Here is a 55,781-nt window from a genome sequence, read left to right as displayed (position 1 = left end):
GCCTTGGCCTTGGCGGACTCGGCGCGCTTGTGCAGGATTTCCCACTCGGTCTGGGTGTCGTGCACCTGGTCGCCGAGTTCGTCGCGTAGCTGCCGTTCGGCGTCGACGAGCGGGGCCCGGCACGCGGCGACCACCGCCGACTTGCGCGAAGCCGGGGGCAGCACGGGGACGGCGAAGAGGTTCGTTGGCTCGGTCCAGGTGGGGCACTGCACGTCCAGCCGGCCACCGATGGCCGCCGCGATGATGCCGAGGCTCACCGTGCCGGGCAGGTCCCGGGGCGTCTGCGTGGCCTCGGCCAGCGCGGCGACGTGCCGCTCCACGGCGGCGGGGAACACCGTGACCGGGAACGACGGCGCCTTGACGTGCCACCCGAGCGGTAGGGGCTCCTGCCACCCGTCGAGGTCGGACAGAGAGAGGATCACGCGCGTACTCCGTTCCTGCGTCGCGCGGACGCGATGGTTGCCGCGGCGGCCCGTTCGGTGAGTCCGACCGACAGGGCTGCCGCGTGCAGCTCGGCGAACACGGCTTCGTCGGCGTTGTCGGCGACGGCCCGGCAGGCTGCCCAGTAGAGCGCCCCGTTTCGGTTGCCTTCGGCCTGCCGGGCGACGTGCTCGACCAGGCCCCGGTGGTTGCCCGGCTGGCCGGGGCGCCGGGGCGTGGGCACGGCGGCCGGTGGCGGGTCGAGTGCGACCCGGATACGCCGGAAGTCGATGCCGGTCACGCCGGCCGCGTGCTGCGAGCGACGGTCGCCGAGCACGTACGCCTTGCCGTAGATCGTGCTCGGCGGGGCGAGCACGTACCCGCCACGCGACCGGAAGTCGACGCCGTGGCGGGGGATCGCCCCGTTGCCCTGCTCGCTGCCCAGGTAGTACAGGTGCCAGCCACCCGACCAGGTGGTGACGATGGCGTGCGCCCCGGCGAGCAGCCCGGCGGCGCGTAGCCGGGCGAGGCTGGCCGCGCCGGGGGCACCGTTCTTCACGTCGATGTCGAGCACGTCCGGGCCTGGTGCCCCGGTGGCGATGGCGACGTTCGCGGTCGGGCGGCGCGTCCACCAGGTGGTGATGGTGTCCGGGTCGGTGGTGGCGTCGTGCAGGCCCCGGCGGGTGAGTGGGTGCTTCCCGGCGCTGCCGCAGTCACGGTCACCGCACGAGCAGCCCGCCTCGGTCGTCCAGTGGGTGGGGAACACGGGCCACCCGGCGGCGGCGCAGCGCAGGGCTGCCGTGAGCAGGGTGCCACGCGGTACGCTGGCGGTGGTCTGCCCGACCATCTCTGCCGCCTCGGACATCGCCGGTCCGGGGCGGCTGTGTGTCTGGGTCATCTCAGGCGACCGCCTGCGCCTGGTCGGCCCGCAATTCTGCGACGTACGTGTCAACGGCGGCGACCGGGATGCGGCGCAGCCGGCCTACCTTGATGCTCTCGATCTTCTTCGTGCGGATCAGTTCGAACATGAAGCTCCGGCCGCAGCCGAGCCGCTGGGCAGCTTCCTCGGGGGAGAGCAGCACCTTGTCAGCCATCGCAGAATCCTTTGCAGTAAGCGTTGATGCTTACGGCGGACGGTAGCGCACGCTGACGGATGCGTCAAAGGTTGACGCTTACGGCAAAGGTCTGCTCTGCTTACTGCCGTGCATGTTGACCTGGGATTCGGAGGATGGGTCCGCGCCAGCGACGTTCCAACGCTGCCGCCGGGTGCCCTGGTGTACGTCAGGTTCGAACGCGACGAAGCAGCGCGCCGCCTGGTGCCGCTGGACGTGTTCATCGAGTCGACGAACGGCGCGCGGCTACGCGGTGAGCACATGCGGAAGCTGCCGCTCGACGTCATCGAGGCGGTGGCCAACGAGGACGACGGGGCCGACGTCGAGTCGAGAATGCGCCACCCTGGGCCGCTGCTCGGCGTTGCCGCAAGCCACCTCGCCACCTCGTGGGGAACGCGACAAGGTGAGCTGAACCGACCGGACTGGACGGCGGACATGTTTTGGAGCCAGGTGGAGGGGTCCGGCGTGCCGCGAGCCGAGCGGGCGGCCACGCCGAAGCGGGTCGAGGGTGAAGCGCCAGCGCAGTTGACGACGCCGCCGGACGGCCGCTACTCCGATGAGTGGTTCCGCAGCTTGGCCCGGTCGTACAACTGGGCCCTGTTGCAGTGGCGGACTCGGGGCGGCGATCCGCCAGCGAAGGAGTTGGCGCAGCAGGCCGGCGTCTCGGTGAAGACGGTTCACTCCTGGGTTTACCGAGCGCGCAAGGCCGGTTTCCTGTCCCGGGTTGGACAAGGGCAGGCGGGATGACCAGCGGGCGGAAGGCGAACGGCCGTAGCTCGATCTTCAAGGGCGCGGATGGACGCTGGCACGGCTACGTGACGATGGGCGTCAAGGACAACGGCCGGACCGACCGGCGGCACGTCCAGGCGGGCACGGAGAAGGCCGTCACAGCGAAGGTGCGGGAGCTGGAGCGCAAGCGGGACGCTGGCGGCGTCACCAGCGCCGGGAAGCCACCGACCGTGGGGGAGTGGCTGACGTACTGGCTCGACAACGTGGCGGCGCGGAAGGTCCGGGCGTCCACGTTGCAGGGCTACCGCTCCAAGGTGGCCGCGCACCTGGTGCCCGGCATCGGTGCCCACCGGCTCGACCGGCTCTTGCCCGAGCACGTCGAGAAGTTCTACACCGCGTGCGCCGACAAGCCGCTTGCGCCGGCCACGGTGCTGCAACTGCACCGGATTCTGTCCCGGTCGTTGAAGGTGGCGCACCAGCGCGGCCGGGTGGCCCGCAACGTGTGCGACCTGGTTGACTCGCCGAGCGTCAGCCGGGAAGAGGTGCAACCGCTTACCGCGGCTGACGCTCGGGCGATCCTCGCCGCTGCCGTCGAGCAGCGCAACGGCGCGCGGTGGTCTGTCGCGCTGGCCCTCGGGCTACGGCAGGGCGAGGCCCTCGGGTTGTTGTGGGAGTACGTCGACCTGGACGCCGGCTTGCTCCGGGTGCGCTGGCAGTTGCAGCGGCTGACCGGGCGCGGCCTGGTGCTCGTCGAGCCGAAGTCGCGGGCCAGCCGGCGAACCGTCGCCGTGCCGCCCCAACTTGTCGACGCGCTCCGGGCGCACCAGGCGGCACAGGCCGCCGAGCGGGAGCTTGCCGGTGACCTGTGGGATGACCAGGTGTCGACGTTGGACGGGAAGCAGCTTCGCGGCCTGGTCTTCTCCCAGCCGAACGGGCGTCCGATCGACCCACGGGCGGACTGGGCGGCGTGGAAACGGCTCTGCCGTGAGGCTGGCGTGCGTGAGGCTCGGTTGCACGACGCACGGCACACGGCCGCGTCGGTGCTGCTCGCTCAAGGCGTGCCGGCCCGTGTCGTGATGGAACTACTCGGGCACAGCCAGATCGGGCTCACGCTGGGTACGTACTCCCACGTCGCACCGGAGCTTTCCCGGGCTGCCGCCGAGGGCATCGGCGGTGCCCTGTGGGACTGAATTGCAACGGGAACTGCAACGGACTTCCCCGGACGGGGATCGATGGGTTACAGTCGTCGCAGGTGAAGAACGGTGCGCCCGGCAGGATTCGAACCTGCGGCCTTGGGATTAGAAGTCCCCTGCTCTATCCGCTGAGCTACGGGCGCGCGCGTGCGTGTCGCGCGAGAAGGGTACCGCCGCCCACTGGGTGACCGGTGGAACGGGTGGTCGCGTCTCACGTCGCACAAGAGGGTCGCATGCGACTCCGGTGCCGGTCACCCCTGTTCCGGCGTCCGCGCGGCCCGGGACCGTCGGGTCGTACCCTCGGCTGGTGCTGCTTGACCCGGAGACCGAGAACGACGTCGCGTACGAGTTGTGCCAACTCCTCGGCCGCGCGATCCTGCCCATCCGCCGGACCGACGCCGGGGCGGGGGACGGCGACCGGGGCGAGGGGACCGCGTTCCTCTTCGCCGGGCAGGGGCGCGAGTACCTGTTGACCGCCGACGCGCTTACCCGGTTCGGGGCGGGGGAGATCGGGCTGCGGGCGAGCGTGACCGAGCCGGCCGGGGTGGCCGCCGACGCCGTGGCCCTGCCCGACCTCGCCGACGGGTGGCGGCACCACGAGGCCGTTGGCGTCGCCGTCCTGTCCACCGGCGGCCTGCACGAGCACGCCGCCGGAGCGGGCTGGCGGTGGCGTACCCAGCAGGTGCCGGATCCGATCGCGGCCGATCGGGACGCGGTCGCCCGGATCGGCGTGGAGCCGGTTTCCGCCGTGGTGCTCGCCCATGGCGTCGGCGCGGGCGGCGCCCGGCCGCTGGAGGTGGCGATCGAGCGGGTGGCGCGCGTGGGCGACGCCGTCCGGCTCATGGCGGAGCTGCCGGCCGGCTACGTGGGGGCGCCGGTGTTCGGCGTGCAGGCCGGCGGCGACGGCGAGGTGGGGCTGCGCTGTCTCGGCCTGGTGCTGCCGGCCCGCGACGGCGGCCACCCGCTGGCCACCTTCGACCGGATCCGGGCGGCCGTCGACGCGACGTGAGGCCGGCGACGCGCGGCGTGGCCGGCGGCGGGTGGGCGACCTGCGCTCAGCCGCCCTGCGCGGGGGCACCAGCCGGGTCGACGTCGTCCGCCGGCAGCCGGCTCGCCGGTGGGCGCTCCCCGGCGCGGACCGTCGGCCCGGCGTCGAAGAACGCGTCGGCCCAGCGTCCGACCTCCTGGAAGACCTTCTCCCGTACGGCGGTGCCGGAGAGTGTGAGGTCGTGCATCCCGCCGTCGAAGCGCGCCACGGTGACGTGCCGGCCGAGGCGGGGCGCCCAGCGGACCATGTGCTCGACGTCCAGGACCGCGTCGGCGAGGGCGGCCGACTCGTGCCACTTCGTGCCCTTGAACGAGCGGGTCGAGCAGGCCAGCAGGACCGGCACCTGGATGTCCAGGCCGGCGCGCAGCTGCCGCTGGGCGGTGCGGACGGCGTTCAGCCAGCCGGCCCGGACGGGGAATCCGGCGAGCGGCTTCCAGGTCAGGTCGTAGTTCCACTCGCCGTGGTGCTCCGCGTGGATGCTCTCGCTGTAGACCGTGCCCAGCCCGAACGGCAGCACCCGGCGTGGCGCCCGGCGGCCCAGCCGGCCGACGGCGGCGGCGAGCGGTCGGCGCACCAGCCACGGGGCGTTGATGTCGAAGAAGGGGCTGTTCAGGAAGAGCCCGTCGATGATCCCGGCGTCGCGGCGGGCGTGCGCCCAGAGCGGCATGATCAGCCCGCCGGTGGAGTGGCCCATCGCGAGCAGCGTGTCGTGCCCGTCGTCCTCGCGGATGATGCGCGCGGCGGCGTCCAGCTCGGGGAAGTAGGCGCTGAGGTCGCGGCAGAAGTTCGGCGTCTGGTGGGGCCGCAGGCTGCGTCCGTACTTGCGCAGGTCGAGGGCGTAGAAGTCCCAGCCCCGCTCGGCGAAGAAGTCACCGAGGTGGCCCTGGAAGAAGTAGTCGGTGAAGCCGTGCACGTAGAGCACGGCCCGCCCCGTCGGGCGGTCGGCCCGGCGACGGACCAGGGTGGCGACCACCGGTCCCTCGTCGTCGGTGCCCAGGTCGATCGTCTGCCGCTCGTACGGCGGGCCCAGCACGTCCGGTTCCACGACCGCGACGGTACGCCGGGAAGCTACCGAGCGGTAGCCCCGGGTGCCGCCCGGCCCCGCCCGCCCGCACCCGGCGGACGGGGCCTCGGCGTACGCGTCAGACGGTCTCGGCCTCGGCGCGGGCCGGGTCGGTGTCGGGCTCGACCTCGGCGACCGGCGGGGGCACGTCGCGCAGGTGCTTGTTGTGCCGCGGCTCCTGCTTCGTCTTCGAGTCGTTGAGCCGCCGCCGCAGGTCGTCCCGGACGTCGTTGAGCGCGGCGTGCAGGTCCTCCTCGGAGGAGGTGGTGACGATCTTCTGGCGACCGGCGATCCAGCATTCCAGGGTGACCTTCTGGCCCCTGGCCTCCCGGTCCTTGACCGACACCTCGAGCTCGGTGGCGTCGGCGTGGAACCCGGCCAGCCGGGAGTCGAGCGTGGCGAACTGCTCCGCGATCCAGTTCCGGTCGCCCTGGGAGAACCCCGCGCCGACCCGCAGGCACTCCGCCACGGTGGCCGGGTTGGCGACGGCGCTCATCGCCGCACCTCGCCGGAGACGATGGCGGCTGCGGTGCTGGTCATCTTCATGATCGCTGACCTCTCGTTCGTCGTGCTGTCGGCGGTGCGGTTGATCGAATCCATACCCCGCCGGGCTCCGTCCGGAACGTGACATGTCGCCCCGCCCGTGGCGGTGCCGGAAGCGTGGCCCCGCCTCCCGATCATCGAGCCGGTCGGGCGGGCTCCCCAGGGTCGCCCGGCCCTAGCACACCGGGACCTTGATCAGGTTCTTGTCCACAGGCGGTCCCGTTGTCCACAGGCCGGGGCGCGGTGCTGGCGGCGCCCGCGCCGAGGGCCCAGGCTCGGCACCGAGTCGACTCGCGATGGCAAGCCCGATCTCCCCCTGGAGGGACGATGTTCGACACCTACGTCACGATCGTGGGCAACGTGCTGACCGCGCCGGAGTGGCGTCGCACCACCCAGAGCAACACCCTGGTGGCCAACTTCAAGGTCGCCTCGACCGCCCGCCGGCTCGACCGCGACAGCGGGCGCTGGGTCGACGGCAACAGCCTGCGCGTCCGGGTCAACTGCTGGCGCAAGCTCGCCGAGGGGGTGGCCGCCTCGGTGATGGTCGGCGACCCGGTGGTGGTCTGCGGCCGGCTCTACACCCGCGACTGGACGGACGACGCCGGCAACCACCGCTCGCTCTACGAGCTGGAGGCGGTCGCCGTCGGCCACGACCTGTCGCGGGGCCGCGGTCGGTTCCAGCGCAACCGGCCGACGATGACGACCAGCACCGTCGAGGACACCGAGGCCGAGCACCGGGTGCACGGCGAGGCGACCGAGCCGGTGCCCGACGAGGAGGCCCCGGTCCTGCCGGACCGCCGTCCGCTCGACGACGACTTCGAGCCCGACTTCGGCGCGTACCCCGCCGGCCGCGGGCTGCCGGCCGACGCCGCCGCCGACGGCTCGCTCGACCCCTTCGACGACCCGGCGGACGACCCCCACGGCGGGGAGCCCGACGGGCCGGAGCCGGAGGCCGACGGCCCGGCGCCGGTGAGCGACCCGCCGGAGGACGCCCCGGGTGCCCGGGCTGGTCGGGGCGACGTGGCCGTGGGGGAGTCGGGCCCGTCGTCCGAGGAGGCCGAGCCGGGCGTCTCGCCGGCCGGCCGTGGCCGCCGGGGCCGGGGGCGGGTGCCGCAGCCCGCGTGAGCAGCAGCCCGCGTGAGCACCGGTCGCGGGCGGCACGACGGGGGCGGGGTGGCGTCGGCAGCACCGGCGTCACCCCGCGTGCCGCCCGGCGGCGCGCGGGTCACCCCGCCGGCGGCACGGGTCGCGGACGTGCCGGAGGTAGGCCGGGCGCTCGGCTAGGCTGGCCCGCCGGAGGTGGTGACGGGTGCGACATGCGACGCCGGTGGCGACCGCGGCGGGACTGGTCGCGGGGTACGCCCTCGACGCGCTCCTCGGAGACCCCCGCCGGTACCACCCCGTGGCCGGCTTCGGTCGCGCCGCCGGGGCACTGGAGCGGCGGACGTACCGCCCGGACCGGCTTGCCGGAGCGGCGTTCACCGCGCTGGCGGTCGGCGCGCCGGTGCTGCTCGGCGTGGCCGCCACCGTCGCCACCCGGCGCCGGCCGGTGGCCCGGGCTGTCCTGGTCGCCGCCGGCACCTGGACGGTGCTGGGCGGTCGCACGCTGCGGCACGAGGCCACCGTCATGGGGCGTGCGCTGCGCGCCGGCGACCTCCCGGCGGCCCGGCAGCGGCTCGGCCACCTCTGCGGCCGGGACCCGTCCGCGCTCGACGAGCCCGAGCTGGCCCGCGCCACCGTGGAGTCGCTCGCCGAGAACACCTCGGACGCGGTCGTCGCCCCGCTGCTGTGGGGCGCCGTCGCGGGGCTGCCCGGCCTGCTCGGGTACCGCGCGGCGAACACCCTCGACGCGATGGTGGGCCACCGCTCGCCGCGGTACGCCCGGTTCGGCACCCCCGCCGCCCGCCTCGACGACCTGCTCAACCTGGTGCCCGCGCGGCTGACGGGCCTGCTCACCGTCGCGGTCGCGCCGACCGCGCACGGCGACCGGGACCGGGCGTGGCGCGTGTGGCGCCGGGACCGCAACGACCACCCCAGCCCGAACGCCGGGCAGTGCGAGGCGGCGATGGCCGGCGCCCTCGGCGTACGGCTGGGCGGGCGCAACGTCTACTTCGGCCGCTCCGAGGTGCGCCCGTTCCTCGGCGACGGCCCCCGTCCCGAGGCGCGGCACCTCAAGCGGGCCGCCCGGATCTCGGGTGCGGTCGGGCTGGCCGCGCTCGGGCTGGCCGCCACGTATCCGCTGACCCTCGGCCGTCTGGTGGGCGCCGTCGGCCGTCTGGTGAGCGCCGTCGGCCGCCGAACCGTTGACGGGAGCGTCGCGGCCGGGTGGGAGGGCCGCCGGTGAGCGGTGGCCTGCTGGTCGCCGGCACCACCTCCGACGCCGGCAAGAGCGTGCTCACCGCCGGCATCTGCCGCTGGCTGCACCGCCGGGGCGTGAAGGTGGCGCCGTTCAAGGCGCAGAACATGTCCAACAACTCCGCCGTCGTCGTCGGCCCGGACGGCCGGGGCGGCGAGATCGGGCGGGCGCAGGCGATGCAGGCCGCCGCCTGCGGTCTCGCCCCCGACCTGCGGTTCAATCCGGTGCTGCTCAAGCCCGGCAGCGACCTGGCCAGCCAGGTGGTGCTGCTCGGCGAGGCCGTCGACACGGTCACCGCGGGCAACTTCCGCGAGCTGCGTCCCCGGCTCGCCGAGACCGCGTACGCGGCGCTCGCCGAGCTGCGGTCCGCGTACGACGTGGTGATCTGCGAGGGAGCCGGCAGCCCCGCGGAGATCAACCTGCGGGCCGGCGACTACGTGAACATGGGCCTGGCCCGGCACGCCGGCCTGCCCACGATCGTGGTCGGCGACATCGACCGGGGCGGGGTCTTCGCCTCGATGTTCGGCACCCTCGCCCTGCTGGACCCGGCCGACCAGGCGCTGATCGCCGGCTTCGTGATCAACAAGTTCCGGGGCGACCTCGGGCTCCTCCGGCCGGGGCTGGACATGCTGCGCCAGGTCACCGGCCGGCCGACGTACGGGGTGCTGCCCTGGGCGCTCGACCTCTGGCTCGACGCGGAGGACTCGCTCGCGTACGGCCGGGTGCTCGGCCGACCGGCGACCCCGCGCGGCACCGACTGGCTGGACGTGGCCGTGGTCCGGCTGCCCCGCATCTCCAACGCCACCGACGTCGAGGCGCTCGCCACCGAGCCGGGCGTGCGGGTCCGGCTGACCGTCGAGCCGGCCGAACTGGCCGCCGCCGACCTGGTCGTGCTGCCCGGCTCGAAGTCGACGGTGGCCGACCTGGCCTGGCTGCGGCAGACCGGCCTGGCCGACGCCGTCCTGGCGCACGCGGCGGCCGGCAGGCCGCTGCTCGGCATCTGCGGCGGCTTCCAGATGCTGGCCCGGGCGATCCACGACCCGGTGGAGAGCCGGCAGGGCAGCGTACCGGGGCTGGGCCTGCTGCCGATCGAGGTCACCTTCGACCCGCGCAAGACCGTCCGGCAGTCGGTCGGCACCGTCGGCGGCGACGTCCCGGTCCACGGCTACGAGATCCACCACGGGTACGTCTCGCACGCCGACCCGGCGCTGACCCCGCTGCTGACTTGCGCGGACGGCAGCGGCGAGGGGGCCGTGGTCGGTGCCGTGCACGGCACCCACTGGCACGGCGCCTTCGAGTCCGACGGGTTCCGCCGCCGGTTCCTGACCGAGGTGGCCCGGCTCGCCGGCCGGACCGGTTTCACGGTGGCATCCGACACCGCCTTCGCCGCCGCCCGCGAGCGCTCCCTGGACCTGCTCGGCGACCTGGTCGAGGAACACCTCGACACCGACGCCCTCTGGCGCCTCGTCGAGTCCGGCCCGCCCGCCGGCCTCCCCTTCATCCCACCCGGAGCCCCGAAGCTCCCCTGACCGAACCCCAGGAATCCCCGCCCCACCACCCCCGCCCTGCCAACCCCCACCCGCACCCGCACCCCGCCCGCCCTCGCACCCCGTGCCACGTCTCGCGGGGGTGATCAAGAAGTTTGCGTCCTGTGGAGGCTCGAATCAGGGCGCAAACCTCTTGATCATCGCCTCGGCTGCGGGCTGCGGGCTGCGGGCTGCGGGCTGCGGGCTACGGGCTGCGGGCGGCGAGGGGCCGGGGCGGTGGGGTCAGCGGCGGATGTCGGCGGGGCGGTCGGACATGGGCAGCCCCGCCTCGCGCCAGGCCTGCACGCCGCCGATCATGTCGGTCGCGAGGTGCAGGCCGAGCGCCCGCAGGCTCGCGACCGCGAGGCTGGAGCTGTAGCCCTGGCGGCACACCACCACGATCCGCTGGTCGTACGCCGTGGCCTCCGGGATCCGCCACGCGCTGGCCGGGTCGAGTCGCCACTCCAGCACCGTCCGGTCGATCACGATGGCGCCGGGCAGGTCGCCCTGCTCCTGCCGCTGCGTGTCGGTGCGGGTGTCGATCAGCAACGCCCCGGTACGGACCGCCTCGACGGTCTGGTGCGGGGTCAGCCGGCGTACCCCGGCGCGGGCCTGTTCCAGGAGGGCGTCGACGCCCGGACTCATCACGCTGTGGGACACCAGCAGATCATCCCGCCCTGTGGCGGAGTCCGCCCGCCGAACGCCCCGTCGTACCCGACGAACGCTCGTTCGGGCGACCCCCGATCGGAGCGTCCCGCGCGGCCCGCCGACGCCGGAGCCTCCCGCCAACGCAGGTCGCTCCGTGGCAAGGAGGCCCGGCCTGGTTACCGTCGCCCGCCGTCGCCGGGCGGCCCGCCACCGCAGGCCCGCCACCGCAGGCCCGCCCCGTGGCGGGGGGACCGGCCTGGTTACCGTCGGGCACGTGGCGGTGGCGGTGGTCGAGGCGTACGACCGGCTGGCCCGGCGGGTGCTCGCCGGGCCGGCGCGGTTGGGGCGGACCCGGCTGGTGGCGGTGGACGGGCCGAGCGGCGCGGGCAAGAGCGTGTTCGCGGCGCGGCTCGCGGACGCCCTCGCCGCCCTGCCCGGCGGCAGCCCGCCGCCGGTGGTGCACACCGACGACCTGCTCGACGGCTGGGACGACCAGCTCACCTTCTGGCCCCGGCTGGAGGAGTGGGTGCTCGGGCCGCTGCGCGCCGGTCGGCCGGGGGCGTACCGCCGGTTCAGCTGGGTCCGGCGGGCCTTCCTGCCGCGCCCGGTGCCGGTCCCGGTCGCGCCGGTGCTCCTCGTCGAGGGGGTGAGCGCGGCGCGGGCCGCCGCCACCGCGGAGCTGACCCTGGCCGTCTTCGTCACCGCCCCGGCGCCGTTGCGGCTGGCCCGGGCGATCGAACGCGACGGCCCGGAAATCCTGCCGGAGCTGCGTCGCTGGCACCTCGGGGAACGGTCGCACTTCGCCGCCGACGGCACCGAGGCGCGCGCGGACCTGGTGGTCGACGGCGCCCCGGGCCTGCCGCACGACGCCGACCGCTACTACGTGCGCCGCCGCTGAGCGGTCGGGCCGGCCGGGACCGACCCGTCGCGCCGGCCTCGGGCGGGATGGGATGGTCGGTAAGGCCGGCATACGATGCCGGTCATGACCACACCGATCATGTCCGAGTCCGAGGTCCGGGCCGCCGTCGAGCGGGAACTGCCCGGCGTCCGCGCCGATCTGGAACGTCTCGTCCGCATCCCCGGCATCGCGTTCGACGGCTTCGACCACTCGCACGTGGAGCGTTCCGCCGAGGCGGTGGCCGAGCTGCTGCGCGGCTGCGGCCTCGACGTGCGGATCGTGCGCTCGGGTGGCCAGCCGGCGGTCATCGGCAGGAAGGCGGCCCCGCCCGGGGCGCCGACGGTGCTGCTCTACGCCCACCACGACGTGCAGCCGGTCGGCGACCTGACGCTGTGGGAGTCGGACCCGTTCGAGCCGGTGGAGCGGGACGGCCGGCTCTACGGCCGGGGCGCCGCCGACGACAAGGCCGGCATCATGGCGCACGTGGCGGCGCTGCGCGCGTACGGTGACGCGCTGCCGGTCGGCGTGGTGCTCTTCATCGAGGGCGAGGAGGAGTACGGCTCCGACTCGTTGGAGCGGCTGCTCGCCGAGCACCGCGACGAGATCGCCTCGGATGTCATCGTGATCGCCGACTCCGCCAACTGGGACATCGGCGTACCGGCGCTGACCACCTCGCTGCGCGGCATCGTCAACTGCTTCGTGGAGGTGCGCACCCTCGATCACGCCGTGCACAGCGGCATGTACGGCGGCGCGGTGCCGGACGCGCTGACCGCCCTGGCCCGGCTGCTGGCCACCCTGCACACCGACGCCGGTGACGTGGCCGTCGACGGGCTGGCCGCCCGGGAGGGTGCGAGCGTCGACTACCCGCAGGAGCGGTTCCGCGCCGAGGCGGGGCTGGCCGAGGGCGTGAGCCTCATCGGCACCGGGCGGATCACCGACCGGCTCTGGACCAAGCCGGCCCTCGCGGTGCTCGGCATCGACGCCCCGTCCACCGCCGAGGCGCCGAACGCCCTGGTGCCGGCGGCCAGGGCCAAGCTGAGCGTACGGCTGGCGCCGGGCGACGACCCGAAGCGGGCGTACGCGGCCCTGCGCGCCCACCTGGAGAAGCACGCCCCGTGGGGAGCACGGGTGACCGTCGTCTTCGAGCACGACGGCGCGCCGTGCGTCATCGACGCGTCCGGGCCGATGTTCGACGCGGCCCGCTCGGCGTTCCGGACCGCCTGGGACGGCACCGACCCGGTGGACCTCGGCATCGGCGGTTCGATCCCGTTCATCGCCACCTTCCAGGAGATGTTCCCGCGCGCGGCGATCCTGGTGACCGGCGTGGAGGACCCGCACGCCCGGGCGCACGGCCCGAACGAGAGCCTGCACCTCGGGGAGTTCGCCCGGGTCTGCCTGGCCGAGGCGCTGCTGCTGAAGAACGTCGCCGAGGTGGGCGTCGACGGGCGTTAGGTGTCGGAACCGTAACTTCGGGGTCGATGTGGGAGTTTGCGGTGTGTCGCCGGTCGGGTTGTTATAGCCTCTCGAACATGCGTACGAATGAGGTGATGGGTCGGCTCGACGCCGCCGTCAGCGCCCTGGGGGACGTCGACGTCTCCGCGTGGTCCGAGGACACGCTCAAGGAACAGCTCGGCGACCTGTCCGCCGCGCTGGTCGCTCTCGATACGGTGCTCTCCCGGGTCGCCGAGGAGATCCGCGCCCGCGGGCTGCGCATCGAGGAACCCGTCTCGGCCTGACCCGCCACCCCCACGGGTGGAGGTTTCCCGGCGCCCGGGCACGGCAATGCCCGGGTCGTGGCGGGGGTGGCTGGCAGGATGGAGCCGTGCGGTTCCTCGACCTGGCAGCCACCTCCGCCGCCGTCGGCGCCACCCGGGCCCGGCGGACCAAGGTGGAGCTGCTCGCCGCCGCGTTGCGGGCGCTCGACCCGCCCGAGGTCCCGGCGGGTGCCGGCTGGCTGGCCGGCGAGCTGCGCCAGCGGCAGACCGGGGTCGGCTGGGCGAGCCTGCGTGACCTGCCGCCGCCGGCCGGCGAGCCGACCCTGACCGTGGCCGCCGTCGACGCGGCCATCGACGAGATCGCGTCCGTGCACGGGCCGGGCTCCCAGGCCCGCCGCCGGGCGCTGTTGGGCGCGCTCTACGCCGCCGCCACCGCCGAGGAGCAGCGGCTGCTGACCGGCCTGTTCAGCGGTGAGCTGCGCCAGGGCGCGCAGGCGGGGCTGCTCGCCGACGCGGTGGCCCGGGCCGCCGACGTGCCGCTCGCCGCCGTACGCCGGGCGCTGCTGCTCGCCGGCGACCTGCGCGCGGTCGCGGTCGCCGCGCTCGACGGGGGCGCGGCGGCGCTGGGCGCCTTCGGTCTCCAGGTCGGCCGCCCGCTCGCGCCGATGCTGGCCCAGAGCGCGCCCTCGGTGGACGAGGCGCTCGCGGCCACGGGCACCCCCGCCGTGGTCGACGTCAAGCTCGACGGCATCCGGATCCAGGTGCACCGCTCCGGCGACGACATCGCCGTGTTCACCCGCAGCCTGGACGACATCACCGCCCGGGTGCCGGAGGTGGTCGCCGCCGTGCGGGCGCTGTCCGCCCGCGAGCTGGTGCTCGACGGGGAGGCGATCGGGCTCGACGAGACGGGCCGCCCGCTGCCCTTCCAGCAGACGTCGAGCCGGGCGGCGCGCCGCACCACGCCGGGCAGCACCGGCGCCGCCCCGGTCGCCCCGGCCGTGGCCGCCGCCGGGGCGACGGGCGCGACCGTGCTGACGCCGTACTTCTTCGACCTGCTGCACCTCGACGGCGACGACCTGATCGACCTGCCCGGCCGGGAGCGCTGGGCCGCGCTCGACACCGCGGTCGACGCCTCGCTCGTGGTCGGCCGGATGGAGGTCGACGGCCCGGAGCGGGCGGGCGAGGCGTTCGCCGCCGCCATCGACGCCGGCCAGGAGGGGGTGGTGGTGAAGGCGCCCGACGCACCCTACGACGCCGGCCGGCGGGGATCCGCCTGGGTGAAGGTGAAGCCCCGGCACACCCTCGACCTGGTGGTGATCGCGGTCGAGTGGGGCAGCGGCCGGCGGGAGGGCTGGCTCTCCAACCTGCACCTCGGCGCCCGCGACCCGCGCACCGGCGACTTCGTCATGCTCGGCAAGACGTTCAAGGGCCTCACCGACGAGCTGCTGCGCTGGCAGACCGAGCGCTTCCTCGCCCTCGCCGTCGAGCACGGCGACTGGGAGGTGCGGGTCCGCCCCGAGCAGGTGGTCGAGATCGCCTTCGACGGGGTGCAGACCAGCTCCCGCTACCCGGGCGGGATGGCGCTGCGCTTCGCCCGCGTGGTGCGCTACCGCGACGACAAGACGGCGGCGGAGGCCGACACCATCGACGCCGTACGCGCCATCCACGCCGGCCGCGTCACCGGCTGAGCGGGGCCGGCGGGGCGGTTCAGGCGGCGCCCTGCGGCGCGGGCTCGGCGGCCCGGTCGACGGGCTGCCGCGGTCCCACGCCCGCCAGCCGACGGGCCTCCCGGCGGGCCACCCAGCCGTAGCCGAACAGGGTCATCGCGGCGAAGATCCACCACTGCACGACGTAGCCGAAGTTCTGCCAGTTGTTGTTGTATCCGACCGGCACGTCCTTGAACGCGGGGTCGGCCGCCGGGGTCTGCTCGTCGAGCAGCAGGTACGCGCCGTGCACGGGGTAGGGCAGCTCCCGGGCCAGCCGGGGCACGCCGATCCGCCGGGTCTCCAGCTTGCCGTCACGCCGGGTCACGGCGACCGAGCCGCTCTCGCTCAGGTGCACGCGCCCCGTCACGGTGACCTCGCCGGGCGGGAGGGCCGGCACCTCCGGCTGGACGGTCGCGTCGCCGCCCCGGGCCGGCGGGATCCAGCCCCGGTCCACCAGCACGGCCGTGCCGTCGGCCAGCACGAGCGGGGTGACCACCTCGAAGCCGACCGTGCGGTCCACCGAGCGGCCCCGCACCAGGACCACGTTCGCCGGGTCGTAGCGGCCGGTCACGGTGACCTTCGTCCAGGCCTTCTCCGCGACGGGGGCGGGGCCGGCCGTGCCGTTGCCGCCCGTCGGGGCCGGCAGCACGTCCCGCAGCGGCACCGGGGCCATCCGCAGGCCGGCGTCGATCCGCTCGTTGGCCTCCGTACGGCCGTGGTAGCGGTCCAGCTGCCAGTTGCCGAGCAGCACCATCACCGCCGCGGCGACCAGGGTCAGTGCGAGAATGCCCAGCCAGCGCGGCGTCAGCAGGAACCGGTACACGCCCACGAGGCTACCCCTGTGACCGGAGGCACTCGCTTCGACAGCCCCCATCGCGGGCCCGGGCGGGGTGCGGACGACTCCGCCCGGCGACGCCCGACAGCGCGGGCGGGCCCGTTCGGCGGCGACCGCGCGGCGGCCGCTTCGGCTATCGTCACGCGGGCGGACCGCCCGGTCGGCCCGCCGCAGGTCCCCCCGCCGCCCCGCAAGGGAGTCGATGATGACCGTCGTGCCGCGCCTGGTGCTCAGTGCGCCGTCCTCCGGCCACGGTAAGAGCGCGCTGGCGATCGGGCTGCTCGCCGCGTTCGCCGACCGGGGCGTCGACGTCGCCGGGTTCAAGGTCGGCCCCGACCGGGTGGACGCCGCGTACCTCGGGCTGGCCGCCGGCCGCCCCGGTCGGACCCTCGACCCCCGGCTGGTCGGCGCCGACCGGATCGCCCCCCTCGTCGGCCACGGCGCGGCCGGCGCCGGGCTCGCCGTGGTGCAGGGCAGCATGGGCCTGTACGACAGTCTCACCGGCCGCCCGGAGAGCGAGTCGACGGCCGCCGTGGCCACCGCGCTGCGCAGCCCGGTCGTGCTGGCGGTCGACGTCGCGGCGACGGGGCAGTCGGTGGCCGCCCTGGTGCACGGCTTCCGGTCGTACGACGAGCAGCTCTGGCTCGGCGGGGTGATCCTCAACCGGGTGGCGTCCGCCCGGCACGAGGAGCTGCTGCGTGCGGCGCTGGACGACATCGGCGTGCCCGTCTACGGCGCGCTGCGCCGCCAGGACCTGCCGTCCGTGCTGCCCGCCCGCCGCTACGGGGCGGTGCCCGCGCTCGCCCGCACCGACGAGGCCACCCGCGCGGTCCGCCGGCTCGGCGAGGCGGTCGCCGCCACCGTCGAGCTGGACCGGCTGCTGGCCCTGGCCCGCTCCGCGCCGCCCCTGCCCGCGCCGCCCTGGACGCCGCAGGCCGGGCGGGAGGACGCCGGGCCGCGCCCGGTCGTCGCGGTCGCCGGTACGCCGGGCGGCAGCTACAGCCATCCCGAGACCGTCGAGCTGCTCCGGGCGGCCGGCGCCGAGGTGGTGACGGTCGACCCGCTGCACGACGAGGCGCTGCCCGCCGGCACCGGCGCGCTGGTCGTCGGCGGCGGGCTGCCCGAGTCGTACGCCGAGCAGCTCTCCGCCAACCGCCGGCTCTGCATCGCGGTCGCCGAGCTGGCCCGCACCGGGCGGCCGGTCGTCGCCGAGGGGGCCGGCCTGCTCTGGCTGGCCCGGGAACTGGACGGGCTGCCCATGTGCGGAGTGCTCGACGCGGTGGGGACGCGGCGCGACGGCCTGGTGGTGGGCTACCGGCAGGCGACCGCGTTGACCGACAGCCTCGTGGGGCCGGCGGGCACGGTGGTGGCGGGGCACAAGGAGCACCGCGGCGTGCTCACCCCGCGCGCCGGGGCACGGGCGGCCTGGAGTTGGGACGGCGGGGCGCCCGAGGGCTTCGTCTGGCGGGGCGTGCACGCCTCGCAGCTCACCCTGCACTGGGCGGCGTACCCGCAGCTGGCGGCCCGCCTCGTGGACGCGGCGGTGGCGGTGGCGGCCGACCCCGCGACCGCCCGGCCCGACGGGGTGCCCGCGTGATCGGTCAGGTGGCGGTCCGCCGGTTCCCGGCGCTGACCGTCTCCACGCCCCGCACCGAGGTACGCGCGCTGACCGGGGCCGACGCGCCGGCGGCCGACGAGGTCTTCGCCGACCGGCAGACCCGGCGGTGGCTGCCGCTGGCCGACACCTCCGGTCAGATCGACGGGCTGGCCTGGTGCACCGACCTGGCGCGGCAGCGGCGCGACAGCGGCGACGGCGACCACTACGCGGTGGTACGCCGGGAGGACGACCTGGTGGTGGGCTGCCTGTGGACGCGGCGCACCGACTGGGGCGCCCGGTGCACCGAGGTCTCCTACGCGATGGCGGCGCACGCGCGGGGCTTCGGCCTGGCGGCCGAGGCGGTCGACGCGCTCGCCATCGCGCTGATCCTCGAACACGGCTTCCAGCGCGTCGAGCTGCGGGTCGCTCCCGGCAACCTGGCCTCCCGCCGGGTCGCCGAAAAGGCCGGGTTCAGCTACGAGGGCCTGCTCCGCAACGCCGGCTTCGTCCGGGGCGGCCGGGTCGACCTGGAGGTCTGGTCCCTCGTCTCCGCCGACCTGCGCTGACTCCCACCCCGATCGTCCCGGCCCCGGGCGGCGCCGCGGCCGGACGGGGGCCGTGCGCCCCCCGGCTCAGCCGACTATGCGGTCCGACGGTGGGGTGAACTGGCGGGTGGGCTGGCCCTTGAGGCCGTCGCGGAGGGTCTGCGCCACCGCGTTGATCGGGATCTGGGACTGGCCGTCGCCGACCGCGTTGAACGGGTTGTCCGGGTCGGAGATGAAGCTCGCCGCCGCCAGTTCCGGGGTGTAGCCGACGAACCAGGCCGACCGGGTGCTGTCGGTGGTGCCCGTCTTGCCCGCCACCGGGCGGCCGACGGTGCCCCGCACGCTGTCCGCGGTCGACCAGCCGCCGCAGCTCCCGCGGGCCGGGGTGTCGCCGGTCGGGCAGCGGGCGGCGTCGGTGGCGGCGCGGGCGGCGTCGGCGTTCACCACCTGCCGGCAGCGCGGCTTGGCGACCTCGCGTTCGATGCCGGAGGCGGTCTTCCAGGTGGTCGGCGTGCCGTCCCGGTTGTAGATCGCCTGCACCGGGATCGCCTCGCAGTAGCGGCCGTCCGCGGCGATCGCGGCGTACGCGTTGGCCATCTCCAGCGGCGTGGCGTCGGAGACGCCGAGGGTGAACGCGCCCCACTGTTTCGCCTTGGCCGGGGACGCGTGCTCCCGGTCGACGTCGGTGCGCCAGCGCAGGCCGAGCTGCTCGGCCAGGCGGACCGCCTTGTCCGCGCCGACCTGCTCCTCCAGCCACACGAAGTACGTGTTCACCGACTTGCCGAAGCCGGACCACATGGTCTGGTTGCCGCTCATCGCGCCGCTGGCGTTGGACGGCGACCAGCCGTCGTAGACCTCGGAGCGGTACCGGTGCGGTGCGTTGAACGAGGTGGACAGCGGCATGCCCGCGTTGAGCGCGGCCAGCATGGGGAACATCTTGAACGTCGAGCCGGCCTGGTAGCCCGCCAGGTCGCCGCCGCCGAGCAGGGGCGCCACGGTGTTCGGGTAGTTCGCCTTGACCTTCGGCCCGGCCTCGGGGTTGGAGCTCTGCCCGTTCTCGCTCAGGTCCAGCGAGTACGTCCGGTTCACCGCCATCGCCTTGACCCGCCCGGTGCCGGGCTCGGAGACCACGATGCCGTTGGCGAAGGGGCTGCCGGTGCTCTCCTTGGTGCCGACGTTCTGCTCGGCCGCTGCCTGGATCTTCGGGTCGAGGCTGAGCACGATCCGGTAGCCGCCCCGGCGCAGCTTGTCCAACCGCTCCAGCCGGTTCTCGCCGAACGCGGGCTGCGTGCTCCACCAGTTCTTCAGGTAGTCGCAGGCGAAGCCCCAGCTGTTCCACTTCTCGGGCACGGAGGCGCAGTCGTTCGGCGGGTACGTCAGCTTCAGCCGGATCGGCTCGGTCTTCGCCTGCGTGACGGCGTCCGGTGAGAGGTAGCCGAGCTGGGTCATCCGGTCGAGCACGTAGTTGCGCCGGCCGGTGGCGTCCTTCTGGTCGGAGCTGGCCGGGTCGTACTCGGACGGGGACTTGACCAGGCCGGCGAGGGTGGCCGCCTCGACGGGGCTCAGGTCCTTGGGGGCCTTGGAGAAGAAGATCTCGCTGGCCGCGTAGATGCCGTACGCGCGGTGCCCGAAGTACGCGGAGTTGAGGTAGCGCTCCAGGACGTCGTCCTTGCTGAGTTCCTTCTCCAGGTCCATCGCCATCCGCATCTCGCGGACCTTGCGCAGGCTGGTCTGCTGGGTGGCCTCCTGCACCTCCTTCGGCGTCTTCGCGCTGTCCCGCAGCGCCATCCGCACGTACTGCATGGTGAGCGTGGAGGCGCCCTGGGAGACGCCGCTGGAGCGGGCGTTGGCCACGAAGGCGCGGGCGACGCCCTTCGGGTCGACGCCCCGGTGCTGGTAGAAGCGGTTGTCCTCGGCGGCGACGATCGCCTGCTGCATGTGTGGGGAGATGTCGGCCAGCTTCGTGTACTGCCGGTACTCCTCGTAGAACATCGTCAGTACGGTCTTGCCGTCCGGCGCGTAGACGTACGACGTCTCGGCCGGCAGCGCGGTGCTGAGGATCTTGGTCTTGTGTTCCATGGCGTGCGCCGTGACCTTGGCGCCGAGGCCGGTGGCGGCGGCCACGGGGTACGCCACGGCGGCGACCACGATCCCGGCGATCAGTCCGGCGCGGAGGAGGGGAACGAGACGACCGGCGGCAGCAAGGGGTCGATTGCTCACACGCTCAAGTTATGACATTTCCGATTCGTACCTGAGAAATATTCATAAACGCCCGTGTGGTGATGCGGCCCACGCCGGGATCCGCTGTCCCGCGCGCCACCTTCCCGGCAGGATCGCGGACATGCGTGGTCAGCCGACCGGGACCCTCCCCGAACCCGACCTCACCCACCACGGCGACGCCGAGGTGGGGCCGGGACTCGTCGACCTCGCCGTCAACGTGCGGCGCGACGCGATGCCGGACTGGCTGGCCGACCCGATCACGGCCGCGCTCGGCGACCTCGCCGCGTACCCCGACCCGGGGCCGGCGCGGGCCGCCGTCGCGGCCCGGCACGGCCGCCCGCCGGCCGAGGTGCTGCTGACCGCCGGCGCGGCCGAGGGCTTCGTGCTGCTCGCCCGGGCGCTGGTTGGCGTACGCCGACCGGTGGTGGTGCACCCGCAGTTCACCGAGCCGGAGGCGGCGTTGCGCGCCGCCGGGCACCAGGTCGAGCGGGTGCTGCTCGACGCGGACGACGACTTCCGGCTCGACCCGGCCCGGGTGCCCGCCGACGCCGACCTCGTGATGATCGGCAACCCGACCAACCCGACGTCGGTGCTGCACCCCGCCGGCGACCTGGCCGCCCTGGCCCGACCCGGCCGGGTGCTGGTGGTCGACGAGGCGTTCGCCGACACGACCGTCGCCCCCGGCGTGGCCGGCGAACCGGAGTCGCTGGCCGCCCGGCGGGACCTGCCCGGCCTGCTGGTGGTCCGCAGCCTCACCAAGACCTGGGGCCTGGCCGGCCTGCGCATCGGCTACCTGCTCGGCGAGGCGGACCTGCTGGCGCGGCTGGCCGCGGCCCAGCCGCTCTGGGCCGTCTCCACCCCCGCCCTGGCCGCCGCGTCGGCCTGCGCCACGCCCGTCGCGGTCGAGGCCGAGCGCGCCATCGCCGCCCGGCTCGCCGCCGACCGCGACCACCTGGTCGCCCGCCTGTCGGCCCTGCCCGGCGTACGCGTCGCCGGCCGCCCCGCCAGCGCGTTCGTGCTGGTGCACGTCCCCGGGGCCGCCGACGTGCGGGTCGCCCTGCGGCAGCGCGGCTGGGCGGTACGCCGGGGCGACACGTTCCCCGGCCTCGGCCCGGACTGGCTACGCATCGCCGTGCGCGACACGGCCACCACCGATGCGTTCACCGAGGTACTGGCGGAGATCCTGGAGGCGTGATGCTGGAGACCACGATCGCGGCGATCCGGCCGCCGGACGAGTCGGCGATGACCGCAGCAAGAGAGTTGCAGGGGCGGCTCACCAAGCCCGCCGGCTCGCTCGGCGCCCTGGAGGAACTCTCCGTACGCCTCGCCGGCCTGGCCGGGCACTGCCCGCCGCCGCTGCCCGAGCCGGCCGCGGTCGCGATCTTCGCCGGTGACCACGGCGTGCACGCCCAGGGGGTGACGCCCTGGCCGCAGGAGGTCACCGCGCAGATGATCGGCAACTTCCTGGCCGGCGGCGCGGTCGTCAACGCGTTCGCCCGGCAGGCCGGCGCCTCGGTCACCGTCGTCGACGTCGGCGTGGCCACCCCGCTCCCGGTCGCCGAGCCGGGCGGGGAGGCCGCCGGAGCCCCGCCGGCCCGCGACGCGCCCCGGCTGGTGGCGGCGAACGTGCGCCCCGGCACCCGGGACCTGGCGGTGACCGCCGCGCTCACCCGCGACGAGGCCCGCGCGGCCGTCGAGACCGGCATCCGGGTGGCCGACGAGTTGATCGACGCGGGCGCGGGCATCCTGCTCACCGGGGACATGGGCATCGGCAACACCACGCCGGCCGCCGCCCTGATCGCCGCGTTCACCGGCATCGACCCGGCGGAGACGACGGGCCGGGGCACGGGGGTCGACGACCCGACGTACGCCCGCAAGGTCGACGTCGTGCGGGCCGCGCTGCGCCGGCACGCCCCCGACCCGGCCGACCCGCTGGGCGTGCTGGCCGCCGTCGGCGGGCTGGAGCACGCCGCGTTGGCCGGGCTGATCCTGGGCGCCGCCGCCCGCCGCACGCCGGTGCTGCTGGACGGGGTGATCGCGGTCGCCGCGGCGCTCGCCGCGGCGGCCTTCGCGCCGCACGCCGTGGCCGCCATGGTGGCCGGGCACCGCTCGGCCGAGCCGGGCGCCACGGTCGCGCTGCGCAGGCTGGGCCTGGAGCCGCTGATCGACCTCGGGCTGCGCCTGGGCGAGGGCACCGGCGCGCTGCTCGCGCTGCCGGTGGTCACCGGCGCGGTCCGGGTGCTGCGCGAGGTGGCCACGTTCGACTCGGCGGGGGTGGCCGAGAAGTGAGCGACCGGAGCGAGCGGCCCGCAGGCGTGTCGCGTCATGCCGCCGCCGCCGGCGTGCAGGGTGGGGCGGCGGCGTGAGCGGCAACCCGTACCCGCTCGGCCTGCGGCTCGCCGGCCGCCGGGTGGTCGTGGTGGGCGGGGGAGCGGTGGCCACCCGGCGGGTGCCGGCCCTGCTCGACGCCGGCGCGCACGTCTTCCTCGTCGCGCCCGAGCTGACCCCGGCGCTTCGCGCGCACGTGGACGCCGGACGGCTGCACTGGGCGCCGCGCCGCTTCGTCCCCGACGACCTGGACGGCGCGTGGCTGGTCCAGGTCGCGGTCGACGACCCGCTCGCCGCCGCGTCGGTCAGCGCCGCCGCCGCCGAGCGTCGCATCTTCTGCGTACGCGCCGACGACCGCGCCGCCGCCACCGCCTGGACGCCGGCGGTGACCCGGCACGGGCCGGTGACCGTGGCGGTGCTCGGCGGAGGCGACCCGCGTCGGGCGATGGCCGTCCGGGACGCCGTCCGCGCCCTCCTGGAGGTAAGGAAGGGCCCCCTGTCGACGCCTGCGGTAGCGGAAGGGTCCCTTCCTTACGCACCGGCCGGGCGGGTCGCGTTGGTGGGGGCCGGTCCGGGCGACCCGGAGCTGATCACCGTCAAGGGCTGGCGGCTGCTCACCGAGGCGGACGTGGTGGTCGCCGACCGGCTCGTCCCGGGGCTGCTCCTCGACGAGCTGCGCCCCGACGTCGAGCTCGTGGACGCCTCCAAGATTCCGTACGGCCCGTCCCGGGGCCAGGAGGAGATCAACCGGATCCTCGTGGACCGCGCTCTGGCCGGGAAGTTCGTGGTGCGGCTCAAGGGCGGCGACCCGTACGTCTTCGGCCGGGGCGGCGAGGAGCTGCTGGCCTGCGCGGCGGCCGGCGTGCCGGTGACCGTGGTGCCCGGCGTGACCAGCTCGATCGCGGCTCCGGCCGCGGCGGGCGTCCCCGTCACCCATCGGGGGGTGGCTCACGAGTTCACCGTGGTCTCCGGGCACGTCGCACCCGACTCGCCGGCCTCCCTGGTCCGGTGGGAGGCGCTGGCCGGGCTGCGCGGCACGCTGGTCGTGCTGATGGGGCTGAAGAACCTCGCGGCGATCACCGCGACGCTGATCGCGCACGGCAAGCCGGCGGAGACACCGGCCGCCGTGGTGCAGGAGGCGACGACCGGGGCGCAGCGGGCGCTCCGCTCCACGCTCGGCGCGGTGGCCGCCGACGTGGCGGCCGCCGGGCTGCGCCCGCCCGCGGTGGTGGTGCTTGGGGATGTGGTCGACGCTCTCGCCGGGGATGGTCCTGAGGTATTTCCGGGGAGCCCGCTCGCTCCGGGCGGTCAGGCTTGATCCCTCCGCGAGCGGGCTCGCCGGAAATACCCGGTGGGCATCGCCCGTGGGCGGCTCGGGTTCGACCGGGCTGGTCTGATCTCGACGGACGAACGACGGCGGCCGGAGACTCTGGGGAGTCTCCGGCCGCCGTTTTCGCTGGTCAGGTCACTGCTTGAGCATGTTGTCCAGCAGCAGGGCGCAGCGGATCAGGCCGAGGTGGCTGTAGGCCTGCGGGTGGTTGCCCAGCCCGCGCTCGGCCAGCGGGTCGTACTGCTCGGGCAGCAGGCCCGTCGGGCCGGCGGTGTCCACCATCTGCGAGAACAGCTCCTCGGCGTCGGTTCGCCGCCCGGTGCGCAGGTACGCCTCGATGAGCCACGCCGTGCAGATGTGGAAGCCGCCCTCGCGCCCGGGCAGGCCGTCGTCCCAGTGGTAGCGGTAGACGACCGGGCCGCTGCGCAGGTCCGCCTCGATCCGCAGCACCGTGGAGAGGAAGCGCGGGTCGTCCCCGGGGAGCAGGCCGGAGAGCCCGATCCACAGCGACGAGGCGTCCATGTCCTCGTTCCCGTACGCCACGCTGTAGGCCTCGACGGTCTCGTGCCAGCCGTACTCCAGCACGTTGGCGCCGATGCGGTCGCGCAGCTCCACCCACTCCGGCCGGTCCTCGCCGCCGTGCTGGCGCATCACGTGCAGCGCCCGGTCGACGGTCATCCAGCACATCACCTTCGAGAAGATGTGGTGCCGCGGGGGGAGGCGGGCCTCCCAGATGCCGTGGTCGGGCTCGTGCCAGCGGCGGCGGACCGCCTCGACCATGTTGTCGAGCACCCGCCACTCGTCCTCGCGGACGGAGCCGCGGGCGTCGGCCACGGCCGCGATCAGGTCCGCGATCGGGCCGAAGACGTCGAGCTGGAGCTGGTGGTTGGCGAGGTTGCCGACCCGGACCGGCCGGGAGCCGGCGTAACCGGGCAGGGTGTCGATGACCGCCTCGGCGCCCAGTTCGTAGCCGTCCACCGTGTAGAGCGGGTGCAGCCGCTCCGGGTGTCCGCCGGTGCGCTCGATGCACCCGTCGACCCAGCGCAGCAGCGCCTCGGCCTCCTCGATCGAGCCCAGGTCGACCAGGGACCGCGCGGTCATCGCCGCGTCCCGCAGCCAGCAGTAGCGGTAGTCCCAGTTGCGGACGCCGCCCAGCTCCTCCGGCAGCGAGGTGGTCGCGGCGGCCAGGATCGAGCCGGTGGCCTCGTGGCAGAGCCCGCGCAGGGTCAGCGCGCTGCGGACCACCAGGTCCCGGGCGGTGCTCGGCAGCCGCAGGGTGGCCACCCAGTCCTTCCAGGGCTGCTCGGCCAGGGCCTGCCGCTCGTGGACCGACATCCGGTGGTGTTCCAGGCTGTGCGTGCCGAAGCGCAGCTCCAGCACGACCTGCCCACCGGAGGCGGAGAGGTCGACGACCGCCTTGGCCGTCTCGTAGCCGCCGTCGTTGGTGACCTGCCACTCGACCCCGGGCGAGTAGAGCGCGACCGGCTCGTTGGAGCCGAGCACCAGCAGGCCGTCGCCGATCGGCTGCAACTGCACCGCGACCTGGCCGAACTCGGGCCGGGGCGCGAACTCCAGCCGGGCCCGGCCCGAGCCGGTGAGCACCCGGACCATGGTCGAGTCGCCGGTCATGACGGCCGGGCCGTCCGGCGTGGTCTCCCGGGCCGGCTTGTCCAGCCAGTCGGTGACGGTCAGGCCCGACCACCGGGTCTCGACGGTCATCGTCCCCGAGCGGTAGCGCTGCCCGAGCGGGATGCCCCCGCGTTCCGGGGCCACGCTGAAGTGCCCGGCGGGGCTGCCGCCGACCAGGTCGGCGAAGATCGCCGCCGAGTCGGGCTTGGGGTGGCAGAGCCAGGTGACCTTGGCCTCGGGGGTGAGCAGGGCCACGGTCCGCCCGTTGGCCAGCATCGAGTGCCGCTCGATGGGCACCGCACGCTCGCCGAAGAGCCAGTGCCGCCGGGTCTCCAGCAGCAGGCCGAGGGCGCGGGCGGCCTCGATCGGCTCGGCGACCCGGTAGCCGGCCTGCGTGTCGCCGGGGCCGATCTTGATGCCGACGTCCGGCCCGTGCAGGTTGCCGAAGGCGTTCTCGTCGGTGACGTCGTCGCCGATGAAGAGCACCGCGCTGGCGGAGAGCTGGGTGCGCAGCTGGTCGACGGCCGTGCCCTTGTGCGTGGCGACCACCGACAGCTCGATGACCTCCTTGCCCTGGGTGACCGTGACGTCGTCCCAGGTGGCGGGGCCGCTGCGGACCGCCTCGATGGCGGCGGCCGCGATCTCGGGGGCCACCCCGCGGGTGTGCACCGCGACGCTCGCCGGCTTGCGCTCCAGCCGGATTCCCGGGTGGGCCGAGGCGATCTCGCGCAGGGCGTCGCGCAGCCGGGTGCGGACCGCGATCAGCTCGGGGGAGAGCCGCTCGACGAAGCCGATGTCGAACTCGGAGCCGTGGCTGCCGACGAGGTGGACCTCGCTGGGCAGCCGGGAGAGGGCCGCCAGGTCGCGCAGGGCCCGCCCGGAGACCACCGCCACGGTGGTCTGGGGCAGGGCGGCCAGCGCCCGGACGGCCGCCACCGACTCCGGCAGCGGCACGGCCTTGCTCGGGTCCTCCACGATCGGCGCCAGGGTGCCGTCGTAGTCGCAGGCGATCAGAAGCTGGGGTACCCGGGCGATGCGGCCGATGGCCGCCCGCAGTTCCGGGTCCATCGTGCCGGCCGCCGGGGTGACGATCTCGTTGGCGGCGTTCACGCGTCCTCCGATTGAGGCACACCGAGTTCGGTGAGGAAGGACTTCGCCCAGTGCCCCACGTCGTGGGTGCGAAGATGGCGTTGCATTGTCCGCATTCTGCGGCGTGCCTCCGGCTTCTCGACGTGCACGGCCCTCAGCAGGGCGTCCTTGACCGCGTCAGGGTCGTGCGGGTTACACAGGAACGCCTGACGCAGCTCGGTGGCGGCGCCGGCGAACTCGCTGAGCACGAGTGCACCGCCCTGGTCGGCGCGCGATGCGACGTACTCCTTGGCTACCAGATTCATTCCGTCTCGCAGCGGGGTCACCATCATCACGTCGGCGGCGGCGTACATCGCGGCGAGTTCAGTGCGACTGTACGACTGATGCAGATAATGCACCGCCGGCACGCCGACCCTGCCGAATTCGCCATTAATCCGGCCGACCTCCCGCTCCACCTTCACGCGTAGTGCCTGGTAGTGCTCCACGCGCTCGCGGCTGGGCGTGGCGACCTGCACCATGACCGCGTCGGGAACTGTCAACTTTCCGTCAGCCAGCAGTTCGCGGAAGGCCTTGAGCCGCAACTCGATGCCCTTGGTGTAGTCGAGCCGGTCGACGCCCAGGATGATCGTCTTCGGGTTGCCCAGCTCCTCGCGGATCTCCTTCGCCCGGGCCTGGATCGCCTGGTCGGCGGCCAGCCGCTCCATCTCCTTCGTGTCGATGGAGATCGGGAACGCGCCGGCCTTCACCTGGCGCCCGTCGACCTGGATCATCTGCCCCTCGTAGCGCAGCCCGAGCAGGTGCCGGGCCAGCCGGACGAAGTTCTGCGCGGCGAGGCGCTGCTGGAACCCGACCAGGTCGGCGCCGAGCAGGCCGCGCAGGATCTCGGTGCGGAACGGCATCTGCATGAACAGCTCGATCGGCGGGAACGGGATGTGCAGGAAGAAGCCGATCCGCAGGTCGGGCCGCAGCTCGCGGAGCATCGCCGGGACGAGCTGGAGCTGGTAGTCCTGCACCCAGACCGTCGCCCCCTCGGCCGCGACCTCCGCCGCGGCCTCCGCGAAGCGGGCGTTGACCAGGCGGTACGCCTCGCGCCAGCGCCGCTTGTAGGCGGGCGTCTCCACCGCGTCGTGGTAGAGCGGCCAGATCGTCGCGTTGGACTGGCCCTCGTAGTAGCGCTCCAGCTCCTCCGCGCTCAGCGGCACCGGGTGCAGCCGGATGCCCTCCAGGTCGAAGGGCTCGGGGGCGGCGCCGGTGCCACCGGCCCAGCCGACCCAGGTGCCCTGGTGCTCGGCGAGGACGGGGTGCAGTGCGGTCACCAGCCCCCCGGGGCTGCGACGCCACTGCCGTCCTTCGGGGGTGCTCACCTCGTCGACGGGTAGCCGGTTCGCCACTACGACAAAGGAGCTGCGGACGGTCACGTTCGGCCACCTCCGGGTGCTGACGGGTCAACCGCGAATGAGCGTACTGAGCGTAGCTGCGGCTTCTGGGGCCCCGTGCCGGAGTCACCTACCCTTCCCACGATGGTCCAACCCTTGGGGTGATCTTGTCGATACCCCTGCTCGGAAGCAGGGGTGGCGCGACCCGTCCGGAGGTTCGGGGGCGGGGTGATGTGGGCGCGACGCCGCGTACCTGTCAGGATTGAGGATGGCGTGCGTGCGGCCGGCCACCGGCCGGCGGCGGCGGGCGGAGGTCGAAGCCCGCGCCCGCGCCCGCCGATCCCAGTCGCAACCCTACGGAGGTAGCCCGCACCGTGGCCCAGTACATCTACGTCCTGGAAAAGGCGCGCAAGGCGCACGGCGACAAGGTCGTGCTCGACAACGTGACGCTGAGCTTCCTGCCGGGGGCCAAGATCGGTGTGGTCGGCCCCAACGGCGCCGGCAAGTCCAGCCTCCTCAAGATCATGGCAGGGCTGGACAAGCCGAGCAACGGCGAGGCCCGGCTGATGCCCGGCTACACCGTCGGCATGCTCGCCCAGGAGCCCCCGCTCAACGACGCCAAGACCGTGCTCGGCAACGTCGAGGAGGCGGTCGCCGAGACCAAGGCCAAGCTGGAGCGGTTCAACAAGATCGCCGAGCAGATGGCCACCGACTACTCCGACGAGCTGATGGAGGAGATGGGCCGGCTCCAGGAGGAGCTGGACCACCTCGACGCCTGGGACATCGACTCCAAGCTCGAACTGGCGATGGACGCGCTGCGGTGCCCGCCGCCGGACGCCGACGTCACCCAGCTCTCCGGTGGTGAGCGCCGCCGCGTGGCGCTGTGCAAGCTGCTGCTGGAGGCGCCCGACCTGCTGCTGCTCGACGAGCCCACGAACCACCTGGACGCGGAGAGCGTCTCCTGGCTGGAGCAGCACCTGGCCAAGTACGCCGGCACCGTCATGGCGATCACCCACGACCGGTACTTCCTGGACAAGGTGGCCGGCTGGATCCTGGAGCTGGACCGCGGCCGGGCCATCGGCTACGAGGGCAACTACTCCACCTACCTGGAGAAGAAGGCGGCCCGGCTGGCCGTCGAGGGCCGCCGCGACGCCAAGATGAAGAAGCGGCTCACCGAGGAACTGGAGTGGGTCCGCTCCAACGCCAAGGCGCGGCAGACCAAGTCCAAGGCCCGACTCGACCGCTACGACGAGATGGCCAACGAGGCGGAGAAGACCCGCAAGCTCGACTTCGAGGAGATCCAGATCCCGCCGGGCCCGCGCCTGGGCAACACGGTGATCGAGGCGCAGAACCTCAGCAAGGGCTTCGGCGACCGGCTGTTGATCGACAACCTGTCGTTCTCGCTGCCGCGCAACGGCATCGTCGGCATCATCGGCCCCAACGGCGTCGGCAAGACCACGCTGTTCAAGACCATCGTCGGGCTGGAGCAGCCGACCGGCGGCGAGGTCCGGGTCGGCCCCACCGTCTCGCTGTCGTACGTCGACCAGAACCGGCAGGGCCTCGACGGCGACAAGAGCGTCTGGGAGGTCGTCTCCGACGGCCTGGACTACCTCATGGTGGGCAAGGTCGAGATGCCGTCGCGGGCGTACATCGCGGCGTTCGGATTCAAGGGGCCGGACCAGCAGAAGCCGACCAAGGTGCTCTCCGGCGGCGAGCGCAACCGGCTCAACCTGGCGCTGACGCTGAAGATCGGCGGCAACGTGATCCTGCTCGACGAGCCGACCAACGACCTGGACGTCGAGACCCTCTCCAGCCTGGAGAACGCGCTGCTGGAGTTCCCCGGCTGCGCCGTGGTCATCTCCCACGACCGGATGTTCCTCGACCGGGTCTCCACGCACATCCTGGCCTGGGAGGGCGACGACGAGGACCCGTCCCGCTGGTTCTGGTTCGAGGGCAACTTCGAGGCGTACGAGAAGAACAAGATCGACCGGCTCGGCGCGGAGGCGGCCCGCCCGCACCGCGTGACCTACCGCAAGCTGACCCGTGACTAGCCGCGCGGACCGTAGCCGATCATGAGTGACCGCTTCGTCTACCACTGCACCCTGCGGTGGTCCGACCTGGACGCGTACGGCCACATCAACAACTCGCGCTTCCTCACCCTCTACGAGGAGGCGCGGGTGGCGTTGATGTTCGCCGGCGGCCGGGCGTGGGGGGTGGGCTCGTTCGTCGACGGCGTCGTGATCAGTCGGCACGAGATCGACTACCTGCGCCCGGTGGAGTACGCCCTCGGCCGGACCACGGCCGAGGCCGCCCCCACGGTGCGCATCGAGCTGTGGGTGGAGGAGATCCGGGGCGCGTCCTTCACCGTCGCCTACGAGCTCTTCGACGGCGACGTGCTGGCCAGCCGGGCCCGTTCGGTGCTGGTGCCGTTCGACCTGACCCGGCAGCGGCCCCGACGGATCACCCCGGAGGAGCGGACGTTCCTGCTCACGTACGCGCCGCAGGGCGGGGTGGCGTGACGGCGGCCGGCGGGCCGGTCGCCCCGGCGGGGGCCGGTGGCGGCGGGACGGTCGCCGGCGGGCACGGGATCGCCGACGCGGCCGACGCGGGGGCTTTCCTGGCCCGTCTCGTCCGGCTGGACGGCGACGCGCCGGTCCGGCTCAGGTCGGCCGGCGCGACGGGCCGTACGGCCCTCTGGGGGCGTCTGCCGTGGGGCGTGCTGGTCGTCCGCACGGTGGCCGGCGACGGCCCCGGCGACGCCACGGTCCCGGCCCGCGAGTTGCTGGCCGAGCTGGCGGCGGACGGTGCGGCCCTGCCGACGCGGCGGGACGAGCGGTGGCGGTGGCCGCTGCCGCCCGCGGCGAGCCGCCGGGTGGAGACGCTGCCCGGCGTGGAGCTGCGGCGGATCGCGGCGGCGGCGGCGGGAGCCCTGCGGGACGCCAGCACCCACGGCGTCGGCGGGCGTGCGGTGGGGCAGCGGGCGCTGCGGGACGCGCTGCTCGACCACGTGCCCGTGGTGGTCACCCCGGAGGACCCGCCCGGCGAGCCGGTCGAGGTGACCCAGCGGATGGTCCAGGGGTTGGTCCGGATGGGCTTCCTGGGACCCGCCGAGGGGTCGGCCGGGACGGCCGGCGGGGGCGACGTCCAGGTGCGAACGGCTGGCCGATGGGTCGGCCTGGTGGGACCGTACGGAGCGATATGGTCGCAGAAGGCCACCGAACTTGCCGTGCGGCCCCTCTGAATTCATCCGTTCGGCTGACCCTCGGTCATTCTTCTGTCCTGGGGCTGCCGTTGGGGGGGTGCTTCAACCCGGCTGTCCGGGTACCGTCCATCCTCGGATCCAACGCACCGCAGGCGAGTGGATCCGCTGGGGAGTGAGGTGCGCGAGCGATGCCGTGGTGGTCATGGCGCCCCGGTCCCGCCAACGGCGGCGGCGACCCGGAAAGGCGGAGCGGGATCACAGTGGAGAGCACCGTCCGGGTCGGACCACCGACCCCCCGTCAGCCGGGAGACGACTGCCCGCCGACGGAACGAGCCGTGATCGCGGACATGCCCGCCACGGTCGAGCCGGTCACCCTACGCCGCGTCTGCGACGCACTCGACATGCTCGACGTGCGCTACCTGGCCGACGGCGACGGCAACCTGCTGGCCATGTGGGAGCGGCACGCCGTGCTGGTCACGCTGGAGGGTCCGGAGGACGAGATCCTGGTGATGCGGGCCCGTCCACACGCGACGGTGCCGCCGGACTGGGCCGACCGCGCCTACCGCGTGGTCAACGAGTGGAACCACACCCGCCGCTTCTGCAAGGCCTACATCGGCGACCCGACCGAGCGCGGCCAGTTGCCGATCTACGCGGAGTTGCAGGTGCCGTTCGGTGCCGGGGCGCACGACGCGCTGCTGGTCGAGATGCTCGACTGCGGCGCGGCGGTCGCCACCAGTTTCGTGGACTGGCTGCACGACGAGGGCGCCCTGCTCTGAGGCGCCGGACGCCCGCGGGGCGATCCGGTGCCCGTGTGAACGCCGACGGGTCGCCCGGCTCCGCCGGGCACCCGAGGGCGGCCCGGTCAGGCCGACCGGGTCAGGCCGGCCCCGCCGGGTCCTCCATCGCGTTGACCATGAAGTAGGCGGCCCGCTCCAGGTAGTCCCACAGCGCGGTGGCGATCTCCGGCGGCAGGTCGAGCCGGTCCACGGCGCGGCGCATGTGGAGCAGCCACGCGTCCCGCTCGGCGGCGCCGATCCGGTACGGCGCGTGGCGCATCCGCAGCCGCGGGTGCCCCCGTTGCGCCGAGTACGTGTTGGGGCCGCCCCAGTACTGCATGAGGAACAGGGTCAACCGGTCCGCGGCCGGGCCCAGGTCCTCCTCCGGATACATGGGGCGCAGCAGCGGGTCGTCGGCGACCCCGGCGTAGAACTCGTCCACCAGCTTGCGGAAGGTGGGCTCGCCGCCGACCGCTTCGAAGAGGGTCATCGACGCACCGGGACGGTCGGACTCACCTGCGGCATTCACCGTTCCATCCTGCCAGGTGCCACGTCGGGCGAGCGGGGGGTGCCGGCTGTGGGTCGGGTCACCGCGTGCCGCCGCTGTCCCGCCTCGCCGGGGCGACCGCCCAACGGCCCGCTGGCCCGCCGGACCGCTCCTCCGCGGGTCGCCCCTGCGCGCCCGCCGGGGCGGCGGGACCGGCTGCCTGCCGGGGGGCCGCTCCGCCCGCCTGCTGGGCCGCCTCGATCGCCGCGTCGATCGTCGACCGGCTCGGCCAGCGCAGGGCGGCGAGCGTCATCAGCAGCACCCCGACGGCGCTCCACACCCCGACCACGAGCGGGATGGAGTATCGCTCGGCCAGCAACCCGGTGACCAGGACGGCCATGCCCTGGATGACCTGGACGCCGGTCGCCATCACGCCGAAGGCGCGGGCCCGGAAGCCGTCGGGCAGCGCCCGGACGAAGAGCCCGTTGGCCACCGGCAGCATGCCGGCGACGGCGAACCCGCAGGCTGCGGCGAGCAGCGCCACCACCAGGGGCGGCGGGTCGAACAGCGCGGGCACCAGGGCCAGTGGGGAGAGCACCGCCAACGGCCGCATCAGGCTCAGGCGGCGGTCCGGCCCGAACGCCCGGCTGACGACGAGGCCGCCGAGGATGAAGCCGACGGGGTTCGCCGCCATGATGATCGCCTGCGCGGCGCCGGCGTCCAGCTGGCCGGCGTGCTCGCTCGCCCAGGCGGCGGCGAGGCCCTCCGGCACCACGGAGAAGAGCATGGCGGCGAAGACCAGCACGGCGATGGCCCGCAGCACCGGGGTGCCGAACACGATCTGGAAGCCCTGCGCGGTCTCCCGCAGCAGGTGGCTGCGGTGCGCGGCGGTCATCGCCGTCGGTCGGTCGGCCACGCCGAAGCGGACCAGCGCCGCCGACAGGGCGAAGGTCGCCGCGTTCACCAGGAGCGCGGTGGTCGGGTCGAAGGTGGCGATGGCCGCGCCCGCCAGGTAGCCGACGACCTGGGCGGCCTGGCCGACGCTGCTGATCATCGACAGCCCGACCACCAGGCGGTCCCCGGTGAGGACCAGGGGGATCAGCGCCGACTTGGCGGCCTGGCTCGGTGGGTTGGCCAGCGTGGTGGCGAAGAGCAGGGCCAGGATCATCGGGACAGGCACGCCGGGGATGGCGATGCACACCATCAGCACCATCCGGACGAGGTCGCAGATCACCATGACCTGCCGGTAGCGGTGCCGCTCCGCGAGGGTGGCGAGCAGGGGGCCGCCGACCAGCCAGGGCAGGTAGCTCACCGCGAAGGCGGCGGCCGAGAGCGCGACGGACCGGGTCTCCTCGTAGACCAGCAGGGTGACCGCGGCCTTGGCGATGTAGTCGCCGATCCAGGAGAGCGCGCTGGCGGTGAAGACGGCGCCGTATTCGCGGTTGGCGAACACCTCGCGGAAGGTTGCCGGCCCTTCCGGGGGTCGCTCGTCAGGCACCGTCGCCTCCATCGTTCCCCTGAGCGGGCCACTCGTGATGGACGGCCCGGGAACCGTCGTCAGATCTACGGATCAGCGAGGACGTGATCACGCTCCGGTGGAGCGCGTTGCACCGGATTTTGCCCGATCGTCCGACGAGTGGCTAGGGCGAAGGGGTTGATCGTCGCATCTCCGACTGAACGAACGGACGATACCCGAGGGGCCACCCGGCTCGCGACCCCCGCCGCCCGGCGTTCCGGGCGCCTCAGGTGGCGCCGCCCTGCCCGGTCTCGCCGGGGGTGGGGACGGGCATGCCGGGGTAGAACCGGGCGGCGGCGATCTTCGCGGTGATGCCGGAGTTCTCCAGCGCCTCGGCGAGCCGGCGACGCAGCTCCCGGCCGACGGCGAACTGCCCGTCGGCGGTCGTCTTGACCACCGTACGGATCACCGCGCCGTCGACAGTCATCTGCTCGACGCCCAGCACCTCCGGCGCCTCGACGATCTCCGGCGCCAGGTCGGGGTCGATCGCCACCGAGGCGGCGGCGGTACGCAGCACGGCGGTGGCCTCCTCCGTGCCGGCGAAGCCGATCGGCAGGTCGACCACCACCAGGGCCCAACCCTGGCTCTTGTTGCCCACCCGGACGATCTCGCCGTTGCGGATGTACCAGAGCACACCCCGCCCGTCGCGGACGGTGGTGACCCGCAGCCCGACCGACTCCACCACGCCGGTCGCCTCGCCGAGGTCGACGGTGTCGCCGACGCCGTACTGGTCCTCGATCAGCATGAACAGGCCGGCGATCAGGTCCTTGACCAGGCTCTGCGCGCCGAAGCCGAGGGCCACGCCCGCGATGCCGGCGCTGGCCAGCAGCGGGGCCAGGTCGAAGCTGAACTCCTTGAGGATCATCAGCAGCGCGATGCCGAAGATGAACGCGGTGCTCAGGCTGCGCAGCACCGAACCGATCGCCTCGGCCCGCTGCCGGCGCCGCTCCGGAACGAACTCGCCGGGCTCGACGGTGGCGGTGGGGATCCGCTCGCGCAGCGGACGCAGCATGGTCGGCACGCCCGCGTCGGTGGTGGTGCGCACCAGCCGGCGGATCGTGCGGTGCACCAGCCACCGGGCGGCGACCGCCAGCAGCAGGATCATCACGATCCGCAGCGGCTTGAGCAGGATCCAGTAGCTGCCCTCGGCGAACCACACCGAGCCGGTCATGTCGTAGACGCTCTTGCAGAGGGCGTCGTCCAGGCAGGTCGGCGAGGGGGTCGGGTCCGGCGCCTCGACGGCGGGGAGGGCGGGCGGCGTCAGGCTGACAGCGGTCACGCTGTCTTCGTACCGCACCCGGCGGGACCCCAACCCCCCGACCCTCCGCGTCGTGACCCGGCCCCCGGGTGGAGAGTGCCGCCCGCGCGGTCGCATCGGTTCAGGTCGCGCCCCGGGGAACGCGAGGTGACGGCACAACTATCATGATCAAATGACAGCCTCCACCTTCGTCTTCGTGCCCGGTGCCGGCAGCAACTCGTTCACCTGGGCGCCCATGCAGCGGGAACTGGCCCTGCGGGGGCACCGCTCGCTGGCCGTCGACCTGCCTGGGCACGGCTTCGGCGCGACGTTCCCGGCGGCGTACCAGGCCCCGCAGGACCTCGCCGCCCTGGCGACCGCGCCGAGCGCGATGGCCGGCGTCGGCCACGCCGACAACGTGGCCCACGTCCTGGACGTCGTGCGGCGGGTACGCGAGCACGGACCGGTCATCCTGGTCGGGCACAGCCGGGGCGGGCTCACCCTGACCGGGGTCGCCAACGCCGCCCCGGAGCTGCTGGACCGGCTGGTCTACATCTCGGCGTGGTGCTGCGCCGCCGACACCCCGGCCGGCTACCAGGCCTCGGCGGAGAACGCGTCGAGCGCCCTGAATGGCGTCGGCGGCCTGCTCGCCGCGAACCCGATGGAACTCGGCGCGCTGCGGTTCAACTGGCGCACCGCCGACCCCGCACTGCTCGCCACCCTCCGGGAGGCGATCCTGGCCGACGGCACCGACGACGAGTTCCACGGCTACCTGAACACCCTGGAGCCGGACGAGAGCCTGGACGCCGGCGAGGAGCGGGCCGACCCCGGGACCTGGGGCCGCGTCCCCCGCACCTACCTGCGGCTCACCGCCGACCGGTCGATACCGATCGCGCTCCAGGACCGGTTCATCGCCGACGCCGACGCGCTCACCCCCGACAACCCGTTCGACGTGTGGTCCCTCGACGTCAGCCACGCCGCGGTGCTCGTCCGCCCCGGGGAGACCGCGGCACTGCTCTCCTCCCTGGCCCGGGTCTGACGGACCGGGCGGGCCGATCTGACGGACCGGGCGGGCCGATCGGCGCCGGGCGTGGCCGATGATGCGCGCAGGAGGTCGCACCCGTCGGTGCGGCATTGATCGGGTCGTCGTGATCGCGTTTATCGGCTTCAATGCGTAAACATGATCATCGGGGCCTGGAATGCGGCGCGTCGGAATGGGTGGCGGGTGCCGGCCGGCGAGCGGCGCCGGGGAGTTCCGCCCCTGCTCAGGGGCGGACCTCCCCGTTTCCGGGTGATGCCTGGCCGGCTTCCGACATTAGTGCGTGCAATCCGGGAGCCGATCAGGGACGATGGGCGCACGGACGTCGGTGATCCGGCCGGCGTCGGCCGTGGTGGGCGACTGCGCCCGTTTCCGGTCGGCGGTGGCGAGCAGGGGGCCGCTGAACCGGGAGGGTGAACGCGATGCCTGACATACGACCCACGGTGGGCTCCGGTGCGCTGGTTCTCAACGCCACCTACGAGCCGCTGTGCGTCGTGTCGGTGCGCCGCGCCGCCATTCTCGTGCTCTCCGCCAAGGCGGTCTGCGTCGCCGACGGCGACGGCATCCTGCACAGCGCCCGCGACGCGCTGCCGGTGCCGTCGGTCGTCCGCCTCACCCGCTTCGTACGCGTGCCCTACCGCACCCACGTCGGGCTCTCCCGCCGCGCCATCTTCGCCCGGGACGGCTGGCGGTGCGCCTACTGCCGGGGTCCCGCCGAGACCATCGACCACGTCTTCCCGCGCAGCCGGGGCGGCCGGCACGCCTGGGAGAACGTCGTCGCGGCCTGCGCCCGGTGCAACCACACCAAGGGCGACAAGACGCCGGCCGAGCTGGGCTGGCGGCTGCACGCGCTGCCGGCGGCCCCGAAGGGCACCGCCTGGCGGGTGCTCGGCCACCGGGCGCCAGACCCCCGCTGGTCCGACTGGCTCGACCTGCGCGAGCCCGAAGGCCGCCTGAGCCGGGAGCCCGAGGCCGCCTGACCCGTCGCCCGCGCCCGCACGACGCGGCGCGCGGGCGGGCCGGTCACGTCGTACGCGCCCGGACCAGGGACGCGAAGACCACCACGTTGTCGGCGTACCCGGTCTGCCCGCCCACCCAGCGCCCGCCGCAGGTGATCAGGCGCAGCCGGGGGCGGTCGAAGTCGCCGAAGACCTCGTCCACCGGCAGCCGGTCCTTGTCGAAGCGCTCGACGGAGTCCACCTCGAAGACGGCCACCGAGCGGTCCTGTCGGGCAACCTCGATCCGGTCGCCGTCGTCCAGGTCCCGCAGCTTGTGGAAGACCGCCGGCCCGCTGGTCGTGTCGACGTGCCCGACGATGACCGCCGGGCCGTACTGCCCGGGGGTCGGGCCCTGGTCGTACCAGCCGGCCTCCTGGGCGCGGGCGGCGTCCGGCACCGCGATGCTGCCGTCCGGGGCGATGCCGACGCCGTGCACGGGCGCCCGGACGTCGATCGGGTCGATGGCGATGCCGACGGGCCGGCTGGCGGGCAGCACCGGGAACTTCTTCGGCGCGGGTCGCAGCCCCGCGAGGAACCGCTCCGGCAGCACGCTCACGCCGGCGATCCGCTCCACGCCGAGCATCGTGACGATCAGCGCCATCAACGTCCCGATCACCAGGACCGGCAGGCCGGGCCCCCGCCCCGGGGCCAGCCGGCGGCGGCCGGCCGGAACGCGGCGGTAGCGGGGTCGGGCGGGCAGCGGACCGGCGGCCGGGTCGGTGGTGGCGACGCTCGCCGACACCGCCTCCCCGGCCACCCGGCCTAGCCGGCAGGCGGTCGCGGCCGCCGCCCGGCGGGACGCCCGCAGCGCCCGCCGGGTGGTCGCCCGGATCCGGCCCGGATCCGATCCATTGGTACGCCTCAGGGAGCCGGTCATGGCGACGGCGGGTCAGGAACCGGACCCGGTCCGGCGGCGGTTGCCGAAGAAGCCGAAGCCCACGGCCAGGGCCACGACCGCGAGGCCCCCGATCATCAGCATCGAGCCGGTGCCCGAGACGCCGGCGGTGCCGCCGCCCCCGGTGGCCGGACCCTTGCTCGGCTGCTCCATGTTCAGCACCGTGAGCGTGGTGGTCGCGGTCTTGCCGTTGTCGCAGCGCAGGTCCACCGGGTAGTCGCCGGGTTCCTTGCTGCCCGGGATGGTGACCTGGCCGGTCAGGAAGCCGTTGTCCGGCCGCAGCATCACCCGCCCGAAGGCGTCGGAGTGCACGTCGGCCTGGCGGGTGTTGGCGTTGTCGCAACCGGCCCGGATGCTGACCCGGGTGCCGGCCTGCGCGCTGTTGGGCACCACCTCGACGAAGGTGTTCTCACCCGCCCAGGCGGGTGCGACGGTCGTCAGGACGAAAGCCCCGACCAGCCCCAAGACGGTCAGAGCGCGGGTCAGGGCACGTTGGAACGCTGTGAGCACCGGCATGATCCCCCCTTCCGGTGACGATCACCGGAATCCTCCCCGGGCAACAGGGGCCTGCTTTCCCGCTGGCCGGGGGGCAAACCCGGGGCGGGTCAGCGCTGCCGGTCGGCGGGGGGCAGCGGGGTGACGGGCTGCCATTCCAGCGGGCTGGAGAGCACCATCGTGCTGGACGGCTGGCCGTACGGGGCGAGCCGGTCGATGACGCCCTCGAAGTCGTCGATCGACCCGGCGGCCACCTTGAGCATGCTGCACGCGTCGCCGGTGATCCGGTGGATCTCCAGGATCTCGGGCCAGTTCGCCACGTCCGGGTCGCGCAGGATGCACCGCGCCCCGTAACAGGACATCCGGATCAGCGCGACCACGGTGCGGCCGGCCCGGGTCAGGTCGACGTGGGCGTGGTAGCCGGTGATCACCCCGGACTCCTCCAGCCGGCGCACCCGCTCGGCCACGGCCGGCGGCGACAGGTGCACCCGTCGGGAGAGTTCGCTGAAGGAGAGGCGCGCGTCAGCCTGCAGTTCCCGCAGCAGCGCCCAGTCCATGTCGTCCATGGGGCGACCTTACTTTCTCGAAGCCGAATCCGGCTCATGCCTTCTGCGTAGCAGGTCAGACGGGGTGAGCGCCGTTGATCCGGCATTCCATCCGGGGGTTCCGCCGAGAGATCATGTCGACATCCCGAAAACGGCCGACCGTCGGTCGTTCCGGGTGACGGAGCAGAGGGAGGCCACCGGTGAAGCAGACGGACGTGCGCGTACCCGCCAAGGCGGCGGTGCGCCCGGTGACCCCGCGGCAGCGCGCGGCCCGCGCCGCCCGCAACGGCGGCGAACCGACGCTGGAGTTCGCCGAGCGGGTGCCGTACGACGCGTACGTGCACGCCAGCACGCTGCACAAACTGCAGCAGCCGCTGAGCGACGACCCCGGCGAGATGTCCTTCCTGATGGTCAGCCAGATCATGGAGCTGTACTTCAAGCTGACCTGCCACGAGCTGCGCGAGACACAGCGGCTGCTGCGGGCCGACCGGGTGTGGGACGCGCTGGCCCCGCTGCGCCGCGCCGCGCTGCACCTGGAAGGGCTGAACGCGGCCTGGAACGGGCTGCGCTGGATGACCCCGGCCGACTTCAACCGGTTCCGCAACCTGCTGGGCGAGGGCTCGGGCTTCCAGTCGGCGATGTACCGCCACCTGGAGTTCCTGCTCGGCCTCCGCGACGAGACGCTGATCCGGCCGTTCCGGCGGCAGACCGACGTGTACGCCGAGCTGCGCGCCACCCTGGCGGCGCCGAGCCTCTGGGACGACGTGGTCGCCCTGCTGGCCCGGCACGGCCACGAAGTGCCGGCCGACCTGCTGGACCGGGACGTCAACGCCGAGCACCAGCCGCACGCCGCCGTGGAGGCCGCGTGGGTGCGGATCTACGCCGAGCCCGGGCCGGAGAACCACCTGCGGATGCTGGGCGAGGCGCTGACCGAGGTGGCCGAGCAGTTCGGCGACTGGCGGCAGCACCACGTCAAGGCGGTGCAGCGCACAATGGGCGCCAAGGTGGGCAGCGGCGGCTCCGCCGGACTGGCGTGGTTGCAGCGCAGCATGGCCCGGGTGGTCTTCCCCGAGCTGTGGTCGGCCCGGACAGCGATGTGACCCGAGAGCGAGACGACCCCATGACCACCCCCGCATCCGATCCGTCCGGTTTCGCCGCCGGTGAGGCCGAGGCGCGCCGCCTCGACGCCGCCGATCCCGGGCACCGCCACCTGTTCCACGTGCCGCCGGCCGACGGCGGCCGGTACCCCGAGGCCGCCTACCTGGCCGGCAACTCGCTCGGCCTGCAACCCCGGGCCACCCGCGACGAGCTCGCCGCCGACCTGGACGCGTGGAGCCGCCTCGGCGTCGAGGGACACCTGGAGGGCGAGCGCCCCTGGCTGCCGTACCACGAGCTGCTGACGGCGCCGGCCGCGCGACTGGTCGGCGCCGCCCCGGCGGAGGTCGTGGTGATGAACTCCCTGACGGTCAACCTGCACCTGCTGATGGTCAGCTTCTACCGGCCGGCCGGGGCGCGCACCCGGATCGTCATCGAGGACAGCACCTTCCCCTCGGACAGCTACGCCGTGCGCAGCCAGGCCCGCTTCCACGGCCTCGACCCGGACACCACCGTCGTCCGGCTGCGCCCGCGCGCCGGCGAGGACACCCTGCGCACCGAGGACGTGACCGCCTACCTGGCCGCCGAGGGCGACACGGTGGCGCTGGTGCTGCTCGGCGGGGTCAACTACCTCACCGGCGAGCTGATGGACATCCCGACGATCACGGCCGCCGGCCGCGCGGCGGGGTCCGTGGTCGGCTGGGACCTGGCGCACGCCGCCGGCAACGTCCCGCTCGCCCTGCACGACTGGGACGTCGACTTCGCCGCCTGGTGCTCCTACAAGTACCTGAACTCCGGCCCCGGCGCGCTGGCCGGCGTCTTCGTGCACGAGCGGCACCTCGGCGACCCCGACCTGCCCCGCTTCGAGGGCTGGTGGAGCACCGAGGCGGCCACCCGGTTCGAGATGACCCCGGTCTCCCGGCCGCCGGCCACCGTCGAGGCGTGGCAGATCTCCAATCCGCCGATCTTCGCGATGGGCCCGGTGCGTACCTCGCTGGAGCTCTTCGACTCCGTCGGGATGCCCGCGCTGCGTGAGCGCAGCGTCCGGCTCACCGGCTACCTGGCGGGGCTGCTCGACGAGGTGACCGCGAACCGTCCGCTGACCGTGGTCACCCCGCGCGAGCCGGAGCGGCGCGGCTGCCAGCTCTCGGTGCGCATCGGCGCGGGCAGCGCGGCCGGGCTGGCCAAGCGGCTGCGGCACGAGCACGGCGTGATCGCCGACGCCCGGGAGCCGGACATCATCCGGTTCGCCCCGGTGCCGCTCTATTCCACGTTCCACGACTGCTGGCGGGTCGCCGACGCGCTGGCCGCCACGGTGGAGGTGAACTCATGGTGAGCGCGAGGAGTGAGCCGGGGTTGCGAGCCCCGCAGTCGCGAACGGAGATGAGCTCATGACCGACCAGCGGGACGAGATCGCGGTCGTCGGCGCGGGCCTCGCCGGCTGCCTGCTGGCCTGCTTCCTGGCCCGGCGCGGCTACCCGGTCGCCCTCTACGAGCGGCGGCCCGACCCGCGCACCGGCACGGTGGAGCGGGGACGCTCCATCAACCTGGCGCTCTCCGAGCGGGGCCTGGACGCGCTGCGCCGGATCGGCCTCGACGAGCAGGTGCTGGCCGACGGGCTGCCGATGCGCGGCCGGATGATCCACCCCGTCGACGGCGAGGCGCAGTTCCAGTCGTACAGCGCCGCCGGCGACCGGGCGATCAACTCGATCAGCCGGGGCGCGCTGAACAACGCCCTGCTCGACGCGGCCACCAGCCTGCCCGGGGTGCGGGTTGCCTTCGACCACCGGCTCGTCGGGCTCGACCCGACCAGCGGCGAGATGACCTTCGAGACCCCGCAGGGTGCCGTCGCGGCCACCGCGTCGGTCGTCCTCGGCGCCGACGGCGCCGGCTCCGCGGTGCGCGGGCAGCTGCTGGCGTACGGGCTGCTGACCGAGAGCGTGGACTTCCTCGACTACGGCTACAAGGAGCTGACGATCCCGCCGCTGGGCGGGGACTTCGCCCTCGACCCGGAGGCGCTGCACATCTGGCCGCGCGGCACCTCGATGATGATCGCGCTGCCGAACCCGGACCGCTCGTTCACCTGCACGCTCTTCTGGCCCACCCACGGCACCGCCAGCTTCGCCTCGCTGGGCAGCCCGGCGGCCATCGAGCGGCACTTCGCCGAGCACTACCCGGACCTGCCGCCGCTCGCCCCGGGTCTCGTGGACGACTACCAGCACAACCCCGTGGGCGTGCTCGGCACCGTCCGCTGCACCCCCTGGCAGGCGTACGGGAAGGTCGGCCTGCTCGGCGACGCGGCACACTCCATCGTCCCGTTCTACGGCCAGGGCGCGAACTGCGCCTTCGAGGACGTCGTCGAGCTGGACCGCTGCCTGGACGAGTGCGCCGACGACTGGTCCGAGGCGCTGCCGCTGTTCCAGCAGCGCCGGCAGGACAACGCCGAGGCCATCGCGCAGATGGCGCTGGCGAACTTCGTGGAGATGCGGGACAAGGTCGCCTCGCCGCTGTTCCAGGCCGGCCGGAAGGTCGAGCACGCGCTGGAGCGGGTGCTGCCGGGCCGGTACGTCTCCCGCTACGAGCTGGTGTCCTTCTCGACCACCCCGTACGCGGAGGTGCGTCGCCGGGTCCGCCGGCAGCACCGCCTGCTCGGGGCGGTGGCCGCCGGGGCAGTGGCGCTGCTGGCCGGCGCGGTCGGCCTCACGATCAGCCGAGGGAGGCGTCGATGACCGTGACCTGGGATCCCCGGCTGATGGCCGGGCGGGCACCCGACGGCCCGGGCCTGCTGCGCAACTTCGTGGGTGGTGAGTTCGTCGAGGGTGGGCGGCGGTTCGTCAAACGCAGTCCGGTGACGGGTGAGCCGGTGTTCGAGGTGGTCGAGGCGGATCGGGCGTGTGTGGACGACGCGGTGGCGGCGGCGCGGGCGGCGTTGCGGGGGCCGTGGGGTCGGATGGGGGAGCGTGAGCGGGCCGAGGTGTTGCGTCGGGTCGCTGTCGAGTTGGAGCGCCGTTTCGACGATCTGGTGACTGCTGAGGTGGCGGATACGGGTAAGTCGATTTCGCAGGCGCGGACGTTGGATATTCCGCGTGGTGCGGCGAATTTCCGTGCGTTCGCGGAGATTGTGGCGACCGCGCCGACGGAGTCGTTCACCACGGTCACCCCGACCGGTGGGCGGGCGTTGAATTATGCGGTGCGTAAGCCGGTGGGTGTGGTGGCGGTGATCGTGCCGTGGAACCTGCCGCTGCTGCTGCTCACGTGGAAGGTCGCTCCGGCCCTTGCTTGCGGTAATGCCGTGATCGTGAAGCCGAGTGAGGAGACGCCGGCGTCGGCGACGCTGTTGGCGGAGGTGATGGCTGCCGCCGGTGTGCCGGAGGGTGTGTTCAATCTGGTGCACGGGTTCGGTCCGGATTCGGCGGGGGAGTTTTTGACCCGGCATCCGGACGTCGACGCGATCACGTTCACCGGTGAGTCGTCGACTGGCAGCGCGATCATGCGAGCCGCTGCCGATGGGGTGCGGCCGGTGTCGTTCGAGTTGGGTGGCAAGAACGCGGGGCTCGTCTTCGCGGACGCGGATCTGGACGCGGCGGTGGCCGGTTCGGTGCGGTCGAGTTTCACCAATGGTGGTCAGGTGTGTCTGTGCACCGAGCGGATCTATGTGCAGCGGCCGGTGTTCGAGGAGTTCACGGCCCGGCTCGCGCAGCGGGCTGGTGAGTTGTCGTTCGGGTGGCCTTCGGACGAGGCGACGGTGAACATGCCGCTGATCTCGCATCAGCATCGCGAGAAGGTGCTGGGCTATTACGACCTGGCCCGTCGTGAGGGCGCGCAGGTGCTGACCGGGGGCGGCACGCCGGGCTTCGGTGACGCGCGTGATGGTGGCGCGTATGTGCAGCCGACGGTGTTGACGGGGCTCGCTGCGGATGCGCGTACCAATCGTGAGGAGATTTTCGGGCCGGTGGTTCATGTGGCGCCGTTCGATGATGAGGATGAGGCGTTCGCGTTGGCGAACGGCACGGAGTACGGGTTGGCGGCGGCGGTGTGGACGCGGGACGTGGGTCGGGCGCACCGGGCCGGTATGGGGTTGGACGCGGGGATCGTGTGGGTGAACACGTGGTTCCTGCGGGATCTGCGGACACCGTTCGGTGGGGTGAAGGCGTCCGGGATCGGGCGCGAGGGCGGCGTGCACTCCCTCGACTTCTATTCCGAACTCACCAACGTCTGCGTGGACCTGACATGAGCGCGCAGCCAATCAGGCGCAGTGCCGTGGAGCCCGCTGGCGGCTCCGAGGGCAGCGAGGAGCCGACATGAGCGTTGATTACGAGGCGGCGGCGCGGGAACTGGTCGACGCGCGGGAGAACGGTAAGCCGTGTGCGCCGCTGCGGGGGCGGTTGCTGCCGGAGGGGGACGTCACGTCGGCGTACCTGGTGCAGCAGCTTCAGGTGCGGCGGTGGTTGCAGCGCGGTCACCGGCGGGTGGGCGCGAAGATCGGGTTGACGTCGCGGGCGGTGCAGGAGTCGTTCGGTGTTTTCCAGCCCGATTTCGGGGTGCTGACCGATGACATGGCGGTGCCCGACGGGGCCGAGGTGCCGATGGGCCGGTTGTTGCAGCCTCGGGTGGAGGCGGAGGTCGCCTTCGTGTTGGGTGCGGATCTGCCGGACGAGCGGATCACCGGCGCGGATGTGATCCGGGCGGTCGATCATGTGTTGCCGGCGATCGAGATCGTGGATTCGCGGGTGGCGGGGTGGGACATCTCGATCGTGGACACGGTGGCGGACAACGCCTCCAGTGGCCTGTTCGTGCTGGGTACCACGCCGCGTCGGCTCGCCGACGTGGACCTGCGGCTGTGCGGCATGGTCCTCGAACAGGCCGGTGAGCCGGTGTCGGTCGGAGCGGGCGCGGCCTGCCTGGGTAACCCGTTGCATGCGGTGCAGTGGTTGGCGCAGACGATGGCCCGCTCGGGTGATCCGCTGCGTGCCGGGGATGTGGTGCTGTCCGGGGCGCTCGGTCCGATGGTGCCGGTGACGCCCGGTGCGGCGTACGAGGCGCGGATCTCCGGCCTGGGCTCTGTCCGCACGTGCTTCTCCAAGGAGGCGTCGTGACCACCGGCGTGGCGGTGATCGGGTCGGGCAACATCGGCACCGATCTGATGATCAAGGTGCTGCGGTTGTCGGAGTCGCTGCGGATGGTGGCGATGGTCGGCATCGACCCCGATTCCGACGGCCTGGCGCGGGCCCGGCGGTTGGGTGTGGCGACCACTGCCGAGGGTGTCGACGGCCTGGTGGCGATGCCGGAGTTCGCGGATGTGGAGTTGGTGTTCGATGCGACGTCGGCGGGCGCGCACCGTTACAACGATGCGGTGTTGGTGGCGCATGGTCGGCTGGTGGTGGATCTGACGCCGGCGGCGGTGGGTCCGTATGTGGTGCCGCCGGTGAACCTGGATGAGCACCTGCACCAGCGCAATGTGAACATGGTGACGTGTGGTGGGCAGGCGACGGTGCCGATCGTTGCGGCGGTGGGTCGGGTGACGCCGGTGGTGTACGGGGAGATCGTGGCGTCGATTGCGTCGAGGTCGGCGGGGCCGGGGACGCGGGCGAACATCGATGAGTTCACGGAGACGACGGCGCGGGCGATCGAGGTGGTCGGCGGCGCGCAGCGTGGTAAGGCGATCATTGTGTTGAATCCGGCTGATCCGCCGTTGTTGATGCGCGACACCGTCTACTGCCTGTGTGAGGACGCCGACGCCGATCGGGCGGCGATCGCCGGGTCGGTGGCGCAGATGGTGGCGGCGGTGCAGGAGTACGTGCCGGGGTATCGGTTGAAGCAGGACGTGCAGTTCGATCGGGTCGATGCGTATGTGCCGTCGTTGGGTCGGCGTCTGAGCGGGTTGCAGGTGTCGGTGTTCCTGGAGGTCTCCGGCGCCGGGCACTATCTGCCGGCGTACGCGGGGAACCTGGACATCATGACGTCGGCGGCGCTGCGCACGGCGGAGCGGCTGGTCGGGCTGCGATCGGCAGCGACCGGCCATGACGGCGCGGGCCGCGACGGCGCTGATGGCGCCAGCGCGGGCCATGACGGCGCTGGTGGCGATGGCGTGGGTCGGAACGTCGTGGAGGTGACCCGGTGACTGATCTGTACATCCAGGACGTGACGTTGCGCGACGGCATGCACGCCGTGGCCCACCGCTACACGGTCGAGCAGGTCCGCACGATCGCCGCGGCGTTGGACGCCGCCGGGGTGGCGGCGATCGAGGTCGCGCACGGTGACGGTCTGGCGGGGTCGAGTGTGAACTACGGCCATGGTGCGGCCAGTGACGCGGACTGGATCTCGGCGGCGGCCGAGGTCATGACGAACGCGAAACTCACCACCCTGCTGCTGCCGGGGATCGGCACGATCGCGGATCTGAAGGCGGCGAAGGCGCTCGGGGTGACGAGTGTGCGGATCGCGACGCACTGCACGGAGGCGGACATTTCGGCGCAGCACATCGCGTGGGCGCGGGAGAACGGCATGGACGTGTCGGGGTTCCTGATGATGTCGCACATGAACGATGCGGCTGGTCTGGCGGGGCAGGCGAAGTTGATGGAGTCGTACGGGGCGCACTGCGTCTACGTCACCGACTCCGGCGGCCGACTGCTCATGTCCGACGTCGCCGAGCGGGTGGACGCGTACCGGCAGGTGTTGGCGTCGACCACGCAGATCGGTATCCACGCCCACCACAACCTGTCCCTCGGTGTCGCCAACAGCGTCGTCGCGGTCGAGCACGGGCGGATCCTCGGGCACGGGCCGCTGGGTTCGGCGCACGGTCGGACGGTGCGGGTGGACGCGTCGCTGGCGGGGCAGGGTGCGGGGGCGGGTAACGCGCCGTTGGAGGTGTTCGTGGCGGTGGCGGAGTTGCATGGTTGGGAGCATGGCTGTGACGTGTTCGCGCTGATGGACGCCGCTGACGACATCGTGCGGCCGTTGCAGGACCGGCCCGTGCAGGTCGACCGCGAAACCCTCTCCCTCGGCTACGCGGGGGTGTATTCGAGTTTTCTGCGGCATGCGGAGCGGGCGTCGGACAAGTACGGGGTGGACGTGCGCTCGATCCTGGTCGAGTTGGGCCGTCGCCGCATGGTCGGCGGGCAGGAAGACATGATCGTGGACGTGGCACTGGACCTCGCCGGCAAGGAGACATCATGATCGGGCCGGACACCGCCGGTATCGCCGAGCGCCTCGGCGTGGCGGCCGACACCGCCACCGCCATCGCGCAGTTGGCCGCCGAGACGGGCTTGGACGTGGATGCTGCGTACGCGGTGCAGACGGCGTTGATCCAGCGTCGTCTCGACCGGGGTGAGCGTCTGGTCGGGTTGAAGATGGGCCTGACGAGCAAGGCGAAGATGGCGCAGGTCGGCGTGGACGAGGTCATCTGGGGCCGGCTCACCGACACCATGCGCATCCCCGACGGCGGCACCCTCGATGTCGGCGCCTTCATCCACCCCCGCGTCGAGCCGGAGGTGGCGTTCCTGCTCGACCGGCTGCCCGAACCGGGCGAGCCGGTCGGGGACTTCACCGACGCCGTGCGTGCGGTCGCCCCGGCGATCGAGGTCATCGACTCGCGGTACGCCAACTTCACGTTCTCCCTGCCGGACGTGATCGCCGACAACACCTCCGCCGCCGCCTTCACCATCGGCCCCTGGTCGCCGGTCCCCGACGGCCTGGACAACCTGGGTGTGCTGCTGGAGATCGACGGACGGGTGGCGCAGGTCGGCTCGACCGCCGCGATCCTCGGCGACCCCCGCCGCGCCCTCGACGAAGGCATCCGCCTCGCCGGCCGCCACGGCGTGCGGCTGCGCGAGGGCTGGGTGTTCCTCGCCGGCGCCGCCACCGCCGCCGTCCCTCTACGCCCCGGCGCCCACGTCCGCGCCGTCGTCGAACACCTCGGCACCACCTCCCTGCGAGCGTCGGCATGACCACGAACCAGGGCACGACCGCGAACCACAGCACGACCGCGAGCCAGGACACGCCCGCGAACCACGACACGCCCGCGAACCAGGGCGCGGCAGCAGGCCACGGCACGGGCGTGCAGGCGCACGTCGTGGCCGGCAAGGCCGTACCCCGAGGCGCGTTCCCACACGTCAAGGTCGCCGGCGGGTTCGTCTTCGTCTCCGGCACCTCCAGCCGCCGCCCCGACAACACCTTTGCCGGCGTCGACGTCGACGAGTTCGGCACCACGAACCTCGACATCCGCGCGCAGACCCGCGCCGTCATCGACAACATCGCCGACCTGCTGAAGACAGTCGGCGCCGACCTGAGCGACCTCGTGCAGGTCACCACCTACCTCGTCAACATGAACGACTTCGGCGGCTACAACCAGGTCTGGGCCGAGTACTTCGACGCGACCGGGCCCACCCGCACCACCGTCGCCGTGCACCAGCTACCACACCCGCACCTGCTCATCGAGATTCAGGCCGTGGCCCTTCTTCCGTCAGGAGGTCAGTCGTGAGTGAGATCGCGGAGCCGTTCAGCTTCCCCGGTTGGATCGCGGAGAACCAGCACCTGCTCAAGCCGCCGGTCGGCAACAAGGAGATGTTCCCGGGCGGGGACGACTTCATCGTGATGGTGGTGGGCGGGCCCAACCAGCGCACCGACTTCCACGTCGACCCGTACGAGGAGTTCTTCTACCAGGTCAAGGGCAACATGCACGTCAACCTGATGACCCCGGAGGGGCCGCGTACGGTGCACGTGCGCGAGGGGCAGATGTGGATGCTGCCGCGCAACACCCCGCACTCGCCGCAGCGGCCCGAGGCCGGCTCGATCGGCGTGGTCGTGGAGCGGGTCCGCGAGGAGGGCACGCTGGAGAAGTTCCAGTGGTACTGCACCGAGTGCGGGCACCAGGTGCACGAGGTGGAGTTGCAGGTCAGGGACATCGCCGCCGACCTGCCCCCGGTGTTCCAGGCGTTCTACGCCGACGAGGCCGCCCGCACCTGCGCGAACTGCGGCGCGCTGCACCCGGGCAAGGGCTGATGCCTGCCGGGCCCGGGCCGGCGCGGCCCCCCGTGGTCGACGTGCACACGCACGTCGTACCGAAGGGGTGGCCGGACCTCGGCGCGGCGTGCGGCGGGTCCGGCTGGCCCTGGCTGCGGGTCGACTCCGAGCGGGCGGCCATGATCATGGTGGGGGAGACGGAGTTCCGCCCGGTCGGGGCGGAGTGCTGGGACGCGCCGACCCGCCTCGGCGACATGGACGCCGACGGCGTGGACGTGCAGGTCGTGTCGCCCACCCCGGTCTTCTTCAGCTACGACCGGCCCGCCGACCAGGCGGTGAAGGTGGCCCGGATCTTCAACGACCGCACCCTGGAGGTCACCGCCGCCGGTGGTGACCGGCTGGTGCCGTTCTGCCAGGTGCCGTTGCAGGACCCGGAGGCGGCCTGCGCCGAGCTGGACCGCTGCCTCGCGGCCGGGCACGCCGGGGTGGAGATCGGCAACCACGTCGGCGACCGCGACCTGGATGACGCCGGGATCGTGGAGTTCCTGACGCACTGCGCCGAGGTGGGCGCGCCGGTCTTCGTGCATCCGTGGGACATGCCGGGCGGCCCCCGGCTGGACCGGTGGATGGCCCGCTGGCTCGCCGGGATGCCCGCCGAGACGCACCTGTCGGTGCTGGCGCTGATCCTCGGCGGCGTCTTCGACCGGGTGCCCGACACGCTGCGGATCTGCTTCGCGCACGGCGGCGGCAGCTTCCCGTTCTGGCTGGGCCGCGCCGACAACGCCTGGCACCGCCGTGGCGACCTGGTACGCGGCGCCTCCACCGCTCCGCCCAGCTCGTACGTCGACCGGTTCTGCGTCGACTCGGTGGTCTTCTCCGCGCCCGCGCTGCGGCTGCTGGTCGACACGATGGGCGCCGAGCGGGTGCTCGTCGGCAGCGACTACCCGTACCCGCTGGGGGAGCGGCCGGTCGGCCGGGTGGTGCACGAGGCGGACTTCCTCACCGCCGAGCAGTGCGACCTGCTGCTCGGCGGCAACGCGCTGCGCTTCCTCGGCACCCGCTCCTGAGCCGTGCCCGGGCGGCGCGGCCCCTGAGGGCCCCCGTGCCGCCCGGCGGGTGGAATCCGGAGCCGTCGCGGCCCCCAGTGCGCGCGACGGCTCCGGAGCATGGGGTTCAGGAGTGCGGGCAGGTGTCCCGGTACTCCTCGATCGCCGAGCCCCGCGGGGCCGGGCAGAGGAACTGCTCGTAGCGGGTGTCGTCGTCGACGAACCGCTTGAGCCAGGAGATGCTGTACTTCGCCACCGTCACGTTCGACGAGGTGGGCGCGGAGTGGCTCGCCGCGTTCAGCTCCAGGTACGCCTTGTCCAGAGTGGCCGGCAGGCTGGTGTAGAACGGCTCCGAGTGCGACGAGACCGGGGCCACGGTGTCGTTCTCGGCCCCGATGACCAGGGTCGGTACGCGCACCGACGACCAGCTCTTCTGGGTGTGCCAGCCGGTCAGCGGGATCGCCGCCTGCAACGCGGGCCGGGTGCTGGCCGCCGACAGGCTGCCTCCGCCGCCCATCGAGTGACCCATCACGGCGAGCCGGTTCTGGTCGATCCGGGTGCGGACGGTGCTGGTGTTGGTCAGGTAGTCCAGGGCGGCCAGCAACTGGGTGCCCCGGCTGGCCGGCTGGTCGTACACGGACCGGGTGTCGATGGTGATGACGACGAAGCCCTGCGAGGCCAGGCGGGGGCCGAGCCACGCGACCGAGGTCTGGCGCGCGGTGAAGCCGGGGGAGATGGCGACCGCGCCGAAGGTGCCCTCGGCGGTGCTCGTCGGGTAGTAGATCGTCCCGCCGCCGAAGCCGCTGACGCTGCTGGCGGCCACGGTGGTCTGCGCGGTGGCGAACGGGCCCCGGGTGGCCTCGATGCTGGTCACGGTGGGCGCGGGGCCGCGCTCGTAGGGGTTGGCGGCGAGTGGCGCGGTCGTAGGCAGGTCCCGGGCGCCGGCGGGCGCGGCGGGCGCGGCGGCCAGGCTCGCGCCGACCAGGGCGAGGGCCAGCAACGGACGGGTGGCGCGCGAGGACCAGCGGCGGCGGGGGAGGGGGTGCAGAGCGGGTAGAGGTTGCACGGCGACGCTCCCTGCGGGGGTGGGGGTCGGTGGCGGCGTTGCGGGGGGCCACCGGGTGGACGGTGATCGCCATCGATCGGGTCCATCCTGCGTGCCGGGCGCCGGTGCCCGGTCATCCCGATGTGGTCATGTCCGGGGGGATATGGCGCTCGTCGCACCGCCGGCCGGCCGTGTCGTACGGCACACCGGCGGCCGGGCGGGCAGGATGAGGGGATGGCCGAGCCGCACGACCTGACCGCGCTGGAGCAGGCGGCCGCGATCGCCGGCGGCGAGCTGTCCAGCGTCGACCTGGTCGAGCACCACCTGACCCGGGTCGACGCGCTCGGCGACACCGTCGGCGCGTTCGTCACGGTCACCGGCGAGCGGGCCCGCGCGGCGGCCCGCGCCGCCGACGCCGTACCCGCCGACGAGCGCGGCCCGTTGCACGGCGTGCCGACCGCGATCAAGGACCTGACCCTCACCGCCGGGGTGCGCACCACCTTCGGCTCGGCGGCGTTCGCTGACTTCGTGCCGCCCGTGGACGCCGACGTGGTCCGGTTCATGGCGGAGGCCGGGCTGGTGAGCCTGGGCAAGACCACCACCTCCGAGCTGGGCTGTTCGCTCTACTCGGAGGGGCTGGTCGCGCCGCCGGCCCGCAACCCGTGGGACCTGGCGTACACCGCCGGCGGCTCCAGCGGAGGGGCGGCGGCGGCCGTCGCGGCCGGGCTGGTGCCGGTCGCCCAGGGCTCCGACGGCGGCGGCTCGCTGCGCATCCCGGCGTCGCTGTGCGGCCTGGTCGGCTACAAGCCGGGCCGGGGGCTGGTCTCCGGGGGGCCGGTCGGCTCCGGTGCCTTCGGCCTGCCCACCAACGGCCCGATCGGGCGTACGGTCGCCGACGTGGCGGCGCTGCTCGACGTGCTGGCCCGGCCGGTGCCCGGCGAGCCCTACCTGGCGCCCACCCCGCCCCCGGGCGGCTGGCTCGGCGCGGCCCGCGCGGCCGACCCGGGGCGACTGCGCGTCGGGCGGTTCACCGCACCGATGCTCGCCGACGAGCCGGTGCACCCCGACTGCCTCGCCGCCGTGGACCGGGCGGCGGCGCTGCTCACCGCCGCCGGCCACGAGGTGGTCGACGTCCCCGCGCCCCTCGGGCCCGCCGTGTGGCCGCTGTTCGAGATCGTCTGGTACGTGCTGGCGCTCGCGCCCGTGCCGCGCGGGCGGGAGAGCGCGCTGCTGCCGCTGACCCGCCACCTGCGGGCCCGGGGCGCGGAGATCTCCGCCGGCACCCTCACCGCCACGCTCGGCGAACTCCAGGCGCAGGTACGCCTCGGCGTGCGCCGCACCGCCGGCTGCGACCTGCTGCTCTGCCCGACCCTCGCCGCGCCGCAGGCGCCGCTGGGCTGGTTCGCCGAGGGGGGCGACCCGGCCGAGGACTTCGACCGGCAACGCCGGTTCTCGCCGTACTGCGCCGTGTTCAACGTCACGGGTGATCCGTCCGTGTCCCTGCCGGTGGGCGTCACCGCCGAAGGGCTGCCCGTGGGGGTGCTGCTGACCGGTCGGTACGGCGACGACGCGAGGTTGATCGCCACGGCTGCGCAACTGGAGCACTCCAGTGGCGGTTGGGATCGCCACCCCGCAATCTGGCGGGCCGTGGGCTCCGCTAACGTGAATGGCAGCGGTGTCGGGCGGTCGGCGCCATGATCGTCCACCCGACCCGGATCCTTGAGGTCTCTTCTTCCGCCTGGGGGCGTTGGGATTGTCTGTAACCGAGACGTTGCTGGTCTTCGTCGGCATCCCGGCGGCCGCGGTGCTGGTGATCGCCGGCCTGGCGTACGCCGGTAACCGTGGTGGCGGCGGTGGCGGCGCCAAGCGCTACCGACCGGGCCGGCCCTTCGACTTCACTCCGGTCTGGTTCCTGGGCCGGCCGGAGCAGCTGGCCGACTCGGCCGGCACCGCCCTGGCAGCGGGCGCGCAGGCGCCGGCGCTGACCAGCCACAAGCTCGAGCGGGCCGGCGTCGAGCCGCCGGCCGGTGGAACCGGAGGCGCAAGTGACCGTTGGTGAGAAGCAGGCCGGGACGGGGACGCCGCCCGAGGTGCTGGACGGGCCGTTCTCGACCCGCCAGCTGCTGCGCATCGACGAGGCCCTGCGCCTGGCCGACCAGGGCACCGGCCTGGTCTTCTCGGTCTTCGTCGGCGGCCTCGACGAGCCGATCCGGGAGCACGCGGAGCGGCTGCACCGCCAGCTCGCCGAGCCCGACCGGTCGATCCTGATCGCGGTGTCGCCCAACCAGCGGCAGCTGGAGGTCGTCACCGGCCGGCACGCCCGCAAGCGCATCCCCGACACCTACGCCCGGCTCGCCGCGCTCTCGATGGTGGCGGCGTTCGGCGGCGGCGACCTGGCCGGCGGCATCATCAACGGCCTCGACCAGCTCGCCAGCCACGCCGGCAAGGGCTGACCGACCCGAACCCACCCGACGTCCAACGGTGAAGCCCGGTCCGCACCGCGGACCGGGCTTCACCGTGTCGGGCGTACGTCAGGCGCTGCGGGCGTCCCGCTCGCGGGCCCGCAGGGCGCGGACGACGCCGTCGCGGCCCTCGCCCACCAGCCGGCGCAGCGGGGCCGGGTGGCCGTCGCCGGCCAGCCACGCGTCGGTGGCCGCCACGGTCTCGTCGTCCACCAGGTACGCCGGGTACGCCAGCTGCGTGAACTCCTGCGCCGGCTCGCTGTCCCGGCTGCCCCAGACCTGGTCCACCGCGGCGAAGTACTTGTCGCGGTAGGGCACCGTCAGCTCGACCTGCGCCGGGTGGATGAGGCCCTGCAACAGCGCCCGGTTGCGCCAGTTCGGCAGCGCCTCCGGGCCGGTCAGCTCGGCCCACACGGCGGCCTTGTTCTCCGCCGTCGGCACCAGCGCGTGCGCGTACGCGGCCTCGCGCTCGCCACTGGCCGTGCGGTCCCCGGCCAGCTCGGCCTCGATCTCGGCGGGACCGGCCGCGCCGTTGGCGACCAGTGCGCCCAGCACGGCCCAGCGCAGCTCGGTGTCGATGGACAGGCCGGCCGGAACGTCGTTGCCGGCCAGCCAGCCACGCAGGGTGGCCAGGTCCTCGGCCGAGCGGGCCGCCGTGGCGTACGCGCGGGCCCAGGTCAGCTGGAAGCCGCTGCCCGGTTCCGCCGCCGCCAGCGTCGTCCGCGCGGTGCGGGCCAGCTCCGCCCAGCCGGTCGGCGCCCAGGCCGGGTCGGCGTAGAAGGTGAGCGCCGTCTTGGCCTGGCGCAGGGCGGCGTTGACCAGGTTGATGTCGGTCTCGGCGGGCAGCCCCGCCAGCACCAGCGCCACGTAGTCGCGGGCGGCCAGTTCGGCGTCGCGGGTCATGTCCCAGGCGGCGGTCCAGCACAGCGCGCGGGCCAGCGACGACTCGAAGCCGGCGATGTGCTGCACCACGGTGGCCATCGACCGCTCGTCGAGGCGCAGCTTGGTGTAGGTGAGGTCGTCGTCGTTGAGCAGCAGCACGTCGGCGGCGGGCACGCCGCGCAGCGCGGTCAGCTCGGTCCGCTCGCCGGCGACGTCGACCTCGTGGCGCTCGCGGCGGACCAGCCGGCCGTCGGTCAGGTCGTAGAGGCCCACCCCGATCCGGTGGGTACGCAGCGTCGGGTGCGCGGTGGGCGCCTCCTGGAGCACGACCACCTGCTCGTAGGTGCCGTCCGCGCCGATCGTCAGCTCCGGCCGCAGCGTGTTGACCTGCGCCGTCTCCAGCCACTGGGTGGCGAACTTGCGCAGCTCCCGGCCGGAGGCCGTCTCCAGCTCGGAGAGCAGGTCGTCGAAGGTGGCGTTGCCCCAGGCGTGCTTGGCGAAGTAGGCCCGCAGGCCGGCCAGGAACGGCTCCTCACCCACGTACGCGACGAGCTGCTTGAGCACGCTCGCGCCCTTGGCGTAGGTGATGCCGTCGAAGTTGACCTCGACCGCCTCCAGGTCCGGCATCTCGCAGTAGACCGGGTGGGTGGAGGAGAGCTGGTCCTGCCGGTAGCCCCAGTTCTTGCGGATGGACAGGAACGTCGTCCAGGCCTCGGTGAAGCGGGTGGCGTGGGTGTTGCACCAGTGGCTGGCCCACTCGGCGAACGACTCGTTGAGCCACAGGTCGTTCCACCAGCGCATGGTGACCAGGTCACCGAACCACATGTGCGCCAGCTCGTGCAGGATCGTGTTGGCCCGCTGCTCGTACTCGTAGTCGGTCACCTGCGAGCGGAAGAGGTAGTGCGACTCGGCGTGCGTGACGCAGCCGAAGTTCTCCATGGCGCCGGCGTTGAAGTCGGGCACCCACAGCTGGTCGTACTTGGGCAGCGGGTAGCGCACGCCGAACTGCTCGTGGAAGAAGTCGAAGCCCTGCTTGGTGACCAGGAAGAGGTCGTCCGAGTCGAGGTGCGGCGCCATCGAGGCCCGGCAGAACGCGCCCAGGTCGATGCCGTCGTGGCTGTCCCGCACCTCGTGGTACGGCCCGGCGCAGAGGGCGGTGATGTAGGTGCTCATCCGCACCGAGGTGGTGAGGTGGAC

52 protein-coding genes, 1 tRNA gene and 1 pseudogene (2 of these 54 cut by a window edge) are annotated in these 55,781 nt (G+C 73.5%); 35 read left to right on the top strand and 19 right to left on the bottom strand.

Going from position 1 to position 55,781, the window contains the following annotated elements:
• The 3 genes in view from ACPXCB_RS04015 to ACPXCB_RS04005 are tightly spaced (at most 1 nt apart) and all read right to left on the bottom strand, a layout consistent with a single transcriptional unit that may run on beyond the window.
• Positions 1-422 carry the 5' end (the start) of a YfjI family protein gene (locus ACPXCB_RS04015; RefSeq protein ID WP_425872307.1) on the bottom strand. Its footprint begins 1,387 nt before the window's first position, so 422 of the gene's 1,809 nt are visible here — the first part of the coding sequence; the start codon lies at positions 420-422; the stop codon falls past the left edge of the window.
• Positions 419-1,318 (bottom strand): bifunctional DNA primase/polymerase, encoded by a 900-nt coding sequence (locus ACPXCB_RS04010; protein WP_425872305.1) that lies wholly within the window; start codon positions 1,316-1,318, stop codon positions 419-421. Before ACPXCB_RS04010 ends, ACPXCB_RS04015 begins: the two co-directional genes overlap by 4 nt.
• Position 1,319: 1 nt before the next feature.
• Positions 1,320-1,514 carry an excisionase family DNA-binding protein gene (locus ACPXCB_RS04005; RefSeq protein ID WP_425872303.1) on the bottom strand — a complete coding sequence of 65 codons (195 nt, stop codon included), beginning with the start codon at positions 1,512-1,514 and terminating at the stop codon, positions 1,320-1,322.
• A 108-nt stretch (positions 1,515-1,622) separates the two neighbouring features.
• Between ACPXCB_RS04005 and ACPXCB_RS04000 the strand changes: the two genes are divergently transcribed.
• Positions 1,623-2,279: a hypothetical protein gene (locus ACPXCB_RS04000; protein ID WP_425872301.1), complete on the top strand. Its 657-nt coding sequence runs from the start codon at positions 1,623-1,625 to the stop codon at positions 2,277-2,279.
• Positions 2,276-3,451: a tyrosine-type recombinase/integrase gene (locus tag ACPXCB_RS03995; protein WP_425872299.1), complete on the top strand. Its 1,176-nt coding sequence runs from the start codon at positions 2,276-2,278 to the stop codon at positions 3,449-3,451. The genes ACPXCB_RS04000 and ACPXCB_RS03995 overlap by 4 nt, the downstream gene beginning before the upstream one ends.
• Positions 3,452-3,524: 73 nt before the next feature.
• Here the strand turns inward: ACPXCB_RS03995 and ACPXCB_RS03990 are convergent.
• A tRNA-Arg gene (locus ACPXCB_RS03990) sits at positions 3,525-3,597 on the bottom strand.
• Between the two features lie 164 nt (positions 3,598-3,761).
• Here ACPXCB_RS03990 and ACPXCB_RS03985 point away from each other — a divergent pair.
• Positions 3,762-4,463, top strand: coding sequence for a hypothetical protein (locus tag ACPXCB_RS03985; protein WP_425872297.1), 702 nt, complete (start codon positions 3,762-3,764; stop codon positions 4,461-4,463).
• A 46-nt stretch (positions 4,464-4,509) separates the two neighbouring features.
• On the opposite strand, the gene ACPXCB_RS03980 is transcribed toward ACPXCB_RS03985, so the two are convergent.
• A complete protein-coding gene (locus ACPXCB_RS03980) occupies positions 4,510-5,547 on the bottom strand; it encodes an alpha/beta hydrolase (protein ID WP_425872295.1) in 1,038 nt (345 codons plus the stop codon).
• Positions 5,548-5,644: 97 nt separating this feature from the next.
• On the bottom strand, positions 5,645-6,061 hold the full coding sequence (locus ACPXCB_RS03975) for an HPF/RaiA family ribosome-associated protein (RefSeq protein WP_425872293.1): 417 nt from the start codon (positions 6,059-6,061) through the stop codon (positions 5,645-5,647).
• Between the two features lie 374 nt (positions 6,062-6,435).
• Between ACPXCB_RS03975 and ssb the strand changes: the two genes are divergently transcribed.
• From ssb to ACPXCB_RS03960, 3 genes are all read left to right on the top strand, one after another.
• The gene (gene ssb, locus ACPXCB_RS03970) at positions 6,436-7,233 is read left to right on the top strand and encodes a single-stranded DNA-binding protein (RefSeq protein ID WP_425872291.1); all 798 of its coding nucleotides are present in this window, start codon (positions 6,436-6,438) and stop codon (positions 7,231-7,233) included.
• 184 nt (positions 7,234-7,417) lie between these two features.
• The gene (locus ACPXCB_RS03965) at positions 7,418-8,452 is read left to right on the top strand and encodes a cobalamin biosynthesis protein (protein ID WP_425872289.1); all 1,035 of its coding nucleotides are present in this window, start codon (positions 7,418-7,420) and stop codon (positions 8,450-8,452) included.
• Complete coding sequence (locus tag ACPXCB_RS03960; RefSeq protein ID WP_425872287.1) at positions 8,449-9,993, top strand: cobyric acid synthase; 1,545 nt, start codon at positions 8,449-8,451, stop codon at positions 9,991-9,993. The genes ACPXCB_RS03965 and ACPXCB_RS03960 overlap by 4 nt, the downstream gene beginning before the upstream one ends.
• Positions 9,994-10,233: 240 nt before the next feature.
• On the opposite strand, the gene ACPXCB_RS03955 is transcribed toward ACPXCB_RS03960, so the two are convergent.
• The gene (locus ACPXCB_RS03955; protein WP_311414368.1) at positions 10,234-10,635 is read right to left on the bottom strand and encodes a rhodanese-like domain-containing protein; all 402 of its coding nucleotides are present in this window, start codon (positions 10,633-10,635) and stop codon (positions 10,234-10,236) included.
• A gap of 277 nt (positions 10,636-10,912) precedes the next feature.
• On the opposite strand from ACPXCB_RS03955, the gene ACPXCB_RS03950 reads away from it, so the two are divergent.
• The 4 genes from ACPXCB_RS03950 (at position 10,913) to ACPXCB_RS03935 (ending at position 14,939) form a co-directional block, all read left to right on the top strand.
• Complete coding sequence (locus tag ACPXCB_RS03950; RefSeq protein WP_425872285.1) at positions 10,913-11,536, top strand: hypothetical protein; 624 nt, start codon at positions 10,913-10,915, stop codon at positions 11,534-11,536.
• A gap of 99 nt (positions 11,537-11,635) precedes the next feature.
• Positions 11,636-12,988, top strand: coding sequence for a dipeptidase (locus tag ACPXCB_RS03945; RefSeq protein WP_425872872.1), 1,353 nt, complete (start codon positions 11,636-11,638; stop codon positions 12,986-12,988).
• 77 nt (positions 12,989-13,065) lie between these two features.
• Positions 13,066-13,272 carry a hypothetical protein gene (locus ACPXCB_RS03940; RefSeq protein ID WP_151456071.1) on the top strand — a complete coding sequence of 69 codons (207 nt, stop codon included), beginning with the start codon at positions 13,066-13,068 and terminating at the stop codon, positions 13,270-13,272.
• Positions 13,273-13,358: 86 nt separating this feature from the next.
• Positions 13,359-14,939 carry an ATP-dependent DNA ligase gene (locus ACPXCB_RS03935; RefSeq protein WP_425872284.1) on the top strand — a complete coding sequence of 527 codons (1,581 nt, stop codon included), beginning with the start codon at positions 13,359-13,361 and terminating at the stop codon, positions 14,937-14,939.
• A 19-nt stretch (positions 14,940-14,958) separates the two neighbouring features.
• On the opposite strand, the gene ACPXCB_RS03930 is transcribed toward ACPXCB_RS03935, so the two are convergent.
• The gene (locus ACPXCB_RS03930; protein WP_425872282.1) at positions 14,959-15,786 is read right to left on the bottom strand and encodes an SURF1 family protein; all 828 of its coding nucleotides are present in this window, start codon (positions 15,784-15,786) and stop codon (positions 14,959-14,961) included.
• Positions 15,787-15,997: 211 nt separating this feature from the next.
• Between ACPXCB_RS03930 and ACPXCB_RS03925 the strand changes: the two genes are divergently transcribed.
• Together ACPXCB_RS03925 and ACPXCB_RS03920 are read left to right on the top strand one after the other, a co-directional pair.
• Positions 15,998-17,389, top strand: a complete 1,392-nt coding sequence (locus tag ACPXCB_RS03925; protein WP_425872280.1) for a cobyrinate a,c-diamide synthase — start codon at positions 15,998-16,000, stop codon at positions 17,387-17,389.
• Positions 17,386-17,955 (top strand): GNAT family N-acetyltransferase, encoded by a 570-nt coding sequence (locus ACPXCB_RS03920; protein ID WP_311414372.1) that lies wholly within the window; start codon positions 17,386-17,388, stop codon positions 17,953-17,955. The genes ACPXCB_RS03925 and ACPXCB_RS03920 overlap by 4 nt, the downstream gene beginning before the upstream one ends.
• A 66-nt stretch (positions 17,956-18,021) precedes the next feature.
• On the opposite strand, the gene ACPXCB_RS03915 is transcribed toward ACPXCB_RS03920, so the two are convergent.
• Positions 18,022-20,154, bottom strand: coding sequence for a transglycosylase domain-containing protein (locus tag ACPXCB_RS03915; RefSeq protein WP_425872277.1), 2,133 nt, complete (start codon positions 20,152-20,154; stop codon positions 18,022-18,024).
• 121 nt (positions 20,155-20,275) lie between these two features.
• Between ACPXCB_RS03915 and cobC the strand changes: the two genes are divergently transcribed.
• The 3 genes from cobC (at position 20,276) to cobA (ending at position 23,800) form a co-directional block, all read left to right on the top strand.
• Positions 20,276-21,349, top strand: coding sequence for an Rv2231c family pyridoxal phosphate-dependent protein CobC (gene cobC / locus ACPXCB_RS03910; protein ID WP_425872275.1), 1,074 nt, complete (start codon positions 20,276-20,278; stop codon positions 21,347-21,349).
• Entirely contained in the window at positions 21,349-22,443 is a 1,095-nt protein-coding gene (gene cobT / locus ACPXCB_RS03905) for a nicotinate-nucleotide--dimethylbenzimidazole phosphoribosyltransferase (protein ID WP_425872273.1), read from the top strand. The genes cobC and cobT overlap by 1 nt, the downstream gene beginning before the upstream one ends.
• A gap of 73 nt (positions 22,444-22,516) precedes the next feature.
• A complete protein-coding gene (gene cobA / locus ACPXCB_RS03900) occupies positions 22,517-23,800 on the top strand; it encodes a uroporphyrinogen-III C-methyltransferase (protein WP_425872271.1) in 1,284 nt (427 codons plus the stop codon).
• Between the two features lie 147 nt (positions 23,801-23,947).
• On the opposite strand, the gene otsB is transcribed toward cobA, so the two are convergent.
• Positions 23,948-26,509 (bottom strand): trehalose-phosphatase, encoded by a 2,562-nt coding sequence (gene otsB, locus ACPXCB_RS03895; RefSeq protein WP_425872870.1) that lies wholly within the window; start codon positions 26,507-26,509, stop codon positions 23,948-23,950.
• A 38-nt stretch (positions 26,510-26,547) separates the two neighbouring features.
• A complete protein-coding gene (locus ACPXCB_RS03890; protein WP_425872269.1) occupies positions 26,548-27,948 on the bottom strand; it encodes an alpha,alpha-trehalose-phosphate synthase (UDP-forming) in 1,401 nt (466 codons plus the stop codon).
• Between the two features lie 332 nt (positions 27,949-28,280).
• Here ACPXCB_RS03890 and ettA point away from each other — a divergent pair, with 332 nt between their 5' ends.
• From ettA to ACPXCB_RS03870, 4 genes are all read left to right on the top strand, one after another.
• Positions 28,281-29,957 (top strand): energy-dependent translational throttle protein EttA, encoded by a 1,677-nt coding sequence (gene ettA / locus ACPXCB_RS03885; RefSeq protein WP_151457131.1) that lies wholly within the window; start codon positions 28,281-28,283, stop codon positions 29,955-29,957.
• 21 nt (positions 29,958-29,978) lie between these two features.
• Positions 29,979-30,425 (top strand): acyl-CoA thioesterase, encoded by a 447-nt coding sequence (locus ACPXCB_RS03880; protein ID WP_425872267.1) that lies wholly within the window; start codon positions 29,979-29,981, stop codon positions 30,423-30,425.
• Complete coding sequence (locus tag ACPXCB_RS03875) at positions 30,422-31,147, top strand: hypothetical protein (protein WP_425872265.1); 726 nt, start codon at positions 30,422-30,424, stop codon at positions 31,145-31,147. The genes ACPXCB_RS03880 and ACPXCB_RS03875 overlap by 4 nt, the downstream gene beginning before the upstream one ends.
• Before the next feature lie 149 nt (positions 31,148-31,296).
• Complete coding sequence (locus ACPXCB_RS03870) at positions 31,297-31,884, top strand: YbjN domain-containing protein (RefSeq protein ID WP_425872263.1); 588 nt, start codon at positions 31,297-31,299, stop codon at positions 31,882-31,884.
• Between the two features lie 100 nt (positions 31,885-31,984).
• Here the strand turns inward: ACPXCB_RS03870 and ACPXCB_RS03865 are convergent, their stop codons facing one another.
• The 3 genes from ACPXCB_RS03865 to ACPXCB_RS03855 all read right to left on the bottom strand — a co-directional run bounded on the left by ACPXCB_RS03865 (position 31,985) and on the right by ACPXCB_RS03855 (position 35,199).
• On the bottom strand, positions 31,985-32,374 hold the full coding sequence (locus ACPXCB_RS03865; protein ID WP_192581484.1) for a globin: 390 nt from the start codon (positions 32,372-32,374) through the stop codon (positions 31,985-31,987).
• Positions 32,375-32,471: 97 nt separating this feature from the next.
• A complete protein-coding gene (locus ACPXCB_RS03860; protein WP_425872260.1) occupies positions 32,472-33,881 on the bottom strand; it encodes an MFS transporter in 1,410 nt (469 codons plus the stop codon).
• A 232-nt stretch (positions 33,882-34,113) separates the two neighbouring features.
• Entirely contained in the window at positions 34,114-35,199 is a 1,086-nt protein-coding gene (locus ACPXCB_RS03855) for a mechanosensitive ion channel family protein (RefSeq protein ID WP_425872258.1), read from the bottom strand.
• A gap of 118 nt (positions 35,200-35,317) precedes the next feature.
• Between ACPXCB_RS03855 and ACPXCB_RS03850 the strand changes: the two genes are divergently transcribed.
• Both ACPXCB_RS03850 and ACPXCB_RS03845 read left to right on the top strand, forming a co-directional pair.
• Positions 35,318-36,163 carry an alpha/beta hydrolase gene (locus ACPXCB_RS03850; protein ID WP_425872256.1) on the top strand — a complete coding sequence of 282 codons (846 nt, stop codon included), beginning with the start codon at positions 35,318-35,320 and terminating at the stop codon, positions 36,161-36,163.
• A gap of 422 nt (positions 36,164-36,585) precedes the next feature.
• On the top strand, positions 36,586-37,143 hold the full coding sequence (locus tag ACPXCB_RS03845; protein ID WP_132239323.1) for an HNH endonuclease: 558 nt from the start codon (positions 36,586-36,588) through the stop codon (positions 37,141-37,143).
• Positions 37,144-37,186: 43 nt separating this feature from the next.
• Here the strand turns inward: ACPXCB_RS03845 and ACPXCB_RS03840 are convergent, their stop codons facing one another.
• The 3 genes from ACPXCB_RS03840 to ACPXCB_RS03830 form a co-directional block, all read right to left on the bottom strand.
• Positions 37,187-38,038, bottom strand: coding sequence for a class F sortase (locus ACPXCB_RS03840; RefSeq protein ID WP_425872254.1), 852 nt, complete (start codon positions 38,036-38,038; stop codon positions 37,187-37,189).
• 12 nt (positions 38,039-38,050) lie between these two features.
• Positions 38,051-38,572, bottom strand: a complete 522-nt coding sequence (locus tag ACPXCB_RS03835; RefSeq protein WP_425872252.1) for a hypothetical protein — start codon at positions 38,570-38,572, stop codon at positions 38,051-38,053.
• An 89-nt stretch (positions 38,573-38,661) separates the two neighbouring features.
• Positions 38,662-39,117 (bottom strand): Lrp/AsnC family transcriptional regulator, encoded by a 456-nt coding sequence (locus tag ACPXCB_RS03830; RefSeq protein ID WP_425872250.1) that lies wholly within the window; start codon positions 39,115-39,117, stop codon positions 38,662-38,664.
• A 179-nt stretch (positions 39,118-39,296) separates the two neighbouring features.
• Here ACPXCB_RS03830 and ACPXCB_RS03825 point away from each other — a divergent pair, with 179 nt between their 5' ends.
• The 11 genes and pseudogenes from ACPXCB_RS03825 to ACPXCB_RS03775 all read left to right on the top strand — a co-directional run bounded on the left by ACPXCB_RS03825 (position 39,297) and on the right by ACPXCB_RS03775 (position 50,216).
• Positions 39,297-40,196 carry a tryptophan 2,3-dioxygenase gene (locus ACPXCB_RS03825; RefSeq protein ID WP_425872248.1) on the top strand — a complete coding sequence of 300 codons (900 nt, stop codon included), beginning with the start codon at positions 39,297-39,299 and terminating at the stop codon, positions 40,194-40,196.
• Positions 40,197-40,216: 20 nt separating this feature from the next.
• Entirely contained in the window at positions 40,217-41,527 is a 1,311-nt protein-coding gene (gene kynU, locus ACPXCB_RS03820) for a kynureninase (RefSeq protein ID WP_425872246.1), read from the top strand.
• Positions 41,528-41,582: 55 nt separating this feature from the next.
• On the top strand, positions 41,583-42,920 hold the full coding sequence (locus ACPXCB_RS03815) for an FAD-dependent oxidoreductase (protein ID WP_425872244.1): 1,338 nt from the start codon (positions 41,583-41,585) through the stop codon (positions 42,918-42,920).
• A 23-nt stretch (positions 42,921-42,943) separates the two neighbouring features.
• A complete protein-coding gene (locus tag ACPXCB_RS03810) occupies positions 42,944-44,425 on the top strand; it encodes a 2-hydroxymuconic semialdehyde dehydrogenase (RefSeq protein WP_425872868.1) in 1,482 nt (493 codons plus the stop codon).
• A 67-nt stretch (positions 44,426-44,492) separates the two neighbouring features.
• A complete protein-coding gene (locus tag ACPXCB_RS03805; protein ID WP_425872242.1) occupies positions 44,493-45,287 on the top strand; it encodes a 2-keto-4-pentenoate hydratase in 795 nt (264 codons plus the stop codon).
• A pseudogene (locus tag ACPXCB_RS03800) lies at positions 45,284-46,198 on the top strand (acetaldehyde dehydrogenase (acetylating)); the annotation flags it as partial. The gene ACPXCB_RS03805 and the pseudogene ACPXCB_RS03800, both read left to right, overlap by 4 nt.
• A 110-nt stretch (positions 46,199-46,308) precedes the next feature.
• Complete coding sequence (gene dmpG, locus ACPXCB_RS03795; RefSeq protein WP_425872240.1) at positions 46,309-47,364, top strand: 4-hydroxy-2-oxovalerate aldolase; 1,056 nt, start codon at positions 46,309-46,311, stop codon at positions 47,362-47,364.
• On the top strand, positions 47,361-48,134 hold the full coding sequence (locus ACPXCB_RS03790; protein ID WP_425872238.1) for a 2-keto-4-pentenoate hydratase: 774 nt from the start codon (positions 47,361-47,363) through the stop codon (positions 48,132-48,134). The genes dmpG and ACPXCB_RS03790 overlap by 4 nt, the downstream gene beginning before the upstream one ends.
• Before the next feature lie 110 nt (positions 48,135-48,244).
• Positions 48,245-48,667, top strand: coding sequence for a RidA family protein (locus ACPXCB_RS03785; protein WP_425872866.1), 423 nt, complete (start codon positions 48,245-48,247; stop codon positions 48,665-48,667).
• Entirely contained in the window at positions 48,664-49,188 is a 525-nt protein-coding gene (locus ACPXCB_RS03780) for a 3-hydroxyanthranilate 3,4-dioxygenase (RefSeq protein WP_425872236.1), read from the top strand. Before ACPXCB_RS03785 ends, ACPXCB_RS03780 begins: the two co-directional genes overlap by 4 nt.
• A complete protein-coding gene (locus ACPXCB_RS03775; RefSeq protein WP_425872234.1) occupies positions 49,188-50,216 on the top strand; it encodes an amidohydrolase family protein in 1,029 nt (342 codons plus the stop codon). Before ACPXCB_RS03780 ends, ACPXCB_RS03775 begins: the two co-directional genes overlap by 1 nt.
• A gap of 106 nt (positions 50,217-50,322) precedes the next feature.
• On the opposite strand, the gene ACPXCB_RS03770 is transcribed toward ACPXCB_RS03775, so the two are convergent.
• Positions 50,323-51,261 (bottom strand): alpha/beta hydrolase, encoded by a 939-nt coding sequence (locus ACPXCB_RS03770; protein WP_425872232.1) that lies wholly within the window; start codon positions 51,259-51,261, stop codon positions 50,323-50,325.
• Positions 51,262-51,474: 213 nt separating this feature from the next.
• Between ACPXCB_RS03770 and ACPXCB_RS03765 the strand changes: the two genes are divergently transcribed.
• The 3 genes from ACPXCB_RS03765 (at position 51,475) to ACPXCB_RS03755 (ending at position 53,693) form a co-directional block, all read left to right on the top strand.
• Positions 51,475-52,938 carry an amidase gene (locus tag ACPXCB_RS03765; protein ID WP_425872230.1) on the top strand — a complete coding sequence of 488 codons (1,464 nt, stop codon included), beginning with the start codon at positions 51,475-51,477 and terminating at the stop codon, positions 52,936-52,938.
• 73 nt (positions 52,939-53,011) lie between these two features.
• On the top strand, positions 53,012-53,299 hold the full coding sequence (locus tag ACPXCB_RS03760; protein WP_425872864.1) for a hypothetical protein: 288 nt from the start codon (positions 53,012-53,014) through the stop codon (positions 53,297-53,299).
• Positions 53,286-53,693, top strand: a complete 408-nt coding sequence (locus ACPXCB_RS03755; RefSeq protein ID WP_425872228.1) for a DUF5130 family protein — start codon at positions 53,286-53,288, stop codon at positions 53,691-53,693. The genes ACPXCB_RS03760 and ACPXCB_RS03755 overlap by 14 nt, the downstream gene beginning before the upstream one ends.
• Before the next feature lie 78 nt (positions 53,694-53,771).
• Here the strand turns inward: ACPXCB_RS03755 and pepN are convergent, their stop codons facing one another.
• Positions 53,772-55,781: the 3' portion of an aminopeptidase N gene (gene pepN / locus ACPXCB_RS03750; protein ID WP_425872226.1), read on the bottom strand. It continues 543 nt past the right edge of the window; the window shows 2,010 of its 2,553 coding nt (coding positions 544-2,553); the start codon falls outside the window, past its right edge — the gene reads right to left on this strand; its stop codon occupies positions 53,772-53,774.

The organism is Micromonospora sp. DT62 (genome assembly GCF_049847285.1).
Classification (GTDB): Bacteria; Actinomycetota; Actinomycetes; order Mycobacteriales; family Micromonosporaceae; genus Micromonospora; species Micromonospora reichwaldensis.
The sequence above is the reverse complement of the archived record's forward strand: the minus strand, read 5'-3'. Positions and strand labels throughout refer to the sequence as shown.

Coding starts and splice junctions, on each gene's coding strand:
- ACPXCB_RS04010 (WP_425872305.1), bottom strand. CDS start 1,318: ATGACCCAGACACACAGCCGCCCCGGACCGGCGATGTCCGAGGCGGCA.
- ACPXCB_RS04005 (WP_425872303.1), bottom strand. CDS start 1,514: ATGGCTGACAAGGTGCTGCTCTCCCCCGAGGAAGCTGCCCAGCGGCTC.
- ACPXCB_RS03995 (WP_425872299.1), top strand. CDS start 2,276: ATGACCAGCGGGCGGAAGGCGAACGGCCGTAGCTCGATCTTCAAGGGC.
- ACPXCB_RS03975 (WP_425872293.1), bottom strand. CDS start 6,061: ATGAGCGCCGTCGCCAACCCGGCCACCGTGGCGGAGTGCCTGCGGGTC.
- ssb (WP_425872291.1), top strand. CDS start 6,436: ATGTTCGACACCTACGTCACGATCGTGGGCAACGTGCTGACCGCGCCG.
- ACPXCB_RS03955 (WP_311414368.1), bottom strand. CDS start 10,635: ATGAGTCCGGGCGTCGACGCCCTCCTGGAACAGGCCCGCGCCGGGGTA.
- ACPXCB_RS03945 (WP_425872872.1), top strand. CDS start 11,636: ATGTCCGAGTCCGAGGTCCGGGCCGCCGTCGAGCGGGAACTGCCCGGC.
- ACPXCB_RS03940 (WP_151456071.1), top strand. CDS start 13,066: ATGCGTACGAATGAGGTGATGGGTCGGCTCGACGCCGCCGTCAGCGCC.
- ACPXCB_RS03925 (WP_425872280.1), top strand. CDS start 15,998: ATGACCGTCGTGCCGCGCCTGGTGCTCAGTGCGCCGTCCTCCGGCCAC.
- cobC (WP_425872275.1), top strand. CDS start 20,276: ATGCGTGGTCAGCCGACCGGGACCCTCCCCGAACCCGACCTCACCCAC.
- cobT (WP_425872273.1), top strand. CDS start 21,349: ATGCTGGAGACCACGATCGCGGCGATCCGGCCGCCGGACGAGTCGGCG.
- otsB (WP_425872870.1), bottom strand. CDS start 26,509: ATGGACCCGGAACTGCGGGCGGCCATCGGCCGCATCGCCCGGGTACCC.
- ACPXCB_RS03880 (WP_425872267.1), top strand. CDS start 29,979: ATGAGTGACCGCTTCGTCTACCACTGCACCCTGCGGTGGTCCGACCTG.
- ACPXCB_RS03870 (WP_425872263.1), top strand. CDS start 31,297: ATGCCGTGGTGGTCATGGCGCCCCGGTCCCGCCAACGGCGGCGGCGAC.
- ACPXCB_RS03865 (WP_192581484.1), bottom strand. CDS start 32,374: ATGACCCTCTTCGAAGCGGTCGGCGGCGAGCCCACCTTCCGCAAGCTG.
- ACPXCB_RS03860 (WP_425872260.1), bottom strand. CDS start 33,881: ATGGAGGCGACGGTGCCTGACGAGCGACCCCCGGAAGGGCCGGCAACC.
- ACPXCB_RS03850 (WP_425872256.1), top strand. CDS start 35,318: ATGACAGCCTCCACCTTCGTCTTCGTGCCCGGTGCCGGCAGCAACTCG.
- ACPXCB_RS03845 (WP_132239323.1), top strand. CDS start 36,586: ATGCCTGACATACGACCCACGGTGGGCTCCGGTGCGCTGGTTCTCAAC.
- ACPXCB_RS03840 (WP_425872254.1), bottom strand. CDS start 38,038: ATGACCGGCTCCCTGAGGCGTACCAATGGATCGGATCCGGGCCGGATC.
- ACPXCB_RS03835 (WP_425872252.1), bottom strand. CDS start 38,572: ATGCCGGTGCTCACAGCGTTCCAACGTGCCCTGACCCGCGCTCTGACC.
- ACPXCB_RS03830 (WP_425872250.1), bottom strand. CDS start 39,117: ATGGACGACATGGACTGGGCGCTGCTGCGGGAACTGCAGGCTGACGCG.
- kynU (WP_425872246.1), top strand. CDS start 40,217: ATGACCACCCCCGCATCCGATCCGTCCGGTTTCGCCGCCGGTGAGGCC.
- ACPXCB_RS03815 (WP_425872244.1), top strand. CDS start 41,583: ATGACCGACCAGCGGGACGAGATCGCGGTCGTCGGCGCGGGCCTCGCC.
- ACPXCB_RS03810 (WP_425872868.1), top strand. CDS start 42,944: ATGGCCGGGCGGGCACCCGACGGCCCGGGCCTGCTGCGCAACTTCGTG.
- ACPXCB_RS03805 (WP_425872242.1), top strand. CDS start 44,493: ATGAGCGTTGATTACGAGGCGGCGGCGCGGGAACTGGTCGACGCGCGG.
- ACPXCB_RS03790 (WP_425872238.1), top strand. CDS start 47,361: ATGATCGGGCCGGACACCGCCGGTATCGCCGAGCGCCTCGGCGTGGCG.
- ACPXCB_RS03775 (WP_425872234.1), top strand. CDS start 49,188: ATGCCTGCCGGGCCCGGGCCGGCGCGGCCCCCCGTGGTCGACGTGCAC.
- ACPXCB_RS03765 (WP_425872230.1), top strand. CDS start 51,475: ATGGCCGAGCCGCACGACCTGACCGCGCTGGAGCAGGCGGCCGCGATC.